The sequence below is a fragment of the Pseudarthrobacter sp. NPDC055928 genome, from assembly GCF_042270935.1.
Lineage (GTDB): Bacteria > Actinomycetota > Actinomycetes > Actinomycetales > Micrococcaceae > Arthrobacter.
Map to the genome: position 1 here is coordinate 338,976 of NZ_JBHJZH010000001.1, position 57,365 is coordinate 396,340.

The following is a 57,365-nucleotide window of genomic DNA, read 5'->3' on the forward strand; positions in this document are numbered from 1 at the left end:
GCGTGCACACGGTGACCATGCGCCGGACACGCTGCTGGGGGTCCAGGGACAGCATGAGGTATTTGCCGATCAGCCCGCCCTTGCTATGGGCCACGATGGACGCGTCGGTCAGGCCGGCTTCTTCGAGGTGCTGCGCCACCAGCCGCGCGGCGACGGGTACTTCCAGTTTGTTCCGCTGCAGCATGGTCACCACATGGACGGGATGCCCGGCGTCGTGGACGGCGTGGATGACAGGCAGCATAAACTGCCAGTTTTCGTAAACGCCCGGGATGATCACAACGGGACTGAGGTGTCCTTGGTGGAAAGATCCCGGCTGGATGCGCGAGACTATCCCGCGGAGCTGCCACCCTGCAGCGTAGGCGTAGTCCCCGGCCCACCACAGGGCCTTCTGCAGCGGTCCGCTGACACCGGCGTCGTCACCCATCTGTTGAGGATAGCCGCTTTGGGTGCGCTGCCGTGTCAACAGTTCCGGCGGTGCTTGAGGCGGGGAATCACGACGGCGAACACGGCCGCCGCTGCGAAGCCCAGCACGCCGGTGGCTGAGACCCCCGCGCCCAACGTCGCGAGCGCTGTCACCCCGGAGAGGAGCAGTGGACCGCCGGTGGAGCCGGCATCTGCCATGAACCGCCACAGGCCAAGGAACTGGCCGCGGCCGCGGTCCGGCGAGAAGTCGGCACCGAGGGTCATCACCAGGCCGGAGCTGATTCCGTTGCCGAACCCGATGAGGATCCCGGCCAGCAGCAGGCCGATGAATCCGCCCGTCAGGGGTATCAGCAGCAAAGCCGTTCCCATGATCGCGGTGGACGGGATGGCCACCCATTGCCGGCCGCGGCGGTCCATTAGCTTGCCGGCGGGGTAGAACACCAGCATGTCGATCGCGCCGGAGATACCGTAGATGAGGGACGCTTGCGTGGCATCCATGCCCAGGTGGTCGGCCCAGAGCGGAATGACCACCTGACGGGAGGAACGCAGTGCACTCAGGAGCAGGATGCCCAGGCCCAGGCTGAGGAAGATCCCCGCGTGGGACACAGCAACGCTGCGGAGCGTGGGCTGGGGGCCTTGGTCGGTGCCCGCAGCGGAAGCGGCAACCTCGAGGTCGGGGATGGTGATGGACAGCAGGGCGGCGCCCAGCATGGCCACCACGCCCACCCAGTACGCGCCGCTGAGGCCGGCGAACTGGATGACGGCGGCACCGGCGAAGGGTCCGATGAAGACGCCGATGCGGTTCACCCCGCCCAAGGTGGACAGCGCCCGGGCCCTGTAGTTGAGCGGCACGGCTTCGGTCAGGTATTTCTGCCGGGCCAACCCGAACACACTGGAGGACATGCCCACTACTACCATTGCCGCCGCCAGCAGCCAGATGCCTTCAGGAAGCTGAGGGGCCAGCGCGGCGGCGGCGAGGGCCAGGGCGGCGGCAGCGGCGGCACCAACGATGGACCCGCGTTCGCCGAACTTGAGCGTCACGAGGGACGCGGGCAGGTTGAAGAACCAGGATCCCAGCCCGATCAGCGTGACTATCAGTGCGGCAACTGCCACCGACGCACCCAGGTCACGGGCGGACAGGGCGACTATTGGCATGACCGCGCCGGTGCCGATCCCGAACAGCAGGGTAGGCCCAAAGGCGGCGACGGCGATGCTGCGGAGGCTGAACGGCTGGGGATCATCGGGCGAAGTCATCAGATTTATCCTATGACCCGGGCCGGACAGCCGCTCCGCCGGCCCGGCAATGTAATTCAAAGCACATTTAGGGGGTCACAAGAGGCTCTTTGAGGACTACCGTTTGCCTTGGGGGGACGCTGCTACCCGTTCTCCGCAACCAATAGGGAGGGTTTCATGGGGGACGTATGGCTCCGCACCATCAGCAACAGCCTGGTTCGTGCGGAAAGTGTCACTGAAATAGCATCAACCCGCGGTTCACTGCATGAGGAGCAGGGATTTTCGCTGAAGGTCATCGTGCATGGCAAGGGCCACGTCCTCATCGATGACAGTGACCTTCAGGGCACACTGTCTGAGCGGCTTGAGTATGCGCGGCATTTGGAGGACGCCCTTTTGCTCGCCATCGACGGAGCCCGGATCGCCGTGGCTTCCGTGGTGGTCAGCTTCGAGCCGGAAAGCCAGCGCTGGTCCATGGCGGCCGCGCCCGAACTGGCCGGCGGCCTGGACACCAAGCTGGAGGCATCTTTGTAACAACTTCGGCAAAGTGTTGCCTAGGTCACATGCATTGCCTACGCTTGACGAGGCTGCAACGGCGCAGCCACCCGGGGTTCGACTGCAGCGTCGCAGGAGCCCAGGGTAATGGTTGCAGCGTCGCAGCCTCAAGGGGAAGGCAGTACATCTTGACCGAAAAGCTCAACGTTCTTGTCCGGGTTGACCTCGATCACGCCAAGGCCCAAGTCTTGGCGAAGGGCCACGTCACCGTCCGCAACGTCCAGGCCCTCTATGTCGTGGTGAAACGCGCCAACGCACTGAAGGAAGGCCTCGACCTGGAGCTGGACATGCGGGCTGCCCATGTGGATCCAGAGGCCCTGAAGCAGCTGGAGGCGTGCTCCAAAACGCACCACTTACCGGCAAAAATTGATCCACACCAGTCCCACTGCACACTCAGCGTCCTGCCTCCCAGGCCCGCGGCCCCCCACAGGAGCCAACTGCTCGCTGCCTGAGGCGTTCCAGGATTCAAGAAAGACGACAGGCCCGGCACACCGCCACTGCGGAATGCCGGGCCTGTCCCTGTGAACCAGAATCTTCCCGGACTACGGAGTGGGAACTTTGACGTAGTCAGTAGTGAACGACTGGATTTGTGAGTCTTCCGCGGAGTAGATCACCTTGGTTTTGGTAGTGCTCGCGTCAAGCACCACCCGGGCCGGTACGTTGCTGACGATGTTGTTCGAAGCCAGGTAGTTCCGCGTTCCGCCGCGCACCAGCACAATCGTTGGCACCGCGCCGGCAGGCCGGATGTACTGGGTGGCCACCCCGTACGAAAATGCAGAAGTCCCTGAATTCGATGGAGTTGAGGCCACCTAGCAAAGCCCCGTCCTTCCTGGAGCGGCCGCCCAAATCTAAGTAGCAGCAGGTGTGGTTTTGAGCGCTGAAAACGACATCTGCTGCTACCTAGTTGGAGTGGAAGGACGAGGCCTTGCCCTCTCCGCACGGCGCCCGTCTGTAAACTGGCGGAGGTTATGCGAAACGTTCGCGTAAACGATTCCCCGAGGGCGGCGCCGATGACGACGATGGTAAAAGTGGCCAAGCTTGCCGGCGTGTCCATTTCCACCGTTTCCCACGTCCTCAACGGGACCAGGCATGTGAACGATGAGACACGCCAGCGCGTCCTGAAAGCCATCGAAGAAACCTCCTACCGGCAGGACGCCCTGGCCCGCGCCATGCGCCGCTCGAGAACGGACAGCATAGGCCTCATTGTTTCCGACGGCGGGGAACCGGCTTTCGCCGAAATGATCCGGGGCGTGGAACAAACAGCCGCCAGCCAGGGCATCACCTTGCTCCTGGCCAATTCCGCCGAAGACCCACAACGCGAGGCACGGGCAGTCCAAGCACTCCTCGAGCGCCGGGTGGACGGCCTGATCCTTGCCCGCGCGGCTGGTTCCGGCTCGGAGGCCCTGGCGGAGTTCACCAACCAGGACACCCCGCTGGTGTTGATGGACCGGCTGTCCGCTGACTCCTTTGACCAGGTTGGAGTCGAGAACCGCGCGCCGATCATGGAACTGGTTGAACACCTCGTATCGCAGGGCCATGAGCGCATCCTCCTCATTGCCGGGGACACCAGGGTTGCAACCCTGCGCGAACGGCACGAGGCCTTCCAGGAAGCCATGGCGACGGCGGGAATACAGGAAGCCGATCGGCTGACGGTCATCGCCGGCGAACCTGAAGAAACCGACGCCGGGATTGCAGCAGCGCTGTCACGTGCCAAACCGCCGTCGGCCGTTATCGCCTGCAGCACCGTCCTGGCCGCCGCAGCGCTCCGCCAGATCCAGAAGCGGGGCCTGCGGATGCCGGAGGACATCGCCTTCGCGACGTTTGACGGCTTCGCCTACGCTGACCTGTTCGAGCCGCAGCTCACCACCGTCCGGCAACCAGCCTTCCAAGTGGGCGCCACGGCAGCCGAACTGCTGACCAGGAGGATCGCGGACAAGTCCGCGGAACCCTCGGTTGTCCGCCTGGCACCCACCATTGAGTACCGCGCTTCCACTGGAGCAGCGCCCTCGGGCACAGCTCCGGCCTCCTAGGGCGTCTCTTCGACTTGACGCATCATCGGCTGGACCAGCAGGTTCCGGTGCACCGAGACCCACCCTTCAGCTTCCAGCTCTCCGTGGTCGAATTGGTCAGGAACAAGGATTGCCCATCTGCCTTCGGTGTCGGAAATACTGGTCAGCACGCCCCTGCCGTCGATCAGCCTGTTGCAGGTTGCTTCCCATACGCCGTCGTCCGCAACCGGTTCAGTGATGAGGCAAAAGCTGTTCTCGTCGTAAGTGCTTGGAGCCGCGAAGTAGTTGCTGTTGCTGTAGGTGCCCAGGAAGCGGGCACCTTCCATCCGCGCGTCCGTGAGGGAAGCGTAGTCTCCGGCCGGCACGTCCTGATCGGCTGGGGCCGTGTCCAGCACTTGAAGGCTGCCTGGCTGAACGACGAATAGCGCCGCCCAGAGAAAGCCCAAGGCAACGCAGGTGCCAACGCCCACGACAGCTGCGAAGGCGATGATCAGTTTCCACATCCCCGTCACGCGGTAAGACCGGTGATTGTCCATGCGCTGCCCCCTCAGGCTGGTTGGTCTGCCCGTAGGTTACACCTGCCGCGCCCGCCCCGGTTGCCCTGCCATTTATGGCTGTCATTCGCGAGTTTTGGCGACCAGGAGTGATAGGGCAACCGCGGGGTGCCAAAGAATCTTTCCTGTGACCCATTGCACATCGAAACGTTTGTCTCTACTATCGAAACGTTCGCGCAATCGTTTCGCTAGAAGGAGTCGCAGTGGCAACCATCGTCGATGTCGCATCACTTGCAGGCGTTTCGACGTCCACTGTGTCGCACGTCCTCAACGACACCAGGCACGTCGAACCGGAGACCAAGGAGCGCGTCATGAGCGCTGTGAAGGCCACCGGATACCGGCGGGACGTCCTCGCCCGCTCCATGCGCCGCGCCAGGACCGACTCCATCGGCCTGGTGGTCTCGGATGCCGGGGAACCGGCCTTCGCGGACATGGTGCACGGGGTGGAGGAAGCCGCGGCACAACACGGCCTGTCCCTGCTGCTGGCCAACTCGGCGGAAGATCCCGCCCGGGAGCGCGCAGCCGTGGAGGCCCTTCTGGACCGCCGCGTGGATGGCCTGATCCTCGCGCGGGCAGCCGGCTCAAGCTCCGTGCTGCTTGAGCGGATCCGGGAGGAGAAGAAGCCCCTGGTCCTCCTTGACCGCCTCGCGGACCTGGACGTGGACCAGGTGGGCGTCAATAACCAGGCCGCCATGGCAGCCCTGGTTGATCACCTCACCACCCGCGGACACGAACGGATCATGCTGGTTTCCGGTGACCTGCGGGTTTCCTCGCTCCGCGAGCGCTATGACGGCTTCCGTGCCGCCATGCGGGAGCGGGGCCTCCAAGTGCCGGCGGCGCTGTTGTGCGAAGGCACGGTGACGGCCGCAGCCACCTTTGACGCTGTGCAGGCGCTGCTCCGCGCTTCCTCCCGGAACGGGGAACGCCCGACGGCGATCCTCGCCTGCAGCACGCTGCTGGCGGCGGGTGCGCTGCGGGCTGTGCAGCATGAAGGGTTGCGCGTGCCGGGAAGCATGGCCTTCGCCACGTTCGACGGCTTCACCTACTCGGACCTGTTCCAACCCCAGATCACCACCGTCCGCCAACCGGCTTTCCAACTGGGCGAGAGCGCCGTGAGCCTGCTCCTGCGGCGCCTCGAAACCCCGGACGCTCCGGCCAAGGTCCTTCGGCTCGACTCCCAGATCGAATTCCGCCGCTCCACAGAATGACCGCACCACACCCCGATAAACACACATTCAATCCGCGTTTCGCATCCCACCAGCGCACCTTCTCCCGGTCGCACCATGCAAAGGAGCATCACATGAGAAAAACAGTCCGCACGTCCCTCGCCACGGTGGCAGCCGTAGCACTTCTGGCCCTCACCGCCTGCGGGAGCGCCACGGAAACCGCAGCACCGGCGGCCGACGGGCCCTACACAGCCCCGGCCAAGGACATCACCGACACCATCTCCGTCTCCAACTGGGGCGACCCCGGCGACAAGGCCGTGTACGACGGCGTGGCCGAACGCTTCAAGGAGAAGTACCCGAACGTCACGGTGAACAACAACTTCACCCCCATCACCACGTGGACCGAGTACGTCAACAAGTTGGTCACCCAGGCCGCCGCCGGGCAGGCTCCGGACGTCATCAATATCGCCACCGAGGGTGTGGAACTGGGCCTGACCAACGAGCTGTTCACGCCCCTGGACGGCTTCCTGGAGAACGACCCCGAAGCCAAGTCCCTGCGCGAAGACATCGATCCGAAACTGCTGGCGGGATTCAGCAAGGACGGCTCCACCTACCTGATGCCGAACACGTTCAACACGATGGTCATCTTCTACAACACCAAGATGTTCGAGGCAGCCGGCATCGAGCGGCCCAGCGACGACTGGACCTGGGACGAGTTCCTGGAAATCTCCAAGAAGCTGACCACTGGGGACGGCGCGGACAAGGTCTACGGGTTCGCCATGCCTTACTACTCCTTCGGCATCACACCGTGGCTGTACTCCAACGGCACGTCGATGATGAGCGATGACCTGGAAAAGGCCCAGCTCACGGACGGGAAGGTCGAGGAGACAGTGGGCTGGGTCCGCGACCTGGTCACCAAGCATGGAGTATCACCGCAACCGAAGGGATCGGACCCCTACCAGCTGTTCCCCGCTGGCAAGGCAGCCATGACCGGTGCCGGACACTTCGTCACCGGCGGCTTCGAAAAGGCCGGCTTCGAAGACTACGACATCCTGCCTTGGCCGAAGGGGACCACCAAGTCCACCGTTTTCGGCGCCGGAGCGTTCGCCGTCTCCAAGGCCTCCAAGAACCAGGAGCTGTCCTGGGAGTTCATCAAGATGCTGACCGACCAGCAGACGCAGAAGAAGTGGGCCGACGCCGGTGCCGCCGTTCCGTCCACCAAGACCGCAGCTTCCTCACCGGAATTCCTGGCCTCCCCGGAGCACGCTGAAGAGTTCTACAACTCCCTGTCCTACGCCAAGCCGGTAGCCGCCCCTGGCGTCTACAACGTGCTGGACCCGGCGTTCATGCGGGCCATGGACGAGATCATGTCCGGCCAGGACATCGGCTCCTCCCTGGAGAAGGCCCAGAAGGATGTTGAGGAGGCGTTGCAGCAGTGACCTTGACTGCCCCCAAAACCTCGCTGCCGCCCGCGCCCGCTACCGGGCGCGGGGGGCGCCCCGGGCACCAAAGCGCCGCCCGGCGTCGGGAAGCCCTCACCGGCTACCTCTTCACCGCCCCCACGGTCATCGGCTTCCTGGTTTTCATCCTTGGCCCGCTGGTTGCCGCCCTGTACCTGAGCCTGACGAAGTACAACATCCTCACTGCCCCCAAGTTCGTGGGGCTGGACAACTACGCCCGCATGTTCCGGGACGAGCGGCTGGCCACGACGTACGGCAACACTGTCCTCTACGTGGGTGCCGCCGTCGTACTGATCAACGGGTTCGCACTCCTGTTCGCCGTGCTGATCAACCAACGCCTCCCCCGGGCCCTGACCTATGTGTTCCGCTCCGCGTACTTCTTTCCGTACCTCGTGGCGCTGGTGTACGTGTCCATCATCTGGCAGGCACTGTTCCAGAAGGACACCGGCATCCTGAACTACTACCTCACGGCCATGGGCGGGGAGCGGATCGACTGGCTCAACAGTTCCGAGTTCTCCAAAGTCTCGGTGATCATCGTGGATACCTGGCGGAACGTGGGGTTCGCCATGCTGATCTTCGTGGCAGCCCTTCAGGAAGTCCCCAAGGACATGGTGGAGGCCGCCCGGATGGACGGCGCCAACGAGTGGCAGGTCTTCCGCCGGATCACGCTGCCAATGATCAGCCAGGCCACGTTCTTCAACATCACCATCACCATCATCGGTGCGTTCCAGATCTACGAATCGATCATCGTCCTCACCAGGGGCGGCCCGGGGGATGCCAGCCGCAGCGTGGTGATGTACATCGCCGAAGTTGCCTTCAATAAGTTCGATATGGGCTACGCCTCAGCCATCGCGGTCACACTGTTCGTCATCATCATGCTGGTGACCATGGTGCAGTTCCGCCTCCGGAAGTCATGGGTGAACAATGAGTAACGCCACAGCCCTCTCGTCCCGGCCAGGTGCCGGAAGCCACGGTTCCACAAAAGACGTACGACGGCGGCGGCCCCGCCCCGGCGTCGGCAAGACTATTTCGGTGGTGCTGCTGGTCCTGGGCGCCATCGGGATGATCGCACCGTTCCTGTGGATGTTCACCACCTCGCTCCGGGACGCCAGCCAGGCGTACGACCTGCCGCCACAGTGGCTTCCCACCGAATGGGACTGGTCCAACTACGCGGCGGCGGTCAGCGGACCCGTGCCGATCCTGAGGAACATGTTCAACAGCGCGGTCATCGCCATCGCCGTCAGCATCGGGATGATCATCACCGCCCCCATGGCCGGCTACGCCTTCGCCAAGCTGAACTTCCCCGGCCGCAACTCCATCTTTGTGGGCCTGCTGTCCTCGCTGATGGTGCCGGCGCAGGTGACCATCATTCCGCTGTTCCTCCTGATGCGAACGTTCGGCCTGCTGGATAACCCGCATAGCCTGATCCTGCCCGGCATCACCGGAGCCCTGGGAGTCTTCCTGCTGCGGCAGTTCTTCCTCGGCTTGCCGCAGGAGATCATCGACGCCGCCCGGATGGACGGTGCCACGGCCTGGCAGACCTACCGGCTGATCGCGCTGCCGCTGGCCAAGAACGCCGTCAGCACGCTGGGTGTCATCACGTTCCTGGGCAGCTGGAACGCCTACTTTGCCCCGTCGATCTTCCTCAACAGCACGGACACCGCCACCCTCCCGCTGGGCCTGGTCCTGATGCTGGGCCCGTACGGCGCCGGCAACGTGGCCCAGGTCATGGCAGCCACCACCATCGCCATCGCACCGGCACTCATCGTCTTCCTGGTGGCCCAGCGGTGGATCATCGCCAGCCTCACCCAATCAGCCGTCAAGGGCTAACCAACTTCCCGAAAGGTACAAACGACCATGGCTACATCGCCCCGCTCAGGCCTGCTCTCCAGCCTGACCAAGCTCTCCACAGCCCGCACGGCCCGCGCCTCCAGCTGGGACCAGACCGGCCGGAACCGCGACAACTGGATTGTTATGCCCGGCGAGGAACGCGTCCTGGCAGACATCGAGGGCCCCGGCTCCATCACGCACATCTGGATGACCCAGTCCTGCCGCATCCAGCCCGGCCCCGGCCAGATCTCCCCGGAGCTGGTGGGCGTGCCGATGCTGGAAATCCACAACGCCTTGGGCGTCAGCTGGGAAGTGGTGGACCCGGACTACTACCGCAAGATCGTGATCAGGATGTACTGGGACGACCAGGAGACCCCCAGCGTGATCGCGCCCCTGGGTGATTTCTTCGGCCTGCTGAACTCCCTGTCCGGCTCCTATGATTCACTGCCGCTCTCCGTTTCCGCCAAAGAGGGGGAACTGAACACCTTCGGCGGCAGCGCTGCGTTCAACAGCTACTTCGAGATGCCCTTCAACTCCCGGGCCCGCATCACGGTCGAAAACCAGAACGATATCCCCTACCTGCAGTACTTCTACATCGACTACGAGCTCTACACCGAGCCCCTGCCGGAGGACACCGCGTACTTCCACGCCCACTGGCGCCGGCAGAAGCCCAATGCAGGCTGGGGCCCGGACCTGCAGACCAACAGCATCGAGGTGGCCATCCCCAACCTGTCCGGCGAGGACAACTACGTGGTCCTGGAGACTGAGGGCCAGGGCCACTACGTGGGTTGCAACCTGGCTGTGCGCCACTTCCAGGGCTCCTGGTGGGGCGAGGGCGATGACATGATCTTCATCGACGACGACACCTGGCCGCCCAGCCTGCACGGCACCGGCATGGAAGACTACTTCGGCCATGCCTGGGGCATGCAGCACAACGCGTTCCTGATGAACGGCACCATGGTCCACGAGGAAAACGTGCCTGGCTTCCACCACAGCTACCGCTTCCACATGACCGATCCCATCAGGTTCCAGAAGCGCATCAAGGTCACGTTCGAACACGGACACGCCAACCACCTCTCCGATGACTGGTCCTCCACCGCCTACTGGTACCAGAGCCTCCCCTCCCCCGTGCTGGACATCGACGCCGTCGAGGAGCGCCTGCCGCTGCGGCCCCGCGACCAGGTGGAAGAGCGCCCCCTGCCGGAACTGAGCCCGGCCCAGCAGGCCGCACGCGAGGCCTCCGCTGAACGGATGAAGCAGTTCACTGAAACGCGGGACGCAGTCCGGAATGCCCGCCGGGCAGAAATCGACCAGTGGGAGAAGGCCAACGCGGAGCAGGCCCGGGAGGTCCGGCAGCGGTTTCTGGCCGCCAACAGCGTCCCGGTGAATTAACCCACTCCAGCTAAATCAAAGGATCAGCATGAACGCGCAGGAACTCCGCCCGGCTTTCCACTTCACCGCCACCGAAGGATGGATCAATGATCCCCTCGGCGTTACGTGGAAGGACGGCCAGTACCACCTCTTCTACCAGTACGTCCCCGGCAGCACCACGTGGGCGTCCAACTGCCACTGGGGCCATGCCACCTCCCCGGACATGATCGCCTGGACGGAGCAGGGCGTCGCAGTCGCGCCGGGTGAAGGGGACGACGGCGTTTGGTCGGGTTCCATCGTCACCGGCGCCGGCGGTGCCGCCACCATGTTCTACACCTCGGTCACCGAACCGGACATCGGCATCGGCACCGTCCGGACCGCCACCCCCGATGACGCTTCCTGGAACTCATGGACCAAGGGCCCGAAACTGATGACTGCACCGGACCTTGGCGTCGTGGCCTACCGGGATCCGTTCGTCTTCCGCGACGGCGGACAGTGGCGAATGTTCGTCGGGGCCGGGCTGGAGGGCGGCACTGCCGCGGCGGTTTCGTACAGTTCCCCGGACTTGTCGCAGTGGACCCTGGACGGTATTGCCGCGCAGCGCTCCGGCACTGAAACGGAACCGGTGTGGACCGGCACCATGTGGGAATGCCCGCAGCTGTTCGAGATCGGCGGTTCCCACGTACTGGTGACCTCCATCTGGGAGGACGATGTGCTGCACTACGTAGCGTACGGAGTGGGCAGCTACTCCGACGGCAGATTCAGCGCACGTTCCTGGGGGCAGCTCAGCTACGGCAAGAGCTACTACGCCCCTTCGTTCTTCCGGGACAAGGACGGCGCGCCGTCGCTGATTTTCTGGGTCAGGGGCGTCATCAGCCCGGAGGGGCAGTGGGCCAGCGCCCTGAGCATTCCGCACACACTGACGCTCGACGGCGACACCCTGGTGGCTGCCCCGCATGCCGACCTCGCCGGGTACTCCGGGCCCGGCCACCTGGAGCTGGCGGGCCCTGATGTCTTTGAGGCAATGCTCGACGGCGGCGCGGACCTTGAGTGCTCCGTCACCGCCGGGACAGTCATCAGCCTGGCCACCCCACAGGGGTCCCTGGCCACCCTCCGCCACGACGGGGACGGCATCGAGGTGACGGTGCCAGGGAACGCTGATTTCACTGATGTGTTCTTCCCTGCCGATGAGGGATCCGGGCTGCGGGTCATCATTGACGCCGGCGTGCTGGAGCTTTCCGGCCGCCAAGGAATCATGGCTGTTCCGCTACCGGTTGTGGACGTTTCGGTGACGTTGACGGTGGCCGGTGCCACCGGGACACCCCGGCTCCGCACGGTCACAAACCCGGCAACCACTGGAGCAGGGTCACAGCGCTTCCTCTTGAGCGGCTCTTGAGTTCGTCTTGAGCGGTGCGCCATAGAATAAGACATGGAGATTGCCGTTGCTGGGGGAACCGGAATTGTTGGGCGCCATGTGGTCCGCATCGCTAAGGAACGCGGTCATCAGGTCAGGAGCCTGAGTCGGCGCGAGGGTGTGGACCTGGTCAAAGGCGAGGGCGTGGGCTCAGCCTTGAAGGGCGTGGGCACGGTGATCGATGTGTCCGGCCTCCGGTCCATGCATACCAAGAAGTCGGTGGACTTCTTCATGGCCACCACCGAAAGCCTTCAGCAGTATGGCAAGGCCGCAGGCGTCCAGCACCATGTTGTGCTCTCCATCGTGGGGGTGGATAAGGCGCCTGCCGGACTCTATGCGGGGAAGCAGGCACAGGAAGAAGCCGTCCGCCACGGCGACCTGCCCTGGACCATCCTGCGCGCTACCCAGTTCCACGAATTCGTGGAGCAGGTGTTGGACCGGGCGTCACTCGGACCCACGGTCCTTGTGCCCAGGTTCAAGACCCAGCCCATCGCCGCGGCCGAGGTGGCCGAGGCACTGGTGGACGCCGCAGAGGCGGGCCCACAGGGGTTCCTCCCGGACCTGGGCGGACCCAGGCCCGAGCGGCTCCGGGACATGGTGGACAAGTATCTCCGCAAGAGCGGGAAGAAAAGACTGGTCCTGGAGGTCAGCGCCCCCGGGGTCCTGTGGAAAGCCATGCGCAGCGGTGCCCTGCTCCCGGCGGCCGGTGCCGCCGTCGGACACCAGAGCTTTGACGAGTGGCTGGAGTCCCAGGAATCTTGATGGATTCTTGAGTTTTCCTGCGGCAGTCCTTGATCCAGGCCATGCACAGTAGTTGGCATAAGGCTCCGCGCGCTGAGGCCATGGGTTGCGAAACTGGGTCAGCCACCCATGGTGCGAGGGCCTTTCGTCGGGGAAACCCGACGGGTCTCGAGCCCTTGGCGGTGCCATTACGGTGGCACCGCCAAGCAGGCCCCTCCCGGCAATCAGCAACAGCATGACCCCGCCAAGGATGCAGGGCAGCTGCACGCCGTCAGGTTTCCCGCCGATGCTGTGGAAGGCTGAGCAAGCGGGCTTCGATGGCATCAGCGGCGGCGGGCGCTCCCCCGGCGGCCTTGTACCCGGCCGCAACGCGGTTGGCCCCTTCCTTCATAGCCATTGCGGCCTTCACGGCTCTCTTGAGCCGTGCCGCCGAGAGCCGGCGGGCTGGCAGTCGCGTGCCCGCCCCGCTCACTTCCACCCGACGGGCCACCTCCAGCTGGTCACGGCCGAACGGGACAACGCACACCGGCACGCCATTGGCCAGTGCCTTCTGGGTGGCGCCCATTCCGCCGTGGGTCACCGCCACCGCTGCCCGTCCCAGCACCGCGCTGTGGGGAACGAACTCCTTGACGGTGGCATTTGCCGGGACCTGCAGCCCGTCGGGGATTCCCGGGGCCAGCGCGTCCCGGGCCTTTCCCAGGAAGCCGCGCATCGGGGGCAGTCCCGGGCCGAACGGCGGGGTGCCAGGTGAATCAAGGGCAGGAGTGTAGGGCGAGAACGATGCCCACGGCCCGCCCCAGGCTTCAGCGGCGAAGCCGGCGCCCCAGCTGTTGATGTCAACAATGCAGGCATGGGGCCGCACTTCGGCGATTGCGGCCGACAAGTCCGGGGCGTCATAGCCGCCGCGGGCGGCGAACACCTCCGCAGCGGCCGCCAAAGCGCGTTTCGGGCCGCGGGCCGCGTAATCGTTCATGGGCATGGCTTCGATGCGGGGGTCGATGGCCTCAGCCGCCAGGCCGAGGCTCCGCATGAGATCCGTTTCGCTGCCCAGGGTGCGGACATGCACCCTGTGGCCGCGGTCCCGCAGCTCAAGCAGCAGTGGTGTCATGGGAAACAGGTGTCCGCGGGCAGGCGACGTGTAGGCAAGTATCGTGGACATCAGGGCACATCCTTGGTGAAGGGAACGAGCATCTCCACGAGCGCCCGCTCGGTTTGTTGTCGGCTGAGCCCGCTGTCGCGGCGCAGCAGCTTCCAGGTGTAGACGTCGCAGATGGCCACCAGCTGGGCAAGCCGCCGCCTGCGGACCGCCGCATGTTGGCCCGCCAAGAACGGTGCAAACACACTTTCGCACCATTCCCGGTGCAACCGCCGGCCGCCGTCGGCCAGCACTTTGAGCGCCGGCAGGCGCCCTTCTTCGGCAAGCATCCGCAGCACGCGCTCACCCATCAGCTCGTAGTGCTCCACCAGGTTGGCCACCGCCCCGCGGACATCGCCGGGCACTACTTGTGACCGGGCCTCCATGACCTGCTCCGACTGGCGTTCGGCAGCCGCTGCGAAGAGCTTGTCCTTGTTGCCGAAGCGGCGGATCACAGTCTGCACTGTCACGCCCGACCGCGCCGCCACTTGCTCCAGCCGGACCTGGTCCGATGGGTGCTCCCAAAAGAGTTCCGTCACGGCGTCGAGAATTGCCTCACGCGTGGCGGCGGCAGCGCGGGCCCTTGCATCCATCCGATAAGGACGGCGGGCCTCGTCGTCGGCCACTTTCATGTTAACTACGTTAACCCTAAATTTGACGCGGTCAAGAGGGTGCCCGAACTGCCGGCTCGTGGTGCGGAGCCGGTCCCGGAGCGGCTTTCCAGCCAGGCCGGGATGCCGTCCGGGGGCAGGGGTTGGCTCCACAGGAATCCTTGGGCGTAGCGTACGCCGAGGCGGCGAAGTTCAGTGAGTTGGTCCACGGTTTCGACGCCCTCAGCTATCACGTCCAGATGGAGGGTGTCCGCCATCCCGAGTACGAGTTCGATGATGGTCGCTCCGTGTGGCCCCCTTCCCAGTTCTTCGACAAAGGTCCGGTCGATTTTCAGGGTTCGGGCTGAGAGCCATTTAAGGTAACTCAAGGACGAGTACCCTGTGCCGAAGTCATCGATCGAGAGCCCTACGCCCAAGGCATGGAGTCGCTGCAGCGTCTCCTTGGGCAGGTCAGGCTGATCCATAAGGACCGTCTCGGTGATTTCCAGGTGGACGGCACCTGGGTCTATGCCGGCGGCTTGAATGGCTGCCTCGACGATTTCCGGGAAGTCTGCGGCCACGAACTGGCGACCGGAAATGTTCACTGCTGCTGAAATTCCCTTGGCCCGATTCAGCTGACTGCGCCAGCTCTGCACCTGCCGGAGTGCTTCTTGGAGCACCCACGTGCCGATGGGAACAATCAGGCCTGTCTCCTCGGCGATGGGAATGAACGTGTCGGGCGTTATCAGGCCATGTTCGCGGTGGTGCCACCGTAGCAGCGCTTCGAAACCGACCGTGGCCCCGGTGCCCAATTCGACGATTGGCTGGTAGTCCAGGGAGAATTCTCCTCGTTTCAAGGCAAGCCGCAGGTCGGATTCCAGATCCAGCCGCCCGGCAGCCCTTCCGGTCATCCGGACGTCGTACACGGCGGAGGAGTCCCCGCCGGCTGACTTTGCCCGGTACATGGCGGTATCCGCTCCCCGGAGCATCGACTCAGCAGTATCGTCCGGTCCGGCCAAAGCGATGCCGACGCTGACGTTGAGGTAGATCTTCCGTCCGTCCACTTCAAAGGGGCGCCGGGTGGATTGCCTGATCCGTTCGGCCAGCGTCCTGGCTCCGCGCAGCATCAGGTTCTCGCACACAATGATGAATTCATCGCCTCCGAAACGGCCCACTGTGTCACCGCTCCGGAGAAAGGTCTTCAGCCGCTCGCCCAGGAGCATCAGAATGGTGTCGCCGGCTCCATGGCCTATGCCGTCGTTGATCAATTTGAACCGGTCGACGTCAACGAACATCACCACAGCGCGGGAATCCCGGTCCAGCAGGTCCTGAAGGACCTCCGTGATCACATACCTGTTGGGCAAGCCGGTCAGGGCATCGTGGCGGGCCCGCCACTCCAGGATCTGCTCGGCGTTCTTTCGTTCGGTAATGTCCAGAACTGTGTCGAGGAACCGGGAAGGCTTTCCGCCCTCGTTGTCCACGCTTCGGATCCGCGAATGCAACCAGCGTTGCTGACCATCGGCCCTGACAATCCGGTACTCAAAATCCGCGAACTCAACGCCCTCATCCAGGGTCTTCCATACCTGCTGGACCAGGTCCCGGTCTTCCGCGTGCGTTAGCTCGAGCATCAGCTTCCGGGAAACCTCCTGCCCTGCGTCCAGGCCGAAGATCCGGGAGAATTCCTCCGAATGCCAGGTCTCACCCGTCTCCAGCGTGTGCTCCACGCTTCCAACGTGGGCCATCTCCTGAGCCGCCAGGAGCTTCTCCCGTTCCACCGCAGCAGCCGCCCTCAACCGCTGGATCTCAGTGATGTCGCGCGCAATGGCGGACGCGCCCACCTGGTCACCGTCAGGGCCGAAAACAGGCGATACGGTCAACTCGACATCAATCAACGAACCGTCCTTGCACGCCCACCGTGCTTCCAGGCCAGTGACAAATTTCCCACTGCCAATGCTCGCCGCGACCTCAGCATCGAAGCCCGCCGCCTCACTAACGGTCAGAAGCCGATAGTCCTGTCCAACAGCTTCCCGCGCGCTCCAGCCGAGCATCCTCGCCGCCCCAGCGTTCCAGCTGGTAATCGTTCCTGCCAGGTCCGCACTGATGATGGCGTCTCCGGAGGATTCCACCATCGCCGAGAATCTGCGCAGAATGGCCTCACTGTGCTTCCTGTCCGTGATGTCCTTGGAAATCGCCACCACCGCCACAGGTACTGTGTGCCTTCCGCGGATAGGACTGACCGTCGCATGAACCGGGAATTCCGTCCCCGACCGGTGGCGCATCCAGAGTTCCCCCGCCCAGTCGCCACCACTGGCGAGCCTTCGCGTGATCTCACGGCCAGCGCTTTCCCTCTGTGCGTCATCGCCGCCGACAATACCCACATCCGCGATCCGCGCACCCAGCACCTCCGAAGCACTGACGCCGTATAGCCGCTCTGAAGCCCGGTTCCAGTACGTAACCCGCCACGCGCTGTCCATGCCGATCACCGACTGCCCGATCTCGTCCAGCAGCAGCGACTGCATGACCAGATCATCGTCAAGCTCTTCAGCCATCAGCCCCTCCCCCCTCCACGCCACGGCACGGCATGTAGTGATCTGGATGCTTCATCTTGGTGTACCCCAAGATTGCACGGCCCAAACCTGTGAGAAGACTACAACCGGGAACGCAGCTGCGACCGAAACCGGCGCGCTAAATTTCCGCCCCTGTTAATGGTTGGCGTGGCAGTATGTAACTACTAAGCATGATTAGTATTGGCTTGTGGGGGGACCAATTGGATGCAATCAGCTTCGCGGCATCTAGGCCTTGGGACTGGGAAGGGAAGCAGCCCGAGGTGCGGGATGCGACCCGCCAGGCATTTCAGGGGCAGATTGACGGCCTCCGGGTGTGTCGCTGATGTGGAAATTTACGCCTCGACGGCACTCACGTCAGCCTGAAGAACCAACTGGACGCGCTTTGCCACACCCGGAGGCGCCCCTGTCCTGGCCGCTTCTGTCACGATGGTGGACGTTGTACTGCTTCATTGTGGCGGGTGTTGCCCTGGGCATTGCCCTGCCTTTGGCCCTCCTCCGGGAACGGTGGGGTCCGGCCGCGCTGGCTGTGCTGACCTTGCTGGTGACCAGCTTCCTAGTGTGGGCAGTGATCCGTCGCCAAGGCCGGGACTTGTCGAGGGCGTCCGAGACTTCCCGCCTGATGGAGACGGTGCTGCGTACCAGCAGGGAACGGCTCTGGTCCATCGGGCCCGATGGACGGTTCACCTTTTCCGGCCCCATGAGCCAGGAACTCGTCGGCTACGCACCATCCGAACTGCTGGGCAAGCATTTCGGCGACATCATTGAGCCCGATGACTTAGCTGAAGCGCTGCGGAACAGAATTAATTTGGAGGGCCCGGATTCCTCATGGTGCGGGCTCGTCACTGTCTGCAGGCATCGCGACGGAAGCCGGGTCCTTGTTGAAGTCTCCGGCAGGCCCATCTTTGACGGTCAGGGACAGAAACGTGGGTTCGAGGGAACCAACCGCGCCCTGGACACACTGGCGACCGGTGCCCTTGCGGCCCAAGGGTCCCGGGCCGGGGTAGAAGCGATGCTGGCCTCCCGCAACCTGTTGACCGCTTTCCAACCGATTCTAAATCTGGACACCGGGGCAGTAATCGGAGCGGAAGCCCTGACCAGATTTCTGAGTTCAGAGTCTCCCGGGATCTCACCGGAAGCGTGGTTTGTCGAGGCTGCTTCAGTCGGGTTGGGCGTTGACCTTGAACTCCTCACGCTCCAGTCCGCTCTCGCCGCGGCTGCCGGGTTACCTGAGGAACTTTACATCGCGGTGAACCTTTCACCGCGCGCGTGCCTTGACCACCGTGTGCCAGACGTCCTTGGGCTCTGCGGCATTCCCCTCCGCCGAATAGTGCTTGAGCTGACGGAACGTCATGAAGTTACGGACTATGGACAGCTCTCCTCGGTTTTGGCACCGCTGCGACGGATGGGCGTGAGGATCGCCGTCGACGACGCCGGGGCGGGGTTCGCTTCCATGCGACACATCGTCGAACTCAGACCGCATATGATCAAGCTCGACCGGGAAATCATCGCCGGAATCAACACAGATACAGGCCAGCGCGCACTGGGTGCCGCTATGGTCGGATTCGCAGCTCAGATCGGCGCTTCGCTCGTTGCAGAGGGAATCGAAACTGACGCCGAGCTTGAGACGGTGAAACTGCTCGGCATGACCGCGGCACAGGGATATCTGCTGGGCCGGCCTACCGTCAAAACGGAGGAATGGAAACTCTGGGGTCCAACGACAACAGACGACATAGGCCAGCCATCCCGGAATTCCACGCAGGATTGACCACATTTTCCTTGGGTTTTCCTATGGATAGCCTTCGCAAACACCACCGGGAAACCTGTGGGACGTGATGAATCATTATGTCTATCCGGAAATTCCGTTTACTTTTGAGGGGAAAAGAACATTGAAGAAAATGACTAAGGGCGCCATTGTTACCGCTGCAGGCGTGATGCTTCTGATCGGTGGCGGCGGCACTCTGGCCGTATGGAATGTCGAACAGAACGCCGAGGCCGGGATAGTGGCATCAGGTGATCTCAACCTGGTAGCCGAGGCTGGTGTGTGGACCGTCGCAGGGCAGGCTGAGCCCATCGACATCGACACCTACCTGATCGTTCCCGGTGACACGCTCACCTACACGCAGAACGTGGACATCACCCTGGATGGCAACAACATCTCTGCCACGCTGTCGGTTGAGGACGCAAATGGTGTCAATACCGGCTTCGACGGCGGCACTTACACCACTTCAGCAGTCACCTTGACGAAGAACGACCTGCCTATCGCCAACCCGCTCTCCGACGACGTTACTGATGCGGTTGCTTCGGTATCGTTCGATTTCCTCACGACAACGGACGGCCGCGACAGCGTTGATGCTACGTACGACTTCAGCGCTGTGGCGTTCAAGCTGGTGCAGATCGCTCCGGCGGATCCCGTAGAGCCGTAACCGGTCCAAACGAGCACCATAGTATGGCCTACGCCCGCGGAGTCCTCAGGCTCCGCGGGCGCAGGCACGGGTTAACAGGGAGGGACGGCAAGGATGCGACCAGCACAGGCAGCAAAAGTTACTGGACTGGTATCAGCCGGGGTGATCCTAGGCCTCGTGACCGTCGGAGGCTCCTACGCTTTGTGGAACAGCCTGGCGCCAGCCGGCGTCGGGACCGTCAGGTCCGCAGAGTTCCTCGTCACCTTGACGGGTTCGAATAGCCCCGGAACATATGACATGGTCTTGGCTGATGGCACCCCGGCGACGGTTGCCCTCACGAGCACCGCAGCGCCATTGGACCAGCTTTTTCCGGGCGTCCCCGTTTATGCCGCGGTTTCCGTACGCAACGCGACGGCGGCCGGATCCGCGTTCACTGTCCTGGCTACGCTGCCTGACCCGGCGATCATCACGGATGCAGGCCCAGGTACAGGCCTCTCCAGCCACCTGTCAGTTCAGGCAGCCACGGCAACAGATCCAGCGGAGTGCGCCTCGGTTCCGTCCGGCGAGTACCAGGCAGGCTTCCCCGGAGTGCAGATCCCGAAGGGTACCTCCGCTGTGATCTGTTTCCGTATCCAGCTTTCACCGCAGGCTCCATCTACACTGCAGGGCCAGTCTGCGTCCGTTGCCGTTCCGTTGTTCGTTGAACAGATTCTCTAGGAGTCCGATGGCCAGGCACAGGAACCCGGGGATAAACAGCCGCCCCTGGCTCACCCGCTCCACAGAGGCACTTGGGCTGGTTGGACTGTCGTTGGCGGTTCTTGCCGCGTTGGTCCTCATCGTCGTTCCCCGTGTGAGCGGTTCCTACACCTACACCGTGCTCACCAGCTCCATGGCGCCTGCGTACTCACCGGGAACATTTCTGGTAGTTAGGCCGGCCCCTTTTGAGTCCCTGCGGGTGGGTGACGTCATCACGTACCAGATGGAATCCGGCCGCCCTGACGTGATCACGCACCGCATCGTTGCCGTCAGCTCGACGCAGAAAGGCGAACGGACCTTCATTACCAAAGGCGACAACAACTCCCTTGAGGACGACAAACCCGTGCTCGAAGTACAGGTCAAGGGCAAGCTGTCCTACGCGGTCCCCTATGTCGGCTTCCTCGCTACTGCCGCGGCCCAGAGCGGCCGCGATGACGTGCTGCGTTACATCGCCATCGGACTAGTGGGATACGGAGTGATCACCCTTGTCCGGGGCTGGGCCGCCAGCAGAAAACGCAACTCTTCGGCGAGCCACCCGGCCGCAGATGAGATGGACGCGGCCTCGGTGCCGGCACGCAGGCCATGACCGCAGACTTGTCCCGGTTCGGCGCGCCGGCTGCGTTTGCCCTGATCGGCGCCACCGTGGCTCCGGTGTTTTTCGCCGCACCGGTCGCGGCCCAGGCCATGGACTCGAATCTGCAGCTCAGTTCCGATGGCGTGAACTACGGACGGTCGATCTCCGGACCGGTTTTGGGCCCTATCACCGGTTACGTTCCCGGGTCCGCTTCATCCGCGGACATCTGGGTGCGTAACACCGCCAGCGACAGTGCCTTCCTCTCTGTGGCCGCGCTCGTCATGGAATCCGATGCCGAAATGGCTACGAATCTGGGACTCCGGATCGAGTCAAGCTTGGGATCCACCGCCCGCGCTCCCTTGTCAGGCCCTGGTTCCTGTTCCGACCTCGCGGTGGGCTGGGCTGTTGCTGCCGGCGAAAGCGTCAGGCTCACCGTGGACCTGGACCTGGACAAGGACGCCCCCAATGGCACACGCCTGAAGAGTACCGAGCTCGCTTTCCGTTTCCTGCTCGAGGACCAGGACGGTTCTACACGCCGGGGGGCATGTGCATCGTCCTCTAGTGGAATCCTCATCGAAGGGTTACCCGGCTCCTCCCATCCACATGAATCAGCTCCCTACGGTTGGCTCGCCGATACGGGCACGCCGGATCCCTTCCCATGGATTGCAGCCGCGCTGGCGGCCCTTGGGACAGGAAGTGGCATTATGGCCTTCATGAAGCGCAAGGCGGTGCGCAATGACGAAGGCTGATCCTGTCGCATCCGCGACCACGCGACGCGGTGCAGCCGCACCAGGAACCACATTGCGCGGGAAGCCGCACTTCGCCGTCGTTCTTGGGTTCTGCCTGACGGTACTGATGGGTACGGGAGGGGGCTACGCCCTGGCGCTGTGGAACCAGCGCGCCACCCTGACCATGCAGGTGAAGGCGGAGACGTTGCCCTCCCCGACGATTCAGTGTGCGGAAGTAGCCAATCAGCCCTCGGTTGTGGTCACCTGGACCCCTCAACGGTCCGGGGTCACCAGCTACGACGTCACCGTCGCCCGGAACGGAAGCACCCAGAAGTCAACTACCTACCTGCCCAACGTGACGTCTGAGACGATCACAGCCCCGGGCGGCCTGGCGAACCTCGTCTATTCGTACACGTACGCCGTCACGGTCACCGCAAACTACGGCACGTGGCAAGCCGGGCCCGTAGTCCAGAACGGCATCGTTGCCACGAGAGTGGCACTGGCAGAAGGCGACATCTCCTGTCCGTAGAGGCTTCGCGTGCCTCCGCTCAAGGAAGTCTTTAGGTTTGCGCAGGATCAGCAAAGAAAGCCCTTTTCGATGGTTCAGTAGCCTAGCCTTAACAGATGTCGAGCTTCTTTCCCCGCCCCAACGGCTCACGCCGAAGCCACGCAGGCGCACAGGTTCGTTCGGGGACGGTGCTGGGCCTCGACGGGCTGGAACTGCCGGTGTTGGATGGCAAAGTCCTGGATGATCTTGAGGCAGAGCTCGCCCACACTGGCCTCGCCCGCAAATTCGCTGTGGATTACGCCTCGATGTGGGAGCAGCGCCTTGATCGACTCTCTGCCGCAGTGGGATATCAGGACAGGGCAGCGGCTCTTGATGCGGCAATCAGCCTGAAAGTTTCATCCGCGATGGTAGGCGGCCTGCGCTTGGCACGGCTCGCGGAGACACTGGAAGCCGCCATCCGGGCTGGCGTCCTTCATGACAGGGAACGGGTCATGGCCTCGGTGGCAGAAACCTGCCGTGCAACTGTGGGAGAGCTTCGCTTCCGATACGCGGGAGTCGACGAATAGGCCTGCGGCGCCCAGCTCCTGCGCCGCCGTGCGTCGTCAATCGGATCGTTTTTGGCTCTCCTTGGCCAAGCAGTAGCCCACACCGCGGACAGTCTGCAGCCAGCGTGGACGTACCGGATCGTCCCTGAGCTTACGGCGGAGATTGCCGATGTGGACCTCTACAGCGCGTTCGTCGGCTTCGCTTACATAGGTGCCTCCGCCCGAGTATTCGCCGCGGAGGGTCCACACCAGCTGAGTCCTCGAAAGGACCGCCCCGCCGCCGCGAAGCAACTCGTGCAGAAGGTCGAATTCGCTTCGTGTCAGCTCCAGCCCCACACCACTCACTGCGACGGTCCGCATCCGATAGTCGAGGGCCAACCCGTTGTGCCGAAGGACAGTGTCTTGGCGTGGAACTTCAGGCGAAGCTGGCTCCGGCCGGGGTGCCGGTGGCAATCCGCCGGTTGGCTGTTGGCGGGGCCTTCGCAGCATCGCCAAGATCCTCGCCCTCATCTCCCGCGGCCTGAAGGGTTTGGTGATGTAGTCATCCGCTCCGGAGTGAAGCGCTGTCAGCAGATCGGGCTCCTCGGTCCGGCCGGTCAGCATCACCACGTAGGTGTCACTGAATCCACGTATGCGCCGCAGAACCTCGAAGCCGTCGATGTCCGGTAACCCCACATCCAGGGTGACAACCTCAGGCGCCTTGTCGCGGACGAGCTCCACACCCTCGCGTCCGCTGCTGGCAACGTGGACGTGAAAACCCGATTGAACAAGCACCCCCTCAAGGAGGTTCCGCATGTCGGTGTCATCTTCTATAACTACGGCTACGCCCAAATCGCTCATAGTTCCCCCTGTGCCGCCTAACTCGCCGCACCCGCCCAGCGCCGGTGCGGAAACCCGGCATAGTTCCAAACTACACAAGACGAGGGCACTTTTATCAAGTCATTGGCCGCATAGCGGTGGGCGGCCCACTCTATAGGCGAGCCCGACGGCGTCAATCACCAAGGGCGCGGATGTCGCCTCCCGCGGCCCCGGCCGCCGAACGGGGACACCTGACGGAAATTTCTAGTCTTGGGGAACTCTTTCGTGATTCTTGACCGTTACCTGCAGCGGTCCTTGATCCCGGCCGGGCACAGTAGCTTTCGTGAGGCCCGAAGCGCTGTATCAACGGGGTAAGACTGGGGTCGGCCCGTGATGCAAGGGGCTTTCGTCGGGGGAATTACCGACGGTCTCAAGCGCTTGGCGGTGTTATGAAGCCAGCACCGCCAAGCAGACCTCCTGGCCTACTTCCGGACGCTTCGCAGGGCAGGAGATATGAGGGCACCAACTGAAACTTCCGCGGCGGCAGAGACCGCCGCCGCGGACATTCCGTCCCGGCGCCGAGGCACCCCCCGCCGCGGCGCCGGGGCTTCCATCATCCTGGCGGATCTCCTTGCCTGAGTGCGGCCGGGCCCGGCTCGAACGCAAGCGGATCCGGCACCTGGCCGAGGACATTGAGAACCCCACTGCCGCGTTGAACTTCCTCGGAGACTTCCTGTCCATGCTGCCAGGGCGGATCACCCGGATCCTCGACACCCTCGCCGAACGTGATGCCAAGCGCGCCATGGACGCAACCCTCAGCCTGAAAATCACCTCGGCCATGACCGGCGCAGTGGAAGCAGAGTCCTGTTGCCGGCACATCGAGTCCCTGATCCGCCGCGAAAGGTTCGAGGAAGCAGCCGAAACCGCGCAGATCCTCCGCGGCATTGTTACGGCACTGATGGCGGCGGGTCCTGAGCTGCTGCTCGAGGCGCGGTCAGACCTGGATAATCCGGACGTTCAGCCAATTGGAAGTTCTCGGCAGTAGGTTCCGGATACCCGAAAATCGACAAACGGACAATGCTGTAATCACCGACCATTAATGGAGGGTTGCGTACTTGGTAAAAAATTCGCTAGCCGACCCGACGCTGATACTTTAATGGGCCGTGGTCCCCATCGCGGCAGCCCCTGCGGATGGGACATGATGGTGTCTGCACTTTTCGCGTCAACTATTGGGGGATCCAGTGAGCAACGACCAGCAGCCCGGGTGGTCGCAGCAGCCGAACGGGGAGCCGGGCCAGCAAGACGGTCAGTCGTCGCTGGCTCCTCGGGCACACCGCATAACCGGCATACCACTGTGGGGCTGGATAGCGGGTGGCGCGGGCGTCGTGGCGGTCGCCGCCGTCGCCGGGCTGTTAGTGTTCAACGGACTTTCCGGCGGCAGCAAGGATCCGGAGGCCTTGCCCGACCCCGGCGCCAGCGAAACGACGGCACTGGAAAAATTATCCGAGCCGACCGCCCCGGAGCTTGCGGATACGTGGGTTTACCTCGATTATGAAACCGACTTCACCAGCGCGCCTGTTTGGTCAGTCAAGGAACCGCAGGGCTGGAGCACGGAACACGTCAAAGAGGGGATGGTGAAGTATAAAAGCTCCCGGCTCCAGTGCACATTCACTGTCTATCAGGGGGCCTTGCCAGCTACAGGGCAGGTCGGTGACGAGGCGGCGACCGCTGCGGCCATGGTGTCTGAAATCGAGGCTGTCAAACAGGCCGTAGGCAAGCCAGTCGAGGTCGTGGACGAAACCTTCAACTACGTGGCTTTCCGCGATGGCAGCAGGAAGATCCAGATGCAGGAGGTGGCACTCCGCTACAAGGACGACCGCGACGCGGATGTCATCCACAGGATGGCCGTGCGGGCAACGGACAGCAGCAACAGACTCATGGAACTGGCCATGGCATGTCCAAGCAACCTGCCCACCGAATTGGGCCTGTGGCAGGATCTGACCGACAGGGTGGCCATGGTGGACGCTACCTAGCCCAACTATCAATCCGCGTCAGCGGCCTACCAAGCCGCCTACTGGTACCCATCCACGATCGCCGCGGCGATTTCCTTGTAGGCACGGCGGGTCTCAGGCTTCAGCACATCCAAGGTGACCAGGTCGCCGTCGGCCACACCGCGATCGTGGGGCACGGCGATCAGCTGGCGGCAGATGCCGGAGAGGTGTTCCTCGATGGCGTCCTTGTCCACGCGGGACGAGACCTCGTCCTTGTCCGTGATCACCACAATGGCGTTCCGGGCAAGGTCCTCGTAGCCGTGGCTGGCCAGCCAGTGCAGGGTGCTCCGGGCGCGTTTGGCACCGCTCACCGCGTAGCCGGCGGCGATGACCAGGTTATCCGCTGACTGCAGGATCCCGCTCATGGCGTTGTGGGTGACCCCCGTGCCGCAATCGGTCAGCGCAACGGAGTAGTAGCTGGAGATGAGCTTGCGGATCTGCAGGTACTCGGCGGCTGTGAGCGAGTCCGAGACCTCCGGGTCCTGCTCACCGGCGATCAGGTGCAGCCGGCCGGCGTGGTGCATGTACCGGGCCAGGGCAGTTAGGGAGTCGACTGTGTCAATGTTCCGGAGCAGGTCGGTGATGGTGCGGGGGCTGGCCTGCTGGTAGATGCCCTCCCCCAGCGCGCGTTCCACGAGGTCGCCGGAGTCCGGGTTGGCGTCGATGGCGCAAGGCGCATCGCCACGGAATTCGGCGAGGGTCAGGCCAACGCCGACGGTGGTGGAGGTCTTGCCGATGCCGCCCTTGAGACTGAGGATGGCGGTGTTGTAGCTGCCCTGCAGTTGGCGGGAGATGCGGCGGCCCAGCTCGTCTTCCTGGCGCTGCTTCGCGCCCGGGCCCATGTTCCAGGCTCCGCCGGTCAGGGAGTAGATGGCGCCGCGAAATCCGCCCACCGGGCGGGGCTTCTGCTCTTTGACGAACAGCCCCGGGGAGCTGATGAAGTCCGGCATGGGAGTGTCGGCGATGACGTCTGCTGCGGTGGGGCGGGCCCGGCGGAAGGCGGGGGCCGCTTCGGGGGCCGGGGGTAGGGAAGGTTCGACGACGGGACGCGCCTGTGTGCCGGCGCGGGACTCCGGCGCGTCCTGCTGGCCGGTCTGGGGCTGGGGCGTGGCCGGCGCCTTCGCCGGGCGGCGTGTGGGGGCCGGGACGTGCGTGATGGGATTCGCTGCATCGGCCGCGGCTGCGGCCTCGGCCCAGGAGGTACGGCGGGCGGCCGGCTGGCCGGCGTCCGCCGGGCTGGAAGGGTTGGGTGTTACAGCTGGCATGGTTCCTGTCCGGGCATCCGTCAGTTCGCCGTCGGCGCGACGGAGGTCACGGCGTCGGCGTGGCTGCGGCAGCCCTGCATCCTGTGCATTGGCGCGTGCGTTCTTATCCGCCGGATCGGGCATGTCTGTCCCCCCAGGACGTTCGGCAAAAGGTTCTGCGGCACTTTCTGTCTGGTACAAACAGCCAGTCTAAGTGCTGGGGCGGAATCCTGTGGTCAGACGCGCGTCAGGGAAGTGGCCGTGTGCCCTTAGAGATACTCATGCGGCGAGGCTAAAGGCACAAGGTTTCGGCGGATCCAGTCAAGCTGTATGTGATCTGTGCAAGGGCATGGGCAGCGCCACCACTGTCCCCCACAGAACCATGGCGACGCCCCACATGGGACCGTCCATGGCCCCGGCCCGATCAGGAAAGGCGAGCATGGCCGCGCCGATGTAGGTGGCGGACAGGCTCGTGGCCACCCGCATCAGCGGCCGGCCCGCCGGCCAGAAGACCAGGCCAAGCGCAGTCAGGCAAAGGACGACCCCGACGGAACCCTGGACGGGCCAGTGCTCAATGTCCCAGGTCAGATGGCCAGTGTCCTGGCGAAGCCGGGAGACCTCAAAGGCCGGCTCAGACTCCAGGCAAAGGATGCGGGCACCGCTTCCTTACGCACAAGCCAGAACAACAGGGAGCCCGCCGCTGCCAGAAGTAAGGCAACGGGCGTCGGCCCGGCGTCCAGCCCGAACACCGAACCGAGGAGCAGTGCTCCGATGGCGATGGAAAGCAAAATTAACCCGGGCCAGGGCTGCCCCGGGTTCCTGGCGATGCTGACAAATGAACCGCCGACGACGAAGGTGAACAGGCTGCCCCAGCTCGCTTCCAGCGGCACCGACCATTCGTACTGCTGATCCACCCAGCCGGGCAGCGTCATCAGGTCCGCGAGCCCGAACAATCCGATGAAAGCCACCGGTACCATCACCCATGCCACGACACGCGCGATGCGGAGGCGCGAAGGCATGGGTACTCCGGTCTTTGCTGCTGTCGCGTCAGCCATAGAACAGCCTCCCTCATCCGTGCCCTGCCTGTGAGGCAGTATGCCAGACAGGCACCATGGTGGCCATGAACTCCGCCTTGGTCAATGGGGAGCAGGCAGCCCGCACCGGGAAGGCCGCAGGCGCGCAACGCCTAGTGCTGCGGGCGGGTTTCCTGCAGGCGCTTGATGAACCAGCGGGACTGTTCCGGGCCGTACGGGAGGACGGGGATGGCCTTGGTGGCGTCAGAGGGGGTATCGCGGATGGACTGCCGAGCCTGGCGGACGGCGGTGGTCATGGTGTTGGCCATTGTCTTGACGAATTGGTCGCTGCAGGGCTGGCCGTGGCCGGGGATCAGGAATTCGTAACGGTGGCGCAGCGCGGAGATGTGCCGCAGCGAATCGGCCCATTCCTCCGGGAATGAGTCCTCGAAGGACGGATGCGCGCCCTGCTCCACGAGGTCCCCCACGTACAAGGTGGTGGGCGTACCCACCAGGAGGTCGCCGTCGGTGTGGCCTCGGCCCAGGTAGAAGAGGGTTACTGTCAGTCCGCCGAGATCCACCAGCACTGGCTGGTCCTTGACGATGGCGTTGGGCACCACCAGTTCAACGTTCTCGCCTTCGCCAGTGGACATCTCAGGTTCCAGCGTGCCCACGAAGCGGCGCTGCAGGTCCCCGCGCTCCTCAATTTCAGCGGCGCAGTTTTCGTGCGCCCAGAACTCGGTGGCACCCGCCTCGGCAAACACGGCGTTGCCGAAGAAGTGGTCGTAGTGGGCGTGCGTGTTGACCACGACGAGCGGCAGTTGGGTCTTCTCCCGCACGGCTGCCAGGATCTCGCGTCCCTGCCGCGGGCCACAGCCGGTGTCGATCACCATGGCCCGCTCGGATCCAACAACCAGGCCGGTGTTCAGCAGCGAACCTTCGGTGACCAGCACATAGTTGTCCGCGCCGACTTCGAGCCATTCTGACATTGTTTCTCCATACCTCCGGCAAGCAGTTACGTTCGTCTTGGCCTCGATTCTACCCACGGGGCCTTGGAGTTTCCGGGACGCGGAACGGGCTTGGGGTGCCGTCGCAGCCACAGTGCTGATCAGCAATGTTTACCCTGCTGAAACCTGATACTGGGTATCATCTCCCTCATGGGGACTAAACAGCATAAGACTTTCTGCGCCGCGTGCGGCAAGACCACCAACCACGTCACCGTCTATCAGAAAGCCGACGACGGCGGCCTTCTGGTTGCCACTGTCCAGTGCTTTGAGCACTCGGATGTGCGCCGCTGACCTGATGGGCACCGCTCCCCATCGCAGGCACCGACGGCTGAGACTTACAGTGACTGCAATGTCGGTTTCAGAGGCGTCCTGCGCGGCGAAGTCCGATCCCCCGGAGCTAACGCAAGCCGCGGGAATCCTAAACGACATGAACTGCCAGGACCTACACATCAGCTACTCGGACTCCCGGGTGACGCCGACGCTGACGGACACGAATCCGTGATTTCGATGCGGACGTGACCCACACCACCACCGGAACCCGCATCGAAGTACAACGCTACCGACAGGCGTCCTCCCCAACCTCCCCGTGGCCAGCTACGAACAAGAAGACATCACGCTGCACGGGACGGATGGATTCTATAAGACCACACCGCGTACCCGGACTCGGAATGGCCGACGTCCAATTGCGGATCTCAGTAAAGCTCAATGCTTACGGCGGAGGCATTCTGCGTCGCACTCCGAATACTTTTGCGCCCTCCACGGTACCCGAATCGATGTCTAAGCGGACTGCTTCTCTTCCGTCACACACGCTGGCAGACGTGGACGAAAGCAAATTCGGCACCTCCATACAACACGGATTCTTCTGCTCTGCATCTACCGGAATATCCGTTTCAAAGAGTTTGACGCTGTTCAGATCTTATGGGCGTTCTGCGCTTAGCTACGCCTCGAAACAAGACCTTGAGCTTTGCCAGTCAGACGCCCGACGCTTCCATCAAAAATACGGAACCAAAACCCGCGAAGCCCGCGCTCAACTAGCCGGTGGATGCCGTAGGCCGCAACAAGGACCCCAGCCACGATGGCAGCATAAACCCACCATTTGTTATCCTCGGTAGCGAACCTCTCCAAGAGGATATAGCCGATGTGCGCATGGATGAGGTACACGGGGTACGTCAGGGCGCCGACCATCGCACTGCCCGGGAGATTGAGGCTTGAAATACGGGGAAGAGCGGTGATGAGCATCAACGCGAAGAAGATCACGAGTGTAGTCACAATGACCGCAGGGTTCAGGCTGAGGTTCAGCTTGTCAGCTATACCATCGGCCCGTGTGATCTCGAAAGGTATCGACGCGGCAAAAGCTGATGCGAGCCCTACCGCCCTCACTGTCGTCCAGCCGTCTGCCCGCACAGCAGCCATTATGGCGCCAGCAGCGAAGAGCAGGTAGAAGTTCCCAAGAAAGTCCGTGCGCCCAGCGATGGATGGAACGACGAACGTCATGACGGCCATAACAATTGCCCAGACAGGCATGATTGCATTGAGCCGCTTCGCCTGGTTGAAGAGAATTAAGACGCCTACGAGCGCATAAAATTTCAACTCCAGAAGAAGCGTCCAATACACGCTGTCTACCGGCAACTGGTCGAAGACACCAGGCGCCATCGTCAGATTCGCAAGGACTTGCGGGGGGGAAACGAAGAGATTTGGGGCGCCCCAAACGGCGGTAATTGAGGCGGTCAAAATCATCCCGACCCAGAACGCTGGGTAGAGCCTCACCGCTCGCCCTACGGCGAATTCGCGTGCCGACTTACCCCACGCTGATTGTGTTATCACGTATCCACTGATGAGGAAAAACAGATCGACGCCGAGGTATCCGTACTTGGCGACCTCGGCTATGGCGGGGACAGCGCCGATGGACTGGACAGTCGCAGTTGCAAATCCCGTTACGAAGTAGTGGCCAGCGAGCACTATGAGGGCCGCCGCAAATCTGTAGTAGTCAACGATCTGAACTCTGGATGATCGCGTTTTCGTCGGCGCAGAAATCACCGTGGTAGCCAAGGATCTCCCCCAATTTGTTGTCCCAATTCCGGGCTAAGTCTACGGCTACGCCATCACGTTCTCCATTCGGCTCGGCACTGCCCCGGCAAGGTGCAAATAGAACCAGTTAATTGAACTAACCGACACAGATGTTCACCAACTGATACGTTCGGGTCTCAAGCTCGGAAAGAGGGTGAGTACCCTTTTGGCTCACCTGGATCTTTGTGCACGCTCCTGTGCGGATAGATGCGCGTTCAACGCCAAGTTAAGTCATAACAAGCCCCCAGGTAGGACCTTTGTTCTCCATCGGTGTTGAGTCCGCGGGCAAGGTCGTGCACATCGCCATGACCGGCCAGCCGGTACCCCCGGATGCCTGACGACGGCGTAACGCTGGAGGTCAACTGGATGGCGATGGACGGCGCACCACACGTCGACAGCTACTTTTGTGATACAGCCTGGCGAGCTTCCAAAAGTATGGGCTATTGCAGGCCGATCACCGATACCCAGCACGGCGAGACCGTGCCTAGGACGAGTCAGGTTTGTGCAGCGCACAGTCTGGGGAGCCAGCCTGGTGCATTACACCACACCGGACAGTCAGCGCATTATGACGCCCTCGCCCTCCGCGCTGAAGGGCAGCGGCAGATAAAGCAGGCCATGGTTGACTCCCTGAAGGGCGGTGGCAGAGTCAGGGAAGTGTCGGCGTTCTCGGGCCTGTCCGGGACGATCGTGCCGAAGTGTGAGCGGGCGCACCGGCGACCCTCTCCAGCGAGCAGCGTGCGGGCCGGAGGCCAGTGAGGACGAATGGGCGGCACGCCGGCGCAACGGGGCGTCCAGGCAGGTGTGGAGCAAACTGTGGCAAAGCGTACCCCACCTACAACGACGAAGTCGCAGCCGCAGATAACCCGTAACAGACCGGTCATCTTCCCCTCGGCAAAAGCGGAAGGGCAAGGCGAAGGCCATTCTGCGTCAACTTCATCCTCATTCGGCTTCGCCTAGATTGTTCGCGCGGATCCGCCTCCGTCTCGTCGGGCAAGAATGGATACAAGCCCTCCGCACACCCTGCGACTAGCTTTCCACCACGGCTCGCCCACAACGAGTTTCTGGATGTACAGTCATCTCTATTTTCGTTTCTGCTACCTGTATATGTACGGGTTACTCGCATAGTCAGAATGCTTTGAACCGATAAGAATCGAAACCCACATGCTTACCGGCCCACAGCAACTTGCGACGAGATGGCAGCAAGGTCAACTCTGGCGCACAGTTGAGGGGGAAGTAAGGACCGGCCGCTTGCACCAGCTACAACACCCCATCCTGCTCTGAGTGCAGACATAAGCGGGAACGCTATTCTACGGTGACGCTCTTGGCCAGGTTGCGTGGCTGGTCCACGTCGTACCCCTTGGCCGAGGCGAGTTCCAGGGCGAAGATCTGCAGCGGAACCGTGGTGAGCAGGGGCATCAACAGGGTGGGCGTCTCCGGAACGTAGAAGACGTGCTCGGCGTAAGCCTTCACGGCCTCATCGCCTTCTTCAGCCACAACCAGGGTGCGGGCGCCCCGGGCGCGGACTTCCTGGATGTTGCTGACAACCTTGGCGTGCAGGGAGTCACGGCCCCGCGGCGAGGGGACCACCACGAAGACCGGCTGGCCTTCGTCGATGAGGGCGATGGGGCCGTGCTTCAGCTCGCCGGCGGCAAAGCCCTCGGCGTGGATGTACGCGATTTCCTTGAGCTTCAGCGCGCCTTCCAGCGCAACCGGGTAACCCACGTGGCGTCCCAGGAACAGGACGGATTTCTCGTCCTTCATGCTGCGGGCCAGTTCGCGGAGCGGTCCTGAGTTGTCCAGGATGGTCTGGATCTTCGCGGGGATCTTGGACAGGTCTGCCAGGACGTCCTTGATCTCTCCTTCGAAGATGTTGCCACGCAGCTGCGCGAGGTACAGGCCGAGAAGGTAAGCGGCGGTGATCTGGGCCAGGAAAGCCTTCGTGGAGGCCACTGCAATTTCCGGACCCGCGTGGGTGTACAGCACAGCATCTGATTCGCGCGGGATAGTGGACCCGTTGGTGTTGCAGATGGAGATGGTCTTGGCGCCCTGCTCCCGGGCGTAGCGGACGGCCATCAGGGTGTCCATGGTTTCCCCGGACTGGCTGATCGAAACCACCAGCGTGTTGGCGTCCAGGATCGGATCGCGGTAGCGGAACTCGTGGGCAAGCTCCACTTCCGTGGGGATCCGGCACCAGTTCTCGATGGCGTACTTGGCCACCGTGCCGGCGTAGGCAGCGGTGCCGCAGGCCAGGACGATGATCTTGTTGACCTGTTTCAGCAGCTCAACGTCGATACGGATTTCGTCCAGGGTCAGCTTGCCGTTGATGTCCGAGCGGCCCAGCAGGGTCTGCGCCACGGCGTCGGGCTGGTCGTTGATCTCCTTCTCCATGAAGGAGCTGTAACCGCCCTTTTCGGCCGAGGCGGGGTCCCAGTCAACGTGGTATTCCTTGCCGGCGGCGAAGTTGCCGAAGAAATCGGTGATCTCCACGGTATCGGCGGTGATGGTGACGATCTGGTCCTGGCCCAGCTCCACCGCGCGGCGGGTGTAATCGATGAAGCCGGAGACGTCGGAACCAAGGAAGTTCTCGCCGTCGCCCAGGCCAACTACCAGCGGCGAGTTGCGGCGGGCGGCAACCACAACGTCCGGCTGGTCGGCGTGGACGGCAAGGAGCGTGAAGGCACCCTCGAGGCGCTGGCAGGCGAGCTGCATGGCCTTGGTCAGGCCGCCGTTGCTGGTATCGCCGTGAAGTTTGGTGCGGAAGATGTCACCAAGGAGTGCGGCGGCCACTTCGGTGTCCGTCTCGGAAGCGAAGGTGACGCCCTTAGCCAGCAGCTCCAGCTTGAGCTCGGCGAAGTTTTCGATGATGCCGTTGTGGATCAGGGCCAGCTTGCCGCCGTCCGACAGGTGCGGGTGGGCATTCTGGTCAGTCGGGCCGCCGTGAGTGGCCCAGCGCGTGTGGCCGATCCCGGACAGCGTTTCCGGCAGCGGATGGGCCTGAAGCTCATCAAGGAGGTTGCTCAGCTTTCCGGACTTCTTGCGGGACGAGATGACGCCGTCGGCTACAACAGCCACTCCCGCAGAGTCGTAACCCCGGTACTCAAGGCGGCGCAATCCTTCGAGGACTACATCCAGCGCACTGTGACCGGCAATTCCCCGGCCAGTCGAACGGCCTACATATCCTACGATTCCACACATGGGCGAAACGATACCTTCTTGTTGGCCGAGGCCGAATTTCAGGACACAATTCGACGCGATAGGTGACGACTTAGCAGGCAGCTTGCCAATCCGCCGGATATAGCCTTGGGGAGCAGGGCACCTAAGAATGTCCAAGCCTTGGCACGACCGGCTGTCGGATGGTGGCCCTAAATGTCAGCCACCATGGATGCCGGATTCTCAATCGCATCGGCAACAAACCGCAAGAACCCGCCTGCTGTTCCTCCATCACAGACCCTGTGATCAAACGTCAACGTCAACTCTGTCACTTTACGAACCGCCAATTCACCGTTGACAACCCACGGTTTATCTATGATGCGCCCTACCCCAAGGATGGCTACCTCGGGATAGTTGATAATTGCTGCGGACCCGTCCACACCAAACACGCCATAGTTGTTAAGCGTGAAGGTGCCGCTTCCAAGTTCGTTCGGAGTGGCTTTCCCTTGGCGAACCACGTCTGTGAGCCGTCGGATCTCTGCATCCAGTTCACGTGCACTCAGCTTCTCTGCCGATCGGATTGACGGCACCATCAGGCCCCGGTCAGTCTGCGCTGCAAAGCCCAAATTGATTCCCTCAAACGCAATAATCTCTTGGGACCCATCGGGAGCAGTTTCGATGCGTGTGTTCAACTCCGGATACTTCTTCAGGCCGGCCGTGACGAAGCGGGCAATGAAGGCCAGCAGGCCAGGGGCATGTGTTCCTCCCTTCTTAAGCCCTGCCCGGAGCTCCACCAGGGCGGTCGCGTCAACGTCCACCCACACAGTGGCCTCCGGGATCTCCGATCGGCTCCGGGTCATATTCGCAGCCACAGCCTTGCGCACGCCCCTGACAGGAGTCCGCGACGCGATGGCCAAACGGCTCCGGGAGTCAACGCCGCTTGGGGACTCATCAAGTTCAGGTGCCGGACTCCCGTTTCGCTGAGGAATCTGGCGCTCCGGTGCTTTGATGGCAGCTTCAACGTCCCGCCGCATGATCAGGCCGCTGTCCCCGGAACCGCGCACCTCATCCAAATCGACGCCGTGTTCACGCGCCATGCGGCGAACCAGGGGTGAAATCACTGCACCCAGTTTGCCTGGGACGCGCGTGCGCAGGTCAGAGAGGTCCGCGCCGGGGATTCCGGCTGGCTCAATCACCGTAGGTGGCCGCACGGAAGCGACGGGCTTAGCCATAGAGGTCGTTGAAGCCCTCCGTGCCCTGGTGCGGCGGGGCACGCCGTGCCCGCCGGGGGTCCCGTAACCGATCAGTACATTCCCTGATCCAGCTTTCTCCTCCTCGCGATAGGTGTCGGCGGCCTCTGTTTCTACAGGCCCAGCGTCAGAGACCTTCGTCTCACCCGGCTCAGCCACTGCATCCGGTTGCCCAATGGGCGTAACCGAAATCAGCGGTTTACCGACATCCAGCGTCTGCCCTGGTTCCCCGTGGAGCGCGGTTACAGTCCCCGCGTACGGAGAAGGAACCTCCACCATCGACTTTGCTGTCTCCACCTCGGCGATTGGCTGGTCTACGCGGATTTCGTCCCCTACCGAAACGAGCCAATTAACCAGTTCGGCTTCGGTCAGACCTTCGCCCAGGTCCGGAAGCAGGAATACTTTCGTTTCACTCATAGTCAGTTCTCCCATTGGAGGTCGTCGACAGCGTCCAGGATGCGGTCCACGCTGGGCAGGTAGAAGTTCTCGAGCTTCGGTGCCGGGTACGGGACGTCGAAGCCAGTGACCCTGCGGATGGGGGCGGCGAGGTAGTGGAAGCAGCGTTCCTGTACCCGCGCCACGATTTCAGAGGAAACGGACGCGAACCCATGGGCTTCTGCGATCACCACGGCGCGGCCGGTCTTGCGGACGGACGCGGCCACTGTTTCGTCGTCGAACGGGACGATGGTGCGGACGTCAATGACTTCCAGGGAGCGCCCCTCCTCCGCAGCTGCTGCGGCAGCGGCCAGTGCGGTGGGGACAGAAGGACCGTAGGCGATGAGGGTGGCATCGGTCCCCGGACGGGCGACGGCGGCGCGGCCCTCTGAGGTTCTGCCGGCTTCCGCGTTCGCCAGGTGCTGACCCCGGAGATCGTCCAGGTCCACCATTTCCTTGGACCAGTACAGCTTTTTGGGCTCCATGAACATGACGGGGTCGTTGGAATCGATGGCTTCGCGGAGCATGCGGTAGGCATCAGGGACGGTGGCTGGAGTGAACACTTTCAATCCAGCCGTGTGGGCATAGTAGGACTCGGAGGAGTCGCAGTGGTGCTCCACTCCCCCAATGCCGCCGGCGTAGGGAACCCGGATCACCAGTGGCAACTTCAGGGCGCCCTTGGTGCGGTTATGCATCTTCGCGACGTGGCTGACGATCTGCTCGAACGCCGGGTAGGCGAACGCGTCGAACTGCATTTCGATCACGGGACGCATGCCGTTCATTGCCATCCCCACCGCCATACCCACGATGCCTGACTCCGCCAGCGGCGTGTCAAAGCAGCGCTGTTCACCAAAAGTCTTGGTGAGGCCGTCGGTGATGCGGAAGACCCCGCCGAGCATGCCCACATCCTCACCGAAGACCAAGACGGACGGATCGGCGTGCATGGCATCGGCCATGGCCGTATTAAGCGCCTTGGCCATGGTGAGGGATTGCGGTCCGATGGCCTCGGCCGTGGCGGCTGCAGAGGCTGCGGCGCGGGCGGTTGCGGCGCTGACGTTGCCGTTGGCCTCCGAGGAGGTGGTAACTGTAGGGCTCATTTTGCGTCCTCCTCTGACGTTGCTTCACGGGCCAGTTCATCGGCGAGCATGGCGGACTGTTCCTTCAGCTGGGGCGTGGGGGCGGAGAAGACGTGGCGGAAGAGGTCCTGTGGGTCCACCGGCACCTCTTCGCTCAAGCCCTCGCGGAGCTGGGTGGCAACGGCTTCGGCCTTCGCAGCAATTTTCGCCTCGGTGTCTCCGTTCAGGAGTCCCCGGTCGGTCAGGTAGGTCTTCATCCGGCTGACGGGGTCCTTGGCCATCCACTCGGCGACCTCGCTGTCCTGGCGGTAGCGGGTCGCGTCGTCGGCGTTGGTATGCGCCTGCATCCGATAGGTATGGGCTTCCACAAGGAGCGGGCCGGAACCTTCCCGGGCAAGCTTCACGGCACGGTCCAGTACCGCGAGGAGCGCCACGACGTCGTTGCCGTCAACGCGTTCGCCGGCCATGCCGTACCCAACTGCTTTGTGCGCCAGCGACGGTGCGACGGACTGGTGCGCCAGCGGAACGGAGATCGCGTACCTGTTGTTCTGGACGAAGAAAACCACCGGCAGGTGGAAGACGGCTGCGAAATTCAGGGCTTCGTGGAAGTCACCTTCGCTGGTGGCACCGTCCCCGCACATTGCCAGGACTACAGTGTCTTCACCGCGGAGCTTGGCCGCGTGTGCAACACCGACGGCATGGAGCAGCTGCGTCGTCAGCGGAGTGCATTGGATGCCTACCTTGTGTTTGGCCGGGTTGTAGCCGCTGTGCCAGTCGCCGCGGAACAGCGTCATGGTCTGCACGGGATCAACTCCGCGTGCCATCACGGCGACGGAGTCGCGGTAGGTAGGGAACATCCAGTCGCCCTCGGAGAGGCACAGCGCGGCCGCTACCTGGCAGGCTTCCTGTCCGTGGCTGGAGGGGTACACGGCCATCCGGCCCTGCCGGACGAGCGCGGAGTTCTGATCATTGACCCGTCGGCCGACCACGAGTTGCTCGTAGGCAGCCATCAACTCGACGTCGCCCGGCAAAGGGTACTCGTGACCGGGTTCGGTGCCCTGCTCGCGGTCCGCCTTGAGCCGGCCCTCTTGATCCACCATCTGGATCTGGTGCCGGGCGGGGAGCATGTAGTCCTCAACCGTGATGCCGAATTTACGGACGGCTTCCGCTACGGCGTCTTCAGTTGGCGGCGTTGCGGCCTGGTCCGGTGCAGTGTGGTCTGCGGAGATCGTCATTGGTCCGTCCTTTTCTAGCCACTATTCCCTCCCAGTATCATCCCGGTGCAGGTTTCGTATCCACTAGCTTGGAAAATCGTGGAGAACAACGACGAATCAACCTATTCTTGAAGACGAATTGCATTACGACCCGGATAACGGGCAGGAGCTGTGGACGGAATGGCAAACAATGTAGCAGGAGCGGAGCCGACACCGCTCGATGACATAGACCGCAGCATCATTGCGGAGCTGACCCGGGACGGACGGATGTCCGTCACTCAGGTGGCCGAGAACGTCCATATCTCCCGGGCGCACGCCTACACGCGCATTGCGAGGCTCACCGGCGAAGGAGTGCTGACCAAATTCACGGCACTGGTTGATCCGATTAAGGCAGGGCTAAGATCGTCCGCCTACGTGACGTTGAAAGTGAGCCAGCACTCCTGGCGGGAACTGCGTGAGCAGCTGCGCGCCATCCCGGAAGTGCACCACATCGCCTTGGTAGGCGGCGACTTTGACGTGATCCTGCTGGTGCGGGCCCTAGACAACAGCGACCTGCGCCGTGTTATTTTCGACGAGCTTCAGTCAATGCCTGGCGTTTTGGATACGCAGACGTTTTTGGTGTTTGAGGATCTTGATTCGCGCTGAGCCCAGATGGGCACGGATCAGACGAGCCCTCCTCCAGCTCCAGCCCAGCCCCCAGGCAGACTCCGGCGCGGGATCAGGGGAAGGACGGACGACAGCAGGATCCAGCTTTCTGGAGGAATACTGTGAACAAGTCTTTCCACGAACCGGAACGACAGGTGGATCATCACCACAGCCAGCATGTCGTCAGGGGCACACACCCCGAGGGAGGAGACCAAGGGAATCAGCCGGGGATAGGAGGGCAGGCCACCAGAGGTAGGCGGCGTAGAACCATTCGCGCCGAGGTTGGGCCCAGCCAGAGGTGGCTCAGGACCTTTGTGGCGGGGGTTGGCTGGCTGGAGGACATGCGATCCCGCAACCAAACAGCCCCTATGGGATGAAGTTGGGGCACGCTTCTAATGGGACACTTCTCGCGTTGTAAGGATCGGCAGCCCAGTGGCATCGGTACGAGATGTCCGCGCTGCCCTTGGCCTCATTGCGACCATGCACAATAGTGCCAGCACCACCCAAACAATCGTCGAAGCACGGTTGACGGTTAGAGACGGTATGCCCAGCGATGCGCCTGCCAAGAACAAGGCAAGAAATGTGGCCATCAGGCGAAGGTCTGGCTCCAGAAGCCGCCGCGCCATCCTAAAGATTGCCCAGTACACGATGCACAAGAGGACGGCACCAAGCAGACCATCTAGGACCATGACCTCAGTCCATGCGCTATCGTAGGGCATTTGAATCCCGGCAAGACCAAATCCGAAAACTGGGCTCGCATCCACGACGACATCGAAGACGGCCATCATTCCCGCTTCCTCGTTCCAGCGGCCTGCGCTGTAGAACTCGATCAAGCCCTGGTCCTGATCAGGAGCAACGAGCCTGGCCAAATAGTTGAACCCTGTCCACTCCTGAAAGAAGCCCGACTGGGCGACGCCGGCGGCCACCAGAGCGGCACCGAACAGTAGACCCACGTTCCCGAACCCCGCCCGTGACTTCCAGAGGTGTATCAGGATGAGCGGGATGCCGCCAAGGATGAATACCTTACTGACGCACAGCATGCCTCCGATGCTGATAAGCGCCAGGAGCATGAGCGTGGTTTTTGGCTTATTCCGGTATCGCCACACGGCAAGGATTCCGGCGACTCCGTAAACAACTCCGGCCTCGGCCGGCTGGTTGAAGATACCGCTCAGTCGGCCCATCTGGGCCGCACGCTCGGCGGTTGTCTCACCAATGTCCCCGCTCCAAAACGGACGCAGGAATGCACTCAGGTCAACCTGGGTACCAACCATGCTCAGCAGGCCGTTCGCCGCTGTAATCCAGACGATGATGGCTGCGACGACGCTCAAGGCACTTGTCGCCGAGCTTCGCGGCACTACGGACCAGACGAGCATCATTACAATGAGCGGCAAAGTCAGGTTATCGAGGCCGGACAGCAACGTCCCAGCCTCATAGGCGGGGGTGTAGGCTGCTGGCGGAACCAGTCCAAGCAAAGAAACCAAGAGGATGCCGAACCACGGCGCGATGAGCGGCCAGTAAGGACGGGCGTGGAAGAAGGTAAGCGGAACCAGAAGGGCCGCGGTCCCATATACGGCCAGTTGTTCCGTGCGGACACTCCCGCTCACATACGGGCCGAAAGCTGCGGCGGTCAATAGTCCGACGAGGGCAAGGGGGAAGCGTTTGGGCGCGTCGCTGATCATCGATTTATACAAATGTCCCCCTGAGTGAAAGTCTTACCAATCCTACCCGCCCACGGAGACGATCAGACGTCTTGTCCTAAGATCGCGTGGACTCTGCTCATCGAGGCGTTCTAGGATCATGGGTCGAACGCAAATGGCTCGCGACGACCTGAACTAGCCGGAAAGCTCCAGTCTGTCAGTCGTCCGCCCCATCCCCTTCTCGGGGACAGCACGGTGGCCGCGTGGCAAGACACCAAATCACTCTGTCTCATTACTTAGGGACAGTTTTGTCTGATTCCATGGCTCCGCACCGCAATTCGGTTTGCTAGCATTGCAACATTTCGCGAGCCGAAGATCTCATTTCGCGAACCGAAGATCTCGCGGCTGACTAGGCCAATTCAGCCCATCTAGCGGGAACTCCGATTGCCACTTTCTTCGCTGGAACATCGCGCGTAACGCAAGCCATAGCGCCGATGGTGGCCCCGTTGCCTATAGTCAAGCCTTGGAGGACGGTCGCGCCGGCACCCACCAATACTTCAGATTGGCACGTCACGTGCCCGGAAACGATCGCACCGGGGTTTAGAGATACGAAGTCTTCCAAGATTACATCATGGCCAACGGTTACATTTGGATTCAGATGAGAATGCAGCCCTAACGTGACAAAGCTCGATACCTGGACCCCAGCGCATATTATAGTCCCCGGGGCGACGCGGCAGTTGCTGCCGATGCCTGCACTTGGATGAACGACCACGCCCGGCTGCAAACCCGCGGCCACAAACCTTTGATGAATTCGTGCACGGATCGCGGGATTTCCGATCCCAATGACAAAGTCGGCGGAAGGTTTCGTACTCAGCCATTCATCGTCCGTGCCTAAATACGGCACGCCCAGCGACGCGAGTCTCGCCAAGTTGAACGCTCCAGGATTTGAATCAACCACTCCAACCAGCCTGCTGGAAGAGCTCATCTCCAACGACTGGGCCCTCACCGCCTCTATCGTCTCGCGTCCGAAGCCACCAGCTCCGACTATGACGAGGCCTGGGCTCGTTTCATTGGAGGTGACGCTGAGGAGACTTCTTGAACCTTGCACGAAGTAAGAATGCCACAAGCCATCATATGCGTTGCTAACATAGGCCGGGGGCTGACCGCGCCTGAAAACGAGGAGTGGACGTAATTCGCATGGCAAAAGCGCAAAAAGTAGTGGTAATTGGCCAAGGATACGTAGGCCTCCCTGTCGCCATGAGGGCGGTGGAGGCTGGGTTCAATGTAGTGGGTATCGACACAGACGAGAATCGCGTCGCCAGTCTGCGGCGAGGGGCATCTTATGTCGACGATATCTCAAGCGACGAACTTCAGAGCGCGCTTGACAGCGGCCGCTTCATAGCGGGAACCGACTACGCACTGGCCGCCGACTTCGACATAGCCGTCATCACTGTTCCCACACCGCTTCGGGACAGCCTTCCAGACCTATCGTATATCGAACAATCAACCCGCTCTCTGGCAAAATACTTGCGCCGGGACTCCACAGTCGTCCTTGAGTCAACAACCTACCCCGGGACCACCGAAGAAATGCTCGTTCCGATCCTGGAAGATGAATCCGGCCTCGCGGTGGAAGATGACTTCTTCGCAGGCTATTCGCCCGAACGCATTGACCCCGGCAACAAGATTTGGGGCTTCGTACAAACCCCTAAAGTCGTTTCGGGGGTTGGTAGCGCATCCCTGAAGCGCGTTCAGGGTTTCTACGACCGTCTGGTGGACACGACCGTTCCGGTTAGCACGCCCAAAGAGGCCGAGTTGACCAAGCTCTTGGAAAACACCTTTCGTCATGTGAATATCGCTTTGGTTAATGAACTCGCGATATTCGCCAACGAGCTCGGCGTCGACGTCTGGGAGTCAATCGAGGCGGCCAGCACCAAGCCGTTCGGTTTCATGAAGTTCACGCCTGGTCCCGGCGTAGGCGGTCATTGCCTTCCCGTAGACCCAAGCTACTTGTCTTGGCAGGTCAAGAGGAAACTTGGCCAAAACTTCCGATTCGTAGAATTAGCCAATGATCTGAACGACCACATGCCAGATTATGTTGTCCAACGAGCCATTGCGAACCTGAATAAGAATTTCAAGTCCGTCCGCGGATCACGAATACTACTTATCGGGCTTGCCTACAAGAAAAACACGGGAGATATTCGCGAATCGCCTTCGCTAAGATTAATCGAATTACTGGAACAGCTCGGTGCTGAACTGGTTGCAGTGGACCCGCACGTTGAAGAATACCGATGGCCTGCCGGAGTGGGAAAAGTCGAACTGGACGAAAGCGGCCTCAGCGATATCGACCTTGCGATCCTCATCACCGATCATGATCGACTGGACCTTTCGCATGTCATCAAAGCAGGCGTCGACGTACTCGACACGCGAAATCGCTTGTCTGGCGAAAACATCGAATCCCTCTGACATCCTCAAAAACGATGGTCACTGCCATGCATCGCGTACTCATTTTTGCACCGTTCTACCCACCTGCGTACCTCGGCGGCGGGCCTATCCGGACCATTTCGGCCATTGCTCAGGGCGCCCCGGAACGTTATCTCCCTGCCGTGATAACTAGCGACACGGATCTGGGTCAACAGCAGCCGCTCCCCGTACCCTCAGGTGCATGGGCTGAACACGAAGGAGTAAGCACTTTTTATTTCTCGACCAAGAAATGTGTACCCTTTGCGAAGGCTCTCACTGCTGGTAGAGCTAAACGCCCCGACATCCTGTATTTGAGCAGCTTCTTTAACGTCAAATTTTCTTTAATCCCGCAGATTTTGCATTTGTTCGGATTTTTTGGAAGATCTAGAGTGGTAATTGCGCCCCGCGGAGAATTTGGTCTAGGGGCTTTGGCCATAAAGTCGACCCGCAAAAGACGATTCATCAATGCCTACCGACTATTTCGCCTCCAAAGACACATAATCTGGCATGCATCTAGCCTACGCGAGGCGAATGATATTCATTCTGCGCTAGGGAAGGAGGCGACTGTCTTAATCAGAGAAAATGATTCCGCTCTCCCTCAGCATTCCTTAGCCCCGAGCATGCAAGTTCCGCTTGTCGACCAACTGCGAGCAGTTTTTATTGGGCGCATTAGTGTTGTGAAAGGATTGGAAGATTTAATTCAATCCTTCGCCGATGTTCGCACTTCATTCAAATTTGATATTTACGGCCCAGAAGAGGATATTCAATATTCCGCTAGATGCCGTCGGGCCGCTTCGGAATTGCCAAGCCACATCCAAGTAACTTTCCGAGGCCCAATTGCTCACGAAAAAGTTCGAGAAACACTAGCAGGGTACGATGTGATGTTTTTTCCGACGCGAGGCGAAAACTTTGGGCACGTCATTGCGGAGGCGCTATCCGTGTCGTGCCCCGTAGTTTGCGCCGACGTAACCCCCTGGACCGGGATTCTCGAGGCCGGAGGAGGACGAGTGGTCCGACACAATTCCTCTGGCGCATGGAGTCAGGAGATCCAAACCTACGCCTTGATGACGTCACAAGAACGGCTGGCTGCACGCGTGCGCGCCGGTCAAGCGTTCGATGGCTGGCGCCAACTTTCTCCGGACTGTCATATCTTCGAAATGGTGACAGACCATCTAGGGACCACTTCAAATTTGAGTCCACAAGAACGCAGTCCCTGCTGCTGACTCTCCCTGCATGCTCTGGCTGACAGCTGTTCTTCGCCCCCGTTACCTTTTTCGTAGCCCCGCTCCTGTTGCAGGATGAGGGTGTGTTGGCCGGTCGGTCCCGGCATGGTTTCTGCCCCCAGTCGTTCATGATCCGGGGGGTGTTGTCACCGGGTCCGGCCTGGCGGCAGTTGATCGCTGATAGAGGCACGACGACGGGTCCTTCGTAACGTGGATGCCGACACCTGCCGCCGTTGACCAGCCAGCACAGGACTGTGACGCGCGAACAAGGGAGCGGGTGTGGCGGTGATTCTGGATCAGCAGGACATAGACGTATTCATCGGTTTGGACGTCGGGAAATCCGGCCACCATGCCGTAGCCGTGAACCGCACGGGGAAGAAGCTCTTCGACAAGGCACTGCCCAACGACGAAGCCCGGCTGCGGGAGATCCTGGATTCCTTGTCCGCGCACGGGAAGATCCTGCTCGTCGTGGATCAGCCGGCGACGATCGGAGCGCTGCCTGTCGCGGCTGCCCAGGCATCCGGTGCAGCAGTTGGCTACCTTCCGGGTCTGGCGATGCGCAGGATCGCGGACCTGCACCCGGGCCAGGCCAAGACCGACGCCAGGGACGCGGCGATCATCGCTGAGGCCGCCCGGTCCATGCCTCACACACTGCGATCCATCGCCGTGGATGATGAGACGCTGGCCGAACTCGCCGTTCTCTGCGGCTTTGACGACGACCTCGCGGCCCAGATCACGGCCACATCGAACCGGATCCGCGGGCTGCTGACCCAGATCCACCCGGCCCTGGAGCGGGCACTGGGCCCGCACCTGGATCACCCGGCGGTGGCCGACCTGCTGACCCGGTATTCCACACCTGCGGCACTGAAGACCGCCGGCCGCGGACACATCAGAGCCCGTTTGAAGAAACGCGCACCCCGCGCCGCAGAACGCCTCACGGACGCAATCTTCTCTGCCCTCGGAGAACAGACCGTAGTGGTCGTGGGCACCAGCGCCGCAGGGGTCGTGTTGCCGAAACTGGCCGAACAGCTGCTGGCCCTGCGCCACCAGCGCGACGACATCGCCGCCCAGGTCGAAGCCCTCGTGGAGGCCCACCCTCTTCACAAGGTCCTGACCTCGATGCCAGGCATCGGAGTCAGGACCTGCGCCCGCATCCTCACCGAAGTGACCGGCAAACACTTCGCCAGCGCCGCCCACCTGGCCTCCTACGCCGGCATCGCACCCGTCACGCGCCGCTCCGGGACATCCATACGGGGCGAGCACACCAGCAGGCGCGGGAACAAGAAACTCAAACGCGCCCTGTTCCTCTCCGCCTTCGCAGCCCTCCACCACCCGCCGTCGCGGGCCTACTACGACCGGAAACGAGCCGAGGGCAAACGACACAACCAAGCGCTCATCGCCCTCGCACGCCGACGCTCAGACGTCCTCTTCGCCATGCTCCGAGACGGAACCCTCTACCAAGACCCCGAACCACGAAACCTGCCCTCAGCGGCTTGACGAAAACCATAGAGGCACCCCCCCCGGCTGAGAGTGCAGTCCGGTGCGATCCATCCTTCGGCAGCGCTTGAGAAAGCGTCGCGGATGTGGCTACCACGCACCGCTGTCGCAGTTGATCAATTCCATCTGGTCTCTTGGGGCAACCGGCCAAGAACGAGGCCCGGCAGAACCTGTCCCAACAGCTCAACCGCTACAGACGCCGCGTAGCCGACAAGGCCTGGGCTACCGAATGCTGCCCCGCGCGCTGGCGACGCTCCGTGAGCACCGGGCGACGCGGGCGCACCCCGCGGCGATGCTCGCCGAGAACCCCCAGACTGCACCGGACCCCGGACACCGCCCACACGGTCGCGTTCAGCCTGGCCCGGACGGTTCCGGGGAACACCCCCGATGCTCACCTTTGAAAACGGCCAGTACGCGGTCCCGAGCCATCTGCTCGGGGTACAGGAGTTTCGTCCGCACCCACGGCACTGGACCGGACGAGCAGGTCATCATCATCCACCACGGCACCGGCGGTCAGGTCGAAGTGGCCCGCCACGACCGGGTACGGCCCGGCAGCCCCGCGCTCAACGATGACCACTTCCCCGGAACCCGGGCAAAGATCGCCGGCGACTATGAGGTCAGGGCACGCAGCGCGGACGAGCCAGCGTTCTTCGCCATCGGCGACGGCGCCCGGACCTGGCTGATCGAAGCCGCCGCGGCCAGAACAGAACGGATGAACGTGAAATGGCCGACGCCGTCACGCTGGCCAAAATTGCTGGCAAGTCCTCTTCATCGAGGAACCCGCTGGCCAGGCCCGGGCCATGCTCGCCTCCCGGGGCAAAGCAGTACATCCTACGAAAAACGATCCGTCCCGATCAGTTCCAACCTGCACCCCGGCCGGCTTCGACGAGCTCATGCCCAAAAACCCTGGCCGCGGCCACTGCTGACCGGCTCCTGCGCCACGCCCACGCTTGCCAGACCAACGGCGATTCCGTCCGCCTCACCCAGGCCCCTCGCCGGAAAAGGAGTCACCCAACTGAACTAACCACCCCAAGATTGGCCAACCCCGCCGAATCCATCAGTGGGCAGATCTGTTGGCCATCACCGTGCAGTTTTACTGGCCACCAGCGGGCACATCATCGGCCGCCCGCGGGCAGTATGTAATGGCCATTGACACGAGTTCTCTTGTCCAGGCGCCAATCTGGGAGTTTCCCCATAAAGCCCGGGACCAGGCACCTCACACCACCGCCCCGCTCGGACCGCAGGAACATAGCAAGTGGGAGGTTCTTCTCAGGAAGTGCGTACTTCCGTACCCGGCCAAGTATTCAAATGCGCTAAAACGCGTAGCCGCCACTGTGGTCGCTGCCATTCCAGAAGATCTACCGTCTATCCACGGCAATTGATGAACTCGGAGCGTTGAAATGCAAAGTCGCAGCAAATCCAAAACAACGCCTCGACTCCCATCGCGGTCTCGGAGTCGACGCTTCACAGGTCCCCTTGACAGAAGACGCGCGTTGGTATCTCCTGCACACAAGGTGCAGCCATGACCCACTGGAACGACCTCCAACAGGATTTGGATACCGCGCTGGGCAAACCAGTTAAGCGACGCAAGCTTTTCGGACTTGGCAGTCTTATTACTAGCATTACGGGCGCTTCCTTGATTTCAGCCATCAGTCCTGATCAAGCCAACGCCGCCGCCCGGGTGGAAAATACACCCAACCTATACGTTCCCATCGCAGAAAAGGGTGTGGCATCCGGCGTCGCAACACTTGACAATCAGTCGAAGATCCCCGCCGTTCAGCTTCCCGACCTTTCTGCCACATTTGCCCGCCCTAGCGTGGATACCGATTTTACGGCGGGCCTAACAGATCGTGGCCAAAGACTGCTTCAGGTTCGTGAAGCACCTCTCACTCCCTACCAATTTGGCGCCGTAACGCCAGTACTAACATCAGATAACACAACCGCGATAGCCGCGTTGTGGTCCAAAGCAGCAATGGCAGCCAATCCTGAAATCAGGTTGCCCGCTGGTTACTGGAACATGAAGGGACCCAACGCTGGCAATCTTCCGCTCGTCTCGAACCTCAAGATTTCAGGGGCAGGAAGACTGAAGACGCAGGTTACGATAGCCAACTCATCCATGCGCCCGATGTTCAGCTGGAATAATGAAGTGAGCGGCGTCGAAATGAATTCCATGTATCTTAATGTTGGGGGTGGCGGCGGGGACATATTTGCCCCCGGCCCAACGGGTGGCATTCATGCGTCAACATTCCGCAGCATGTTCATTAGTCAACAAATACCTAATCGGCGGATCTGGTTCCAGGATAATGGTGCCTCATTCATCCATAATACATTCGTGGATGTAGAAATGCAGCGAACCACAGAGGCAACAGTAACCGCATTCCATATTCGAAGCACAAAGGGCGCTGCTAATTTCAACCTATTTGAGCAAGTAAGAATAAACGGTAGCAACAACAGACTCACGCCATTCTTCTATTTTGAATCCTCGCTTGCACAAACATTCTTAACCGATTGGACGTTCATTAATCTTCTAGGAGAGCAAAATCCAGGCGGCATGATTCACGCAGCTGCGGCCTTCAACTGGACCCTAATAAATGCTACGGATGAAGATTCCACCGTACCCTATTCGGCAGATCTATTCAGATTTATTTCAAATTCGTCAGGACTCGCACCCCGCGATCTTACGTTTATCGGTTGCGGGAGGCGTGGATCAACACTGGCCCCAGGCGTCTATGATTTCAATGTTGCAATGACGGGTTCCAATATCACACTCATCAACTGCAATCCAACACCAACATCAGCCACTGCCAAAGTTCTTCTACCGCCAAATTCAACCATAATTGGAGGCCGGAACTTTCCCCAGCAACTCCAAGGCAGAGGATCGCCCGAGGGTGTTGTCACCGCCGTTCGCGGCTCCACCTGGATGCGGTCAGACGGAGGTGTTCGCTCGTCGTTTTACGTTAAGGAATCTGGCGACTCAAATACTGGATGGGTCGCTAAATGAACCTAACTTATCGTGACGGTCCAGTTATCATCAGCCCGAGTCGCTATTCGAAAAAAGCTTCAAACTCCGGTCTGTGGAACTTCATGAAACTCTTCGGCACACTATGCAATAACTCGCCCACCAGACGATAAGATTCACCATGGCCAGGCCTGCCATCGCCCACGCAGCGCCCTGAATCCCGCTCTGAGCTGCGAAGTAGATCACTACTATTGGTCTCACGATCGCGGTAGACAAGCGTAGAAAAAACGAACGGGAACCCACTTGCCTCGATCTATGCCCGGCAGCCGCCACGCTGCCGCCTAGTGCCAGCAGCGACTCAAGCGAGAGGGGTAGCAAAATTTGGCTGGCCAACGTCCAGGTTTGGCCCAGCAGTGCGGCACCGATTGTCGGAGGAATGAGAACCACTACGACGAGAAGGGGGGCGACCAACGACATGGTTGCCGCCGCCCCGAAAATAGCACTCCTCAACTCGTGCATTGGTCCCACTTGGCGAGCTCTGCTGAGATACGGAAGACTCAATGACCGAGTTGTGGTTGAAAGCAAATTGGCTGGGCCGAGAATGGTAGCTGCCCCCCTCAAAGCCGCTAATATGGTGGGCCCAAAGATTCCGCCGAGGAGAGTTGTCGTAAGTAGCGACCCTCCACTGCCGACCATATAGTCCGCGCCGAACCAAATCGCGTTCCGAGTCCCTTTGACGTCGCGTCGCCATTTCGGAATAAAAGAGAATCTACTGTGGAGCGCCGCTACGATTCCCATAAGGGCACCCATTGCTGCCCAAAAAGAAAATGCAGAAATCGCTGGGACCGGAATGAAGAGAAGGGCTAGCCCGAGGACCAAAACTGCCCCCGACCAGACTAATCCAAGGGTTAATGCAATGCCGGAACTATTAATAAGCGCATTTGTCAGTCGCACAAAGTCAAGCGCAACTATTCCCGGCAAGCAAAGTCCGAGCACGGCTATAAACGGCATTGACCACATGGCACCAACCGTCAATAGAATGAAAGACGTCGCTAAGGAGATGAAGACGGCTCTCTGAAATCCGTCGTGAAGGGCTACGCGGCTCGGCTTAGTTGAAAGTGTGGTCTCCGTGACCGTGGCGCGGATCATTCCATTGGCTAAAAGATATACAGTCATTGCGAACGCAAACGAGCCGAACTCGGCAACCGTGCTTGACCTAGCGATTGAAACAGAAAGAACCAAACTTGATATCGCAAAAAGTCCATCGACAACAACTGCCGCCAAAGCTCGTCGATTACCAATCATGCTCTTCAACCTGCCAGATCCTGGCGTATCACCAAGGCCTGCAGTGAGCTGCCTTGAGAGGACCCACTTTCAGCTGGAGCCGATTGGATAAATGGACGTGTCATTCGATCACAGTGCACAAGCTCTGAGTAGACTCGACGCGACATACTCAACTTCGTCCGGCTTCATGGCGGGGAAGGTTGGAAGACTCAGTCCGGACTTCGCCAAGTTATGGGCAATAGGAGTGGGGTGTGCTCGGAAATCTGTCAAATACGGCATCGACTGCACTGTATTAAAGACAGGGCGTGTTTCTATGCCCTCAGTCCTTAATTTCAACATGATTTCATCCCGTTGCGCCGCAGCTGCACCCTCAACCTGAACGGAGTACATCCAGGGGCTAGCTGACGCGCCCGGAGCCCTCCCCTGCGGCGTCAACGCGGGGCTGCCCTCGAATAATCTGTCATAGTGATCCACGACACGCTGGCGAGCACTCAACAGATCAGGGATGCGCTCCAACTGCGCGCAAAGAATAGCGGCGGCTAGATTCGTCATACGATAGTTATAACCGAGGACGTCGTGGAAGTATCGACGGTTTTCATGGTTACCCTGATTTCTCAGTTTTCGCACTCGGCGATCAAGTTCGGCGTCCTCAGTGACAATCGCCCCGCCTTCACCGCTGGTGACTACCTTGTTTCCGAAAAAAGAAAACGTGGATACGTCAGCTAGGACTCCTACCGGCATGCCGTGGAGACTCCCCCCGATGGACTCCGCAGCATCTGCAATAAGAAGCACTCCTGCTTGCCCACAGAGCTCTTTCAGTAAAACGTAATCCGCCGGATGGCCGTACAGATCTACAGCAATGACCGCACGGGTATTAGTTGTGAGTGCTTCGCGCACGGCCTCTGAATCAATGCACCATGTTATGGGGTCCACATCGACAATCACAGGTAGCGCACCGACGTAGAGAACCGCGTTCAGCGTCGCGACGTACGTAGTCGATGGAATGATGACCTCGTCGCCGGGTCCAATGTCGAGCCCCAGAAGGGCAAGATGGAGGGCAGCAGTTCCGTTGCTCACAACCGCCGCGTGTGCGGAACTTGCAATGGTCGTGAGTTGATCTTCGGCGCGGACGACGTAATCACCGAGAGAAGATATCCACCCACTGTCGAATGCATCCAGAAGGTACTTCCGCTCCAGGTCGGTAATACTGGGGCGAGACATCGGAATCACTTCTTAACCTTCTTCTGTAGATACTCTGGCTTACGCGCATGCCCACTGGCCCAATCAAAAACCTGAAGATACTCTTCAGCCGTATCTTTCCATGTTCGCGATCGAAGGAACCTGGCTGGCCCCCTGAGTTCATTGCGATACTGGGCGTAGTTGCCTATGACTTCATCTAGAGCAACGAGAATCTCCGGAACGCTGTCACAATCAAACGTGGGTGCGTTTAGATTGAGATCGACTAGCTGTGACTTGATTGGTGGGATAGAACTTGCTACAAACGGAAGTTCACGAACTATTGCTTCAAAAATTGGGCCACTGGCGGCCTCCCATCGGCTGGGCATCACAAGAATGTCCGCTTTCTGGTATTCGCCCTCCAAAGCAGCGGTGTCCACATAACCGAGCCAAGTTACACGGTCGGCAACGCCAAGATCCGCCGCGACCTGTTTAAGCTCACTGGCGAACGGCTCGACTTCCAGCCCTGTACATGTCAGGTGAAGTTGTTCGCGTTCTGCCATTGCCCTCAAGACTAGTTCGTGGTTCTTATGCGGCGTGACCGAAGCTGGGAGAAAAAGCATGATCGGTCCCGAAGATAGTTCATGCGCCTTTACAGCGGGACCACAGTTTAGTACGGGAAGGGCTATCCTAAATACTTTCTCTTCCGCATCGGGGAACAGCCTTATAAGGTGCTCGTATGGATGGGCCCAACTACAAATTACTGCCTTCGCTCTTGATACATTTTCCCTAATGATCGACTGATCCATCTCTGATGCCAGACCGGCCTCGAACACTCGTAGGTCATGCACGGTGACAACCGCAGTCTGCGCACGTGCAATTGCACGGTGAAATGGAAACCATGTAGCGCCTGATCGCAGTAGGCGTTCCGTAGAACGCGCCCTCAACCTCCGAACCAACCCGACCATGTTCGATGTTTTCCAACGAGTGGGGAGTACTCTCCGAAGTGCCGTCTGCCAAACGCTTTCAGCTCGAAATATCGAGGCAACTTCCATGAAGTCCGGAACGGAACCGGGAAATTGTTTCGCCCAACTCCCGGCTGTGCCAACTGACACCAGGCAGCGAGGTCTGAGCCCCAACTCAAATAGCCCCTGAACGACGCCAACTGCTACGCTCTCGACACCACCGCCGCTCGCCGGCGCAATTCCTGTTAAATCCACGTCCAAGGGACGATTCCCCCCGGGCTGACCATCGTAGCTGGGGCCTATGCCGGGCCTAGATGTCGATGCGGACAAGCTTTCCAGACCTTTCATCGCGGACGCTTTGCAAGTCCTCGTCAACCATAAGGTTTACAAGCTCCGTAAACGTAGTCTTCGGTTTCCAGCCTAGGACGCGCGCAGCTTTGGAAGGGTCTCCGATTAGTGCATCTACTTCGCTGGGACGTTCGTAGCGAGCGTCTGTTCGGACATATTTTTCCCAGTCGAGATTGACCCGCGCGAATGCGGCTTCAACGAATTCGCGTACAGAGTGCGCTTCGCCTGTTGCAATCACGTAGTCATCGGCGGTCTCCTGCTGCACCATCATCCACATCGCTTCTACGTATTCCGGTGCATACCCCCAGTCGCGAACGGCGTCCATGTTGCCGAGGATTAACTCGCTCTGTAGGCCCTCCACGATACGTGCGACGGCCCTGGTGATTTTTCGCGTGACAAAAGTTTCACCGCGGCGGTGGCTCTCGTGATTGAACAGAATCCCATTTGAAGCATGAATTCCGTAGGCTTCACGGTAGTTTACGGCCGCCCAGTAGCTGTAGACTTTGGCGGCGCCATATGGACTGCGCGGATGAAACGGGGTTTCTTCATTTTGCGGAGGTGGGGTAGAACCAAACATTTCTGACGAAGAAGCCTGATAAAAACGAGTCTCCAACCCGCTTGCACGAATCGCTTCCAGCAGACGAATCGTCGCCACTCCGGTTACGTCGGCAGTGTATTCAGGAACATCGAATGAAACAGCGACGTGGCTTTGGGCACCCAAGTTGTAGATTTCATCCGGCTGAACATCCCGAACTAGGTTGGTTAGCGACCCAGCATCGGCAAGGTCGGCATAATGGAGGAACAGATTGTCCGGCCTAGATCCGAGTTCCCTACTCAGATTTTCCAGACGCGAGGTATTGAACGAGGATGAGCGGCGCTTCGTTCCATGGACTTCGTATCCTTTAGCTAAGAGCAGCTCAATCAGGTAGCTTCCATCTTGGCCAGTAGATCCCGTAACCAATGCTTTCTTCACAACTTTTTCCTAGCTTCTTGTTGGATATCTTTTTTCATCATCTAATTAACTAATCAATGGCAACGTTCGGCGTACGTGTGGGCACAATTTGCCGTATGCCCGTTCTCTGCGCGTGGCTGTGCGCGGTGGAGCGGATAAAATTGACCACACGCCGAGACGTATCTGAAATAATGTAGTCCGCCGGAGGAGCGACAAAGCCCTCCTCGGCGTTCTGCTGCAAAGTCATGGCTACGGCATCCAGGATGCTGTCTTTGGTTAGTCCCGCTGTGATAATGCCGCCCGTGTCAATCGACTCGGGTCGCTCAATAAAGTCCCTCAATGTCACCGCCGAAAATCCCAAGAGCGAAGATTCTTCGCTAATGGTGCCGCTGTCAGACAGCACGATCAGCGCCTCACGCTGTAGCTTCACGTAGTCGTTGAAGCCAAAAGGCACATGCAGAATGACTCCACCCTTGATATCTGGAGGCTGCTCTTCCAACTTTTTTCGCGTCCTTGGGTGTGTGGAAAGAAGGATAGGTACCTGATACCGGGCGCCCACCGCGTTCAATGCCTCGAAGACGGTACGCAGACGCTCCGGGCTGTCAACGTTTTCTTCACGGTGGAGACTCACCATGATGTACCGCCGAGTCGTCAGCCCTTGCCGAACCAAAACATCGCTCGCGTCGATGGCATCGGCGTTCGCGGCCAAGACCTCGCGCATCGGCGAACCTGTGAGCAGAATTCTCGAAGGGTGAATGCCTTCGGCCAGCAAATTCCGCCTAGCATGCTCTGTGTAGACCAAGTTGTAATCCGCCACGTGATCCACCAGCCGGCGATTCACTTCCTCCGGCACGTTCTCGTCAAAACACCTGTTGCCCGCTTCCATGTGGAAGACAGGAATTTTAAGACGGCGAGCCATAACCGCCGAGATACAGCTGTTCGTGTCTCCTAAGACCACCATGGCGTCCGGTTTTTCTTGGAGGAGCACCGCCTCCACCTTCGTCAGAATGGATCCCAGAACTGCCCCCAACGACGAAACGTCTGCGGCGAGAAAATGATCAGGCTTGCGCAGCCCAAGGTCTTCGAAAAAGACATCGTTAAGCTCGTAATCGTAGTTCTGGCCCGTGTGAACCAGGACGTGGTCCGTGTACTTGTCGAGCCGTTTGATAGTTGCCGCGAGGCGGATTATCTCCGGCCGCGTACCCACTACCGTTGCCACCTTGAGCCTCATCGTCATGATGTTCTAAACTTCCTCTGAAAATGTGTCAGGGTTTGACGGATCAAAAATTTCATTAGTCCAAAACATGGTGTATAGATCCATATCACCGGTATTTGTGATGTTGTGGCTCCATAGCGTTGGCATATCAATAGCCACGGGAGAATCTCCAGAAACGCTGAATCTCAGAACTTGATCACTAAACAAGCGCCGCATCGAAATTTCGGCTTGCCCAGCCAAGACCACAAACCTCTCCACCTTGCGGCGATGGTAATGATCACCTCTGCTTATTCCAGGCATTGTCGTTGAAAATGACGTTTGTCCGTCTCCGCCGTGCGACCGGCATACTTCAAAGAAGCTCCCTCGTGCGTCGGCTCTTCGATCCAAGACAAAAGGAAGCTCATCTCCGGTCCGGAAGGAGCGATAGGTATTGAATAACTCCACATCAAAGTCCGAACTCAAGCTCGGGATGTCACCAGAACGGTACAACTCCGAAATCTGTTGGAGCTGAGTCAGTAAAGTGGAGACGGTCATTCGGGCTGTAAATTTGTACAAGTCCTCGGCTTTCAGCCTTCCGAGCAACAAGTCAGCCGCGTTTTGAGCATGAAGAAGCTCCAGCTCGCGGTCTTCCATTACCTCTGGCCTCTGGCCGCTTTGTATCAGGTGACAAAAAGTTGCGACTACCGAGTTATAAAACGGTTTTCCGTGTTCTCCAAACAGGTTTGGCAGGAGGACATCCTTAAATTCCGCGCCCACGTCATCGGCTGCACGCCGCAGGATCTCGCTGGCTTCAGCCTTTGCCGCTCCGTACACAGAGCCGTTCCCCGCTTGGATAGAGTTCGCGAAAACAACCGCCGCCGGTGGCGAAGCAGCTGACCGTAGCGACGACGCCACTTGCTGGGCCAGGAGTACGTTGCCCGTATGCACTTCGTGCTCGGTGCCTCGATTGATGCCGGCAAGGTGGACAAATCGATCCCCACCCGACGTGGCCGCGGTCGCTAGCTCAGGACGGAACGAGTCCCCAAGTCTGACCGCGGCGACGTCACCCCCCAAGCTATGGACAAGGCAGCGAACGTGAAACCCGAGAAAGCCACCGCTTCCTGTAAGTGTGACCCTCACTGCGCCTCGACTAATCTCGCGGTCTTGCCGGCAGAGGCCAGTTCGCGGCGGATCTCGGGCAACGTCAGTAAGAGATTCTCAATCTCTGGGACTGTCATCTGCTCCACCGTGTGAGAGTCATAGTCGCCATAATTCGACTGATTTATGTCGCCGGATTCGAAATAGAGGCTGTAGTTCAGATCTCGATTATCGGCAGGTACTTTGAAGTAGTCTCCCATATCCTGAGCACGAGTCAGTTCCTCGCGAGTGGCCAGCGCCTCGGACAATTTCTCTGCATGTCGGGTGCCAATCACGTTTACTTCGGACTTTGCCTCAAACAGGTTGGCCACAGCCTGAGCGAGGTCTGCAATCGTAGATGCCGCAGCTTTCTTCACGAACAAATCACCCTGTCTGGCATTCGCGAACGCGAATTCAACCAGACTGACTGAATCAGCCAGAGACATCAGAAAACGAGTCATGGCTGGATTTGTAACCGTGAGCGATTTACCGGCCTTTAGCTGGCTAATAAATAGAGGAATGACAGAGCCACGCGAATACATCACATTCCCATATCGAACGCACGAAACGATTGTGTCTGCTTGAGGGTTGTTCAACCCATGAGATTGGGCAATCTTTTCCATCATGGCTTTGCTCATCCCCATAGCATTTACCGGGTATACGGCCTTGTCTGTACTCAAGCAGACAACGGAGGAGATTCCGTTCTTCTCGGCGGCTCGAACTACATTCTCACTGCCCATGATATTAGTTCGGACAGCTTCCATAGGAAAGAATTCACACGACGGAACTTGTTTCAAAGCCGCGGCATGGAATACATAATCGGCATTTTTCATGGCCCGGTCCACGCTGTCGAAATCACGGACGTCCCCTACGTAGAACTTCAGACGAGGATCCGGAAGCTCATGACGCATGGCGTCTTGTTTGGCCTCATCGCGACTCAGAATGCGAATTTGCTCGACGCCCGTGGCCAACAACTTCTCGGCAACGGTGTGGCCGAACGAACCAGTGCCGCCAGTGATGACAATCTTCTTGCCTGCGTATGCTGAACTCAACAGACGTTCCTCCCATTTAATGACGCTACATCTCTTAAGATCCGTCTGACTGCCGCGATGCCGTTATCTGGTGAAAACTTGTTTCTGTGTAGGTCGCGACAGCGTACCGCCATCGCTTTCCTGTCCGCGACATCGATCGCCGCCGCCGTTCTCATCGTCGCGGCAAGCGAAACTGGGTTCTCGGGCAGCGCGGTCCAGCCGACACCGGCCTCAGCGCAGATTTCTTCGAGATCACCTTGGACAGTGCTGACTACTGGAATGCCGTGCGCCATGGCCGCCTGGAACTTCGATGGGATGGTCATTCGGAACAACGGGTCGTCCTTCAGTGTCACCAGGTGAAACTCGGATGCCGCATAGACGCTATACATCTCAGCTTTGGTTACCCTCCCGTGAAAAATGACATTTGGAAGTTTGTGATCAGTCGAAAACTTTTGCAATGACGCCTCCAGGACGCCCGACCCATAGATGTGGATCTCAATCTCGGGAGAATCTCGAAGTAATTCTGCGGCACGGAGAATAGTTTCCACGTCCTGCATCACACCCAAATTCCCCGCATAGACGAAACGGACTCTCGTCGTCTTCGAGGGCGAGCCGCCTTCACTGACTTCTTCTGCAAAGCTCGGGTCCCAATTCAAGATCGTGGTGATCTTGCCTGCGTCGACTTTCCGACCGACGAGAGCCTCTTTCATACTCGGAGAAATGACAACGATGTGAGAGGCTGCAGAATAGATCGGCCGAAGTACGGACGAAAGAGTCGAACCTACCAACGAGGATATCAATCCCCTAGCCAACATCCCCGAGCTCGTGACGGATTCCGGCCAAAGATCCTGGATGTGGAGGACATACGGCACGCCCTTCCACTTTCTGAGCCACCAGGCCGCCATCGAAGCAGTCATTGGCGTTGCATAAACGTAGATCACGTCCATATCTGCCAACACATGAGCCCGCCGTATACTCGCAACGGCAAAGGAA

Annotated in this window: 53 protein-coding genes (2 of these 53 cut by a window edge); 28 read left to right on the top strand and 25 right to left on the bottom strand. The window is 60.7% G+C overall.

Features of this window, described 5'->3' with window-relative positions; translation table 11 throughout:
• Positions 1-424, bottom strand: the 5' portion of a protein-coding gene (locus ACFC25_RS01645; protein WP_337346212.1) for an alpha/beta hydrolase. The gene continues 275 nt to the left of window position 1, outside the view; 424 of the gene's 699 nt are visible here — the first part of the coding sequence; it begins with the start codon at positions 422-424; its stop codon lies beyond the left edge, outside the window.
• Between the two features lie 35 nt (positions 425-459).
• Positions 460-1,677, bottom strand: a complete 1,218-nt coding sequence (locus tag ACFC25_RS01650; RefSeq protein WP_376043544.1) for an MFS transporter — start codon at positions 1,675-1,677, stop codon at positions 460-462.
• Between the two features lie 156 nt (positions 1,678-1,833).
• On the opposite strand from ACFC25_RS01650, the gene ACFC25_RS01655 reads away from it, so the two are divergent.
• Entirely contained in the window at positions 1,834-2,187 is a 354-nt protein-coding gene (locus ACFC25_RS01655; RefSeq protein WP_337346210.1) for a hypothetical protein, read from the top strand.
• Positions 2,188-2,336: 149 nt separating this feature from the next.
• Positions 2,337-2,660: a hypothetical protein gene (locus tag ACFC25_RS01660; protein WP_337346209.1), complete on the top strand. Its 324-nt coding sequence runs from the start codon at positions 2,337-2,339 to the stop codon at positions 2,658-2,660.
• Between the two features lie 90 nt (positions 2,661-2,750).
• On the opposite strand, the gene ACFC25_RS01665 is transcribed toward ACFC25_RS01660, so the two are convergent.
• Positions 2,751-2,969, bottom strand: a complete 219-nt coding sequence (locus ACFC25_RS01665) for a hypothetical protein (protein ID WP_376043548.1) — start codon at positions 2,967-2,969, stop codon at positions 2,751-2,753.
• 249 nt (positions 2,970-3,218) lie between these two features.
• On the opposite strand from ACFC25_RS01665, the gene ACFC25_RS01670 reads away from it, so the two are divergent.
• Positions 3,219-4,238 (top strand): LacI family DNA-binding transcriptional regulator, encoded by a 1,020-nt coding sequence (locus ACFC25_RS01670; protein ID WP_376043551.1) that lies wholly within the window; start codon positions 3,219-3,221, stop codon positions 4,236-4,238.
• On the opposite strand, the gene ACFC25_RS01675 is transcribed toward ACFC25_RS01670, so the two are convergent.
• Entirely contained in the window at positions 4,235-4,753 is a 519-nt protein-coding gene (locus ACFC25_RS01675) for a hypothetical protein (RefSeq protein ID WP_376043554.1), read from the bottom strand. The genes ACFC25_RS01670 and ACFC25_RS01675 overlap by 4 nt on opposite strands.
• Before the next feature lie 221 nt (positions 4,754-4,974).
• Between ACFC25_RS01675 and ACFC25_RS01680 the strand changes: the two genes are divergently transcribed.
• From ACFC25_RS01680 to ACFC25_RS01710, 7 genes are all read left to right on the top strand, one after another.
• On the top strand, positions 4,975-5,979 hold the full coding sequence (locus ACFC25_RS01680) for a LacI family DNA-binding transcriptional regulator (protein WP_337346205.1): 1,005 nt from the start codon (positions 4,975-4,977) through the stop codon (positions 5,977-5,979).
• 92 nt (positions 5,980-6,071) lie between these two features.
• Entirely contained in the window at positions 6,072-7,376 is a 1,305-nt protein-coding gene (locus tag ACFC25_RS01685; protein ID WP_376043558.1) for an ABC transporter substrate-binding protein, read from the top strand.
• Complete coding sequence (locus ACFC25_RS01690; protein ID WP_376043560.1) at positions 7,373-8,329, top strand: carbohydrate ABC transporter permease; 957 nt, start codon at positions 7,373-7,375, stop codon at positions 8,327-8,329. The genes ACFC25_RS01685 and ACFC25_RS01690 overlap by 4 nt, the downstream gene beginning before the upstream one ends.
• Entirely contained in the window at positions 8,322-9,227 is a 906-nt protein-coding gene (locus ACFC25_RS01695) for a carbohydrate ABC transporter permease (protein ID WP_376043563.1), read from the top strand. Before ACFC25_RS01690 ends, ACFC25_RS01695 begins: the two co-directional genes overlap by 8 nt.
• A 27-nt stretch (positions 9,228-9,254) precedes the next feature.
• Positions 9,255-10,619, top strand: coding sequence for a DUF2961 domain-containing protein (locus tag ACFC25_RS01700; RefSeq protein ID WP_337346201.1), 1,365 nt, complete (start codon positions 9,255-9,257; stop codon positions 10,617-10,619).
• A 28-nt stretch (positions 10,620-10,647) separates the two neighbouring features.
• Positions 10,648-11,994 carry a glycoside hydrolase family 32 protein gene (locus tag ACFC25_RS01705; protein WP_376043565.1) on the top strand — a complete coding sequence of 449 codons (1,347 nt, stop codon included), beginning with the start codon at positions 10,648-10,650 and terminating at the stop codon, positions 11,992-11,994.
• Positions 11,995-12,027: 33 nt separating this feature from the next.
• On the top strand, positions 12,028-12,774 hold the full coding sequence (locus ACFC25_RS01710; RefSeq protein ID WP_376043568.1) for an SDR family oxidoreductase: 747 nt from the start codon (positions 12,028-12,030) through the stop codon (positions 12,772-12,774).
• Positions 12,775-13,024: 250 nt separating this feature from the next.
• Here ACFC25_RS01710 and ACFC25_RS01715 read toward each other — a convergent pair whose 3' ends face one another.
• From ACFC25_RS01715 to ACFC25_RS01725, 3 genes are read right to left on the bottom strand one after another with little or no spacing between them, the layout of a single operon-like run.
• Positions 13,025-13,912 (bottom strand): glycosyltransferase, encoded by an 888-nt coding sequence (locus ACFC25_RS01715; protein WP_376043570.1) that lies wholly within the window; start codon positions 13,910-13,912, stop codon positions 13,025-13,027.
• Positions 13,912-14,520 (bottom strand): TetR/AcrR family transcriptional regulator, encoded by a 609-nt coding sequence (locus tag ACFC25_RS01720; RefSeq protein WP_376043573.1) that lies wholly within the window; start codon positions 14,518-14,520, stop codon positions 13,912-13,914. Before ACFC25_RS01720 ends, ACFC25_RS01715 begins: the two co-directional genes overlap by 1 nt.
• Positions 14,521-14,525: 5 nt before the next feature.
• Positions 14,526-17,027 (bottom strand): EAL domain-containing protein, encoded by a 2,502-nt coding sequence (locus ACFC25_RS01725; RefSeq protein WP_376043576.1) that lies wholly within the window; start codon positions 17,025-17,027, stop codon positions 14,526-14,528.
• Positions 17,028-17,496: 469 nt separating this feature from the next.
• Between ACFC25_RS01725 and ACFC25_RS01730 the strand changes: the two genes are divergently transcribed.
• The 7 genes from ACFC25_RS01730 to ACFC25_RS01760 all read left to right on the top strand — a co-directional run bounded on the left by ACFC25_RS01730 (position 17,497) and on the right by ACFC25_RS01760 (position 22,579).
• Positions 17,497-18,810: an EAL domain-containing protein gene (locus ACFC25_RS01730; protein WP_376043579.1), complete on the top strand. Its 1,314-nt coding sequence runs from the start codon at positions 17,497-17,499 to the stop codon at positions 18,808-18,810.
• 130 nt (positions 18,811-18,940) lie between these two features.
• Positions 18,941-19,468 carry an alternate-type signal peptide domain-containing protein gene (locus tag ACFC25_RS01735; RefSeq protein WP_376043581.1) on the top strand — a complete coding sequence of 176 codons (528 nt, stop codon included), beginning with the start codon at positions 18,941-18,943 and terminating at the stop codon, positions 19,466-19,468.
• A gap of 93 nt (positions 19,469-19,561) precedes the next feature.
• Entirely contained in the window at positions 19,562-20,164 is a 603-nt protein-coding gene (locus ACFC25_RS01740; protein WP_376043584.1) for a hypothetical protein, read from the top strand.
• A gap of 7 nt (positions 20,165-20,171) precedes the next feature.
• Positions 20,172-20,789, top strand: a complete 618-nt coding sequence (locus ACFC25_RS01745) for a signal peptidase I (protein WP_376043586.1) — start codon at positions 20,172-20,174, stop codon at positions 20,787-20,789.
• Positions 20,786-21,526 (top strand): hypothetical protein, encoded by a 741-nt coding sequence (locus ACFC25_RS01750; protein ID WP_376043588.1) that lies wholly within the window; start codon positions 20,786-20,788, stop codon positions 21,524-21,526. The genes ACFC25_RS01745 and ACFC25_RS01750 overlap by 4 nt, the downstream gene beginning before the upstream one ends.
• Positions 21,513-22,034: a hypothetical protein gene (locus tag ACFC25_RS01755; protein WP_376043591.1), complete on the top strand. Its 522-nt coding sequence runs from the start codon at positions 21,513-21,515 to the stop codon at positions 22,032-22,034. Before ACFC25_RS01750 ends, ACFC25_RS01755 begins: the two co-directional genes overlap by 14 nt.
• 95 nt (positions 22,035-22,129) lie before the next feature.
• A complete protein-coding gene (locus ACFC25_RS01760; RefSeq protein ID WP_376043594.1) occupies positions 22,130-22,579 on the top strand; it encodes an Hpt domain-containing protein in 450 nt (149 codons plus the stop codon).
• Between the two features lie 36 nt (positions 22,580-22,615).
• Here ACFC25_RS01760 and ACFC25_RS01765 read toward each other — a convergent pair whose 3' ends face one another.
• Positions 22,616-23,398: a response regulator transcription factor gene (locus ACFC25_RS01765; RefSeq protein ID WP_376043597.1), complete on the bottom strand. Its 783-nt coding sequence runs from the start codon at positions 23,396-23,398 to the stop codon at positions 22,616-22,618.
• A 471-nt stretch (positions 23,399-23,869) separates the two neighbouring features.
• Here ACFC25_RS01765 and ACFC25_RS01770 point away from each other — a divergent pair, with 471 nt between their 5' ends.
• The 3 genes from ACFC25_RS01770 to ACFC25_RS01780 all read left to right on the top strand — a co-directional run bounded on the left by ACFC25_RS01770 (position 23,870) and on the right by ACFC25_RS01780 (position 25,389).
• Entirely contained in the window at positions 23,870-23,995 is a 126-nt protein-coding gene (locus tag ACFC25_RS01770) for a hypothetical protein (RefSeq protein WP_376043600.1), read from the top strand.
• Positions 23,988-24,401: an Hpt domain-containing protein gene (locus ACFC25_RS01775; RefSeq protein ID WP_376043602.1), complete on the top strand. Its 414-nt coding sequence runs from the start codon at positions 23,988-23,990 to the stop codon at positions 24,399-24,401. Before ACFC25_RS01770 ends, ACFC25_RS01775 begins: the two co-directional genes overlap by 8 nt.
• 196 nt (positions 24,402-24,597) lie before the next feature.
• Positions 24,598-25,389 (top strand): hypothetical protein, encoded by a 792-nt coding sequence (locus ACFC25_RS01780; RefSeq protein ID WP_376043605.1) that lies wholly within the window; start codon positions 24,598-24,600, stop codon positions 25,387-25,389.
• Positions 25,390-25,427: 38 nt separating this feature from the next.
• Here ACFC25_RS01780 and ACFC25_RS01785 read toward each other — a convergent pair whose 3' ends face one another.
• The 3 genes from ACFC25_RS01785 to ACFC25_RS01795 form a co-directional block, all read right to left on the bottom strand.
• Positions 25,428-26,795, bottom strand: coding sequence for a MinD/ParA family protein (locus ACFC25_RS01785; RefSeq protein ID WP_376043968.1), 1,368 nt, complete (start codon positions 26,793-26,795; stop codon positions 25,428-25,430).
• A 440-nt stretch (positions 26,796-27,235) separates the two neighbouring features.
• The gene (locus tag ACFC25_RS01790) at positions 27,236-27,706 is read right to left on the bottom strand and encodes a hypothetical protein (protein WP_376043608.1); all 471 of its coding nucleotides are present in this window, start codon (positions 27,704-27,706) and stop codon (positions 27,236-27,238) included.
• Positions 27,707-27,837: 131 nt separating this feature from the next.
• On the bottom strand, positions 27,838-28,653 hold the full coding sequence (locus ACFC25_RS01795; RefSeq protein ID WP_376043611.1) for an MBL fold metallo-hydrolase: 816 nt from the start codon (positions 28,651-28,653) through the stop codon (positions 27,838-27,840).
• Positions 28,654-28,821: 168 nt separating this feature from the next.
• Between ACFC25_RS01795 and ACFC25_RS01800 the strand changes: the two genes are divergently transcribed.
• Positions 28,822-28,962 carry a hypothetical protein gene (locus tag ACFC25_RS01800; protein WP_376043614.1) on the top strand — a complete coding sequence of 47 codons (141 nt, stop codon included), beginning with the start codon at positions 28,822-28,824 and terminating at the stop codon, positions 28,960-28,962.
• Positions 28,963-29,020: 58 nt separating this feature from the next.
• Positions 29,021-29,173 (top strand): hypothetical protein, encoded by a 153-nt coding sequence (locus ACFC25_RS01805; protein WP_376043617.1) that lies wholly within the window; start codon positions 29,021-29,023, stop codon positions 29,171-29,173.
• A gap of 431 nt (positions 29,174-29,604) precedes the next feature.
• Here ACFC25_RS01805 and ACFC25_RS01810 read toward each other — a convergent pair whose 3' ends face one another.
• From ACFC25_RS01810 to pdhA, 5 genes are all read right to left on the bottom strand, one after another.
• On the bottom strand, positions 29,605-30,720 hold the full coding sequence (locus ACFC25_RS01810; RefSeq protein ID WP_376043619.1) for an acyltransferase family protein: 1,116 nt from the start codon (positions 30,718-30,720) through the stop codon (positions 29,605-29,607).
• Positions 30,721-32,040: 1,320 nt separating this feature from the next.
• On the bottom strand, positions 32,041-33,933 hold the full coding sequence (gene glmS, locus ACFC25_RS01815; protein ID WP_376043622.1) for a glutamine--fructose-6-phosphate transaminase (isomerizing): 1,893 nt from the start codon (positions 33,931-33,933) through the stop codon (positions 32,041-32,043).
• Between the two features lie 167 nt (positions 33,934-34,100).
• Entirely contained in the window at positions 34,101-35,555 is a 1,455-nt protein-coding gene (locus ACFC25_RS01820; RefSeq protein WP_376043624.1) for a dihydrolipoamide acetyltransferase family protein, read from the bottom strand.
• A 2-nt stretch (positions 35,556-35,557) separates the two neighbouring features.
• Positions 35,558-36,670, bottom strand: coding sequence for an alpha-ketoacid dehydrogenase subunit beta (locus tag ACFC25_RS01825; protein ID WP_376043626.1), 1,113 nt, complete (start codon positions 36,668-36,670; stop codon positions 35,558-35,560).
• Complete coding sequence (pdhA, locus tag ACFC25_RS01830) at positions 36,667-37,884, bottom strand: pyruvate dehydrogenase (acetyl-transferring) E1 component subunit alpha (protein ID WP_376043628.1); 1,218 nt, start codon at positions 37,882-37,884, stop codon at positions 36,667-36,669. The genes ACFC25_RS01825 and pdhA overlap by 4 nt, the downstream gene beginning before the upstream one ends.
• Positions 37,885-38,043: 159 nt before the next feature.
• Here pdhA and ACFC25_RS01835 point away from each other — a divergent pair, with 159 nt between their 5' ends.
• Entirely contained in the window at positions 38,044-38,508 is a 465-nt protein-coding gene (locus ACFC25_RS01835) for an Lrp/AsnC family transcriptional regulator (RefSeq protein WP_376043631.1), read from the top strand.
• 392 nt (positions 38,509-38,900) lie between these two features.
• Here ACFC25_RS01835 and ACFC25_RS01840 read toward each other — a convergent pair whose 3' ends face one another.
• Positions 38,901-40,187 (bottom strand): hypothetical protein, encoded by a 1,287-nt coding sequence (locus tag ACFC25_RS01840; RefSeq protein ID WP_376043634.1) that lies wholly within the window; start codon positions 40,185-40,187, stop codon positions 38,901-38,903.
• Between the two features lie 367 nt (positions 40,188-40,554).
• Positions 40,555-41,253, bottom strand: a complete 699-nt coding sequence (locus ACFC25_RS01845) for an acetyltransferase (RefSeq protein WP_376043637.1) — start codon at positions 41,251-41,253, stop codon at positions 40,555-40,557.
• An 89-nt stretch (positions 41,254-41,342) separates the two neighbouring features.
• Between ACFC25_RS01845 and ACFC25_RS01850 the strand changes: the two genes are divergently transcribed.
• The 5 genes from ACFC25_RS01850 (at position 41,343) to ACFC25_RS01870 (ending at position 48,326) form a co-directional block, all read left to right on the top strand.
• Positions 41,343-42,608, top strand: coding sequence for a nucleotide sugar dehydrogenase (locus ACFC25_RS01850; RefSeq protein ID WP_376043640.1), 1,266 nt, complete (start codon positions 41,343-41,345; stop codon positions 42,606-42,608).
• Positions 42,609-42,634: 26 nt separating this feature from the next.
• Positions 42,635-43,828: a glycosyltransferase family 4 protein gene (locus ACFC25_RS01855; protein ID WP_376043643.1), complete on the top strand. Its 1,194-nt coding sequence runs from the start codon at positions 42,635-42,637 to the stop codon at positions 43,826-43,828.
• A gap of 288 nt (positions 43,829-44,116) precedes the next feature.
• A complete protein-coding gene (locus tag ACFC25_RS01860; protein ID WP_376043970.1) occupies positions 44,117-45,325 on the top strand; it encodes an IS110 family transposase in 1,209 nt (402 codons plus the stop codon).
• A 397-nt stretch (positions 45,326-45,722) separates the two neighbouring features.
• On the top strand, positions 45,723-46,349 hold the full coding sequence (locus ACFC25_RS01865) for a hypothetical protein (protein ID WP_376043646.1): 627 nt from the start codon (positions 45,723-45,725) through the stop codon (positions 46,347-46,349).
• Positions 46,350-46,847: 498 nt separating this feature from the next.
• Complete coding sequence (locus ACFC25_RS01870; RefSeq protein ID WP_376043647.1) at positions 46,848-48,326, top strand: hypothetical protein; 1,479 nt, start codon at positions 46,848-46,850, stop codon at positions 48,324-48,326.
• Positions 48,327-49,697: 1,371 nt separating this feature from the next.
• Here ACFC25_RS01870 and ACFC25_RS01875 read toward each other — a convergent pair.
• The 7 genes from ACFC25_RS01875 to ACFC25_RS01905 form a co-directional block, all read right to left on the bottom strand.
• A complete protein-coding gene (locus tag ACFC25_RS01875; RefSeq protein ID WP_376043971.1) occupies positions 49,698-50,789 on the bottom strand; it encodes a DegT/DnrJ/EryC1/StrS family aminotransferase in 1,092 nt (363 codons plus the stop codon).
• A gap of 5 nt (positions 50,790-50,794) precedes the next feature.
• Positions 50,795-52,057, bottom strand: coding sequence for a glycosyltransferase (locus ACFC25_RS01880; RefSeq protein ID WP_376043649.1), 1,263 nt, complete (start codon positions 52,055-52,057; stop codon positions 50,795-50,797).
• Positions 52,020-53,030 carry a GDP-mannose 4,6-dehydratase gene (gmd, locus tag ACFC25_RS01885; RefSeq protein ID WP_376043651.1) on the bottom strand — a complete coding sequence of 337 codons (1,011 nt, stop codon included), beginning with the start codon at positions 53,028-53,030 and terminating at the stop codon, positions 52,020-52,022. The genes ACFC25_RS01880 and gmd overlap by 38 nt, the downstream gene beginning before the upstream one ends.
• Positions 53,031-53,079: 49 nt before the next feature.
• Positions 53,080-54,246: a non-hydrolyzing UDP-N-acetylglucosamine 2-epimerase gene (gene wecB / locus ACFC25_RS01890; protein ID WP_376043653.1), complete on the bottom strand. Its 1,167-nt coding sequence runs from the start codon at positions 54,244-54,246 to the stop codon at positions 53,080-53,082.
• A 6-nt stretch (positions 54,247-54,252) separates the two neighbouring features.
• Positions 54,253-55,038, bottom strand: coding sequence for an NAD-dependent epimerase/dehydratase family protein (locus ACFC25_RS01895; RefSeq protein WP_376043655.1), 786 nt, complete (start codon positions 55,036-55,038; stop codon positions 54,253-54,255).
• 302 nt (positions 55,039-55,340) lie between these two features.
• Complete coding sequence (locus ACFC25_RS01900) at positions 55,341-56,393, bottom strand: SDR family NAD(P)-dependent oxidoreductase (protein WP_376043658.1); 1,053 nt, start codon at positions 56,391-56,393, stop codon at positions 55,341-55,343.
• On the bottom strand, positions 56,390-57,365 hold the 3' portion of the coding sequence (locus ACFC25_RS01905; RefSeq protein WP_376043661.1) for a glycosyltransferase family 4 protein. Its footprint extends 251 nt past the window's final position; the window shows 976 of its 1,227 coding nt (coding positions 252-1,227); the start codon falls outside the window, past its right edge; it ends in the stop codon at positions 56,390-56,392. The genes ACFC25_RS01900 and ACFC25_RS01905 overlap by 4 nt, the downstream gene beginning before the upstream one ends.

Excerpts from the sequence above, each read along its gene's own strand:
- ACFC25_RS01650 (WP_376043544.1), bottom strand. The coding sequence starts at position 1,677 with ATGACTTCGCCCGATGATCCCCAGCCGTTCAGCCTCCGCAGCATCGCC.
- ACFC25_RS01655 (WP_337346210.1), top strand. The coding sequence starts at position 1,834 with ATGGGGGACGTATGGCTCCGCACCATCAGCAACAGCCTGGTTCGTGCG.
- ACFC25_RS01670 (WP_376043551.1), top strand. The coding sequence starts at position 3,219 with ATGACGACGATGGTAAAAGTGGCCAAGCTTGCCGGCGTGTCCATTTCC.
- ACFC25_RS01675 (WP_376043554.1), bottom strand. The coding sequence starts at position 4,753 with ATGGACAATCACCGGTCTTACCGCGTGACGGGGATGTGGAAACTGATC.
- ACFC25_RS01685 (WP_376043558.1), top strand. The coding sequence starts at position 6,072 with ATGAGAAAAACAGTCCGCACGTCCCTCGCCACGGTGGCAGCCGTAGCA.
- ACFC25_RS01695 (WP_376043563.1), top strand. The coding sequence starts at position 8,322 with ATGAGTAACGCCACAGCCCTCTCGTCCCGGCCAGGTGCCGGAAGCCAC.
- ACFC25_RS01700 (WP_337346201.1), top strand. The coding sequence starts at position 9,255 with ATGGCTACATCGCCCCGCTCAGGCCTGCTCTCCAGCCTGACCAAGCTC.
- ACFC25_RS01705 (WP_376043565.1), top strand. The coding sequence starts at position 10,648 with ATGAACGCGCAGGAACTCCGCCCGGCTTTCCACTTCACCGCCACCGAA.
- ACFC25_RS01710 (WP_376043568.1), top strand. The coding sequence starts at position 12,028 with ATGGAGATTGCCGTTGCTGGGGGAACCGGAATTGTTGGGCGCCATGTG.
- ACFC25_RS01715 (WP_376043570.1), bottom strand. The coding sequence starts at position 13,912 with ATGTCCACGATACTTGCCTACACGTCGCCTGCCCGCGGACACCTGTTT.
- ACFC25_RS01720 (WP_376043573.1), bottom strand. The coding sequence starts at position 14,520 with ATGAAAGTGGCCGACGACGAGGCCCGCCGTCCTTATCGGATGGATGCA.
- ACFC25_RS01725 (WP_376043576.1), bottom strand. The coding sequence starts at position 17,027 with ATGGCTGAAGAGCTTGACGATGATCTGGTCATGCAGTCGCTGCTGCTG.
- ACFC25_RS01735 (WP_376043581.1), top strand. The coding sequence starts at position 18,941 with ATGACTAAGGGCGCCATTGTTACCGCTGCAGGCGTGATGCTTCTGATC.
- ACFC25_RS01740 (WP_376043584.1), top strand. The coding sequence starts at position 19,562 with ATGCGACCAGCACAGGCAGCAAAAGTTACTGGACTGGTATCAGCCGGG.
- ACFC25_RS01745 (WP_376043586.1), top strand. The coding sequence starts at position 20,172 with ATGGCCAGGCACAGGAACCCGGGGATAAACAGCCGCCCCTGGCTCACC.
- ACFC25_RS01750 (WP_376043588.1), top strand. The coding sequence starts at position 20,786 with ATGACCGCAGACTTGTCCCGGTTCGGCGCGCCGGCTGCGTTTGCCCTG.
- ACFC25_RS01755 (WP_376043591.1), top strand. The coding sequence starts at position 21,513 with ATGACGAAGGCTGATCCTGTCGCATCCGCGACCACGCGACGCGGTGCA.
- ACFC25_RS01760 (WP_376043594.1), top strand. The coding sequence starts at position 22,130 with ATGTCGAGCTTCTTTCCCCGCCCCAACGGCTCACGCCGAAGCCACGCA.
- ACFC25_RS01765 (WP_376043597.1), bottom strand. The coding sequence starts at position 23,398 with ATGAGCGATTTGGGCGTAGCCGTAGTTATAGAAGATGACACCGACATG.
- ACFC25_RS01770 (WP_376043600.1), top strand. The coding sequence starts at position 23,870 with ATGAGGGCACCAACTGAAACTTCCGCGGCGGCAGAGACCGCCGCCGCG.
- ACFC25_RS01785 (WP_376043968.1), bottom strand. The coding sequence starts at position 26,795 with ATGCCCGATCCGGCGGATAAGAACGCACGCGCCAATGCACAGGATGCA.
- ACFC25_RS01790 (WP_376043608.1), bottom strand. The coding sequence starts at position 27,706 with ATGGCTGACGCGACAGCAGCAAAGACCGGAGTACCCATGCCTTCGCGC.
- ACFC25_RS01795 (WP_376043611.1), bottom strand. The coding sequence starts at position 28,653 with ATGTCAGAATGGCTCGAAGTCGGCGCGGACAACTATGTGCTGGTCACC.
- ACFC25_RS01800 (WP_376043614.1), top strand. The coding sequence starts at position 28,822 with ATGGGGACTAAACAGCATAAGACTTTCTGCGCCGCGTGCGGCAAGACC.
- ACFC25_RS01805 (WP_376043617.1), top strand. The coding sequence starts at position 29,021 with ATGTCGGTTTCAGAGGCGTCCTGCGCGGCGAAGTCCGATCCCCCGGAG.
- glmS (WP_376043622.1), bottom strand. The coding sequence starts at position 33,933 with ATGTGTGGAATCGTAGGATATGTAGGCCGTTCGACTGGCCGGGGAATT.
- ACFC25_RS01820 (WP_376043624.1), bottom strand. The coding sequence starts at position 35,555 with ATGAGTGAAACGAAAGTATTCCTGCTTCCGGACCTGGGCGAAGGTCTG.
- ACFC25_RS01825 (WP_376043626.1), bottom strand. The coding sequence starts at position 36,670 with ATGAGCCCTACAGTTACCACCTCCTCGGAGGCCAACGGCAACGTCAGC.
- pdhA (WP_376043628.1), bottom strand. The coding sequence starts at position 37,884 with ATGACGATCTCCGCAGACCACACTGCACCGGACCAGGCCGCAACGCCG.
- ACFC25_RS01835 (WP_376043631.1), top strand. The coding sequence starts at position 38,044 with ATGGCAAACAATGTAGCAGGAGCGGAGCCGACACCGCTCGATGACATA.
- ACFC25_RS01840 (WP_376043634.1), bottom strand. The coding sequence starts at position 40,187 with ATGATCAGCGACGCGCCCAAACGCTTCCCCCTTGCCCTCGTCGGACTA.
- ACFC25_RS01850 (WP_376043640.1), top strand. The coding sequence starts at position 41,343 with ATGGCAAAAGCGCAAAAAGTAGTGGTAATTGGCCAAGGATACGTAGGC.
- ACFC25_RS01855 (WP_376043643.1), top strand. The coding sequence starts at position 42,635 with ATGCATCGCGTACTCATTTTTGCACCGTTCTACCCACCTGCGTACCTC.
- ACFC25_RS01870 (WP_376043647.1), top strand. The coding sequence starts at position 46,848 with ATGACCCACTGGAACGACCTCCAACAGGATTTGGATACCGCGCTGGGC.
- ACFC25_RS01875 (WP_376043971.1), bottom strand. The coding sequence starts at position 50,789 with ATGTCTCGCCCCAGTATTACCGACCTGGAGCGGAAGTACCTTCTGGAT.
- ACFC25_RS01880 (WP_376043649.1), bottom strand. The coding sequence starts at position 52,057 with ATGAAAGGTCTGGAAAGCTTGTCCGCATCGACATCTAGGCCCGGCATA.
- wecB (WP_376043653.1), bottom strand. The coding sequence starts at position 54,246 with ATGACGATGAGGCTCAAGGTGGCAACGGTAGTGGGTACGCGGCCGGAG.